Origin of the sequence: Shewanella sp. SR1 (assembly GCF_020447145.1) — a bacterium.
Classification (GTDB): Bacteria; Pseudomonadota; Gammaproteobacteria; order Enterobacterales; family Shewanellaceae; genus Shewanella; species Shewanella baltica.
On sequence record NZ_JAJAEF010000002.1, the window covers coordinates 57672 to 115342 of the forward strand.

Here is a 57671-nt window from a genome sequence, read left to right on the forward strand (position 1 = left end):
GTTGTGGATATTCCTTGAGGATATTTTGTAACATTTGGCTCAAGTAACGCTCATCGGTCGCAATACGTGTCGCAGGCCAATTGTCGATAAAGCTAACATCGCCGCGCTTCAAGCCATCGTCTTCGACACTGATTTCATTAACTTTAAAGCGCTTTGAACCTTGAACGCTGATCCCTAATAGTCCATCGGGTAGGGTTTCAAAATCAATAATATGCACTAAGGTGCCTATGGGCTGAATGGTTTTGCCATCCTCTTCGAGCATACATAAGCCAAAGCCTTCGCCTGACTTTAACGATTCGGCGACTAAACGCTTATATCTAGGTTCAAATACCCGCAGTTGTGTGTAACCTTCGGGCAATAAACAAATGGGTAGTGGAAAAAGAGGTAATTTCATCGTGGCCTCTGGTGAACTTATGTTCCTATCATTACGTACCATAGTGGCAGTTCGATCAGTAAAATTATCAACAATAGTTTACCCATATTTAGAGGATGGCATGAAATTAAATCCATTTGAGAAAAAGCTCGTTCAGCATCCAATACGTTTTTGGCTACAAAATCATGTCGAAGCGCCTTTGCTTACGTCTATGATGCCTAAACCTATGGCTCGCTGCGAGCGCGCATTAGAAATCGGTTGTGGGTTTGGTAATGGTATTCAGTTGATCCGCGAGCATTTTGGCGCAGGACATATCACGGCCGTGGATATCGACCCTGAAATGGTCGTAGCGGCGCAATCTCGCTGGCAAGCTCGGCCACAAGGTTTGAAAGGGCTGAGTTTCTCGGTTGCCGACGCTTCTTGTCTTCCCTTTGCCGATGGCGAGTTCGATATGGTGTTTGATTTTGCTGTATTCCACCATATTCCAGATTGGCAGGCGGCCATCAAGGACGTTGCCCGAGTACTGAAACCAAACGGTTACTTTGTGGTAGAGGATTTATATCGCGCTGCGATTTGTAATCCACTGAGTCGACGCCTATTTGAGCATCCACAGCAAAATCGCTTTAATCACCGCGAGTGGTTAGTTGTGTTGCGTCAAGCGGGGTTTGAGATAGTCTGCGACAGAAATGCCTTGGATCTTGCGGGCATGGTGCTTGCCCAGAAAGTGCAGCGTTAGGTGGCAGCGCCGCTGACGCAAATTGAATGTTCGTTGTGAATGGATTGAATATTCGTGCTTTTACTAATATTCATACTTATGCCAAAGCCAAATGTTTTGGCTATTTCGCCGCTTGAGCACAGACATGAGCCGACAGCGCCATTGATATTCGGGGGTTGAGTAAATCAAGTTAGCGGCATGATTTTGCGAGAGTGGTTGTAATTTTTAGATAAAATAGCACCTCGGCATGGTTCTTCATGGGAGTTTACCGCTATAATTTGAGCTAATCCGTCGCATGTGAGGAAAGGATTTTCCTCAAGAGTAGAGAAGCAGCATTATGGCAAACGTACTTGCAACCGTAGATCAGCGTACCAAACTCGTGGGTGAGAACCGCCTCGAGTTGTTGCTCTTTAGCATTAATTCCACGCAGTTATTTGCCATCAACGTCTTTAAAGTCAAAGAAGTGGTTAAGCTTCCTCCCCTTAATGCCATGCCTGGGAGTCATCCTCATATTTATGGTGTTGCTAATATTCGCGGCATTTCTATCCCTGTGATTGATTTACGTTCGGCTATTGGGTTTAAACCTGTGCCGCCAGATGATGATGCTAATATGATCATCACAGAATATAACCGCAGCGTGCAGGGCTTCTTAGTCGGCAAGGTTGAGCACATTATCAACATGACATGGAGCGATATCATGCCGCCGCCGAAAACGGCGGGGCGCAATAATTATCTGACGGCAATTACCCGCATCGAACATCAAGGCAAATCGCAATTAGTGTCGATTATCGACGTAGAGAAAGTACTGGCGGAGATCATTCACTACGATATTAGTTTATCTGAAGGTGTGCTCGATGAAACCTTAGTCCATGAAATGCCAGGCAGAAAAATCTTGATTGTGGACGATTCATCGACCGCAAGGCGTCAGGTGCGTGAGACTTTAAGCCAACTAGGCATAGAAATTATTGAGGCTTCTGATGGCTTGCAGGCATTGAATTTATTACAAAAATGGCGTGATGAAGGCAAGCAAGTGTCCAAAGAATTACTGATGATGATTACCGATGCCGAAATGCCCGAGATGGACGGTTACAAGCTGACGTCTGAAGTCCGCGGTGATAAAGCTATGTCAGATCTATATATAACCTTGAATACTTCACTGAGTGGCAGCTTTAACCATGCCATGGTTGAAAAGGTAGGCTGTGATAAGTTTATTTCTAAGTTCCAGCCGGATTTGCTGGTGGAAGTGGTACAAGAAAGATTAAGACAAGTGATTAATCACTAAGCAGTTTGAGATACGAACTATCGGTGATTGACCTTGTGTTGGTCATCGGTAGGCTCAGCGCTTTTAACAACCGCTTTTAATGACTGTTTTTAAATGTGGCCTGTTTATATCAGACTTTTAATATCAGCCATTCAATCGTCACCTTTCCATCGCTTTTGTTCAAATCCTACCAGATTACCTTTTTATTTAACGCTCAATTACGAGGCGAATTCGGCATCTACATCTTGTAATACTTGGCGTTTCATTTCTTTGGCGGCGGCAATATGGATGCGGGCGAGTCGTAGGGCGTAGTTGAATCTTGATCGGCCGACGAGGCGCACCAGTTCGGCAAAAAACTGTGGATCTAAGGTGAATTGCGTCGAGTAGTACTGGATTGCAGCATTGACTGAGTTAAAGGTCACGCCATCAAATTCGAAACCTGCGTTATAACCTTGGTCGTCAATTTCTTCGCCTTCTAATACCAGTGGCCAGCCGGGTGCATTGATACGGTCGCGGGCAATCTGATACATCATCCAAGCACTTTTCTTAAAGCCTTCAAACACTTTGCAGGAAAATTTAGACTCGGCTAGTTCTTCTTCGGTCCAATTAATCCCAATCGCGAGGTGTTTTGCATAAATGCGCATCAGTGCATCTTTGACGGCCATACGACAATCCCATATTGAGCTCAAAGGATGTTGTTTGGCTAATCGTAAGCATTCGTTGCAGGCGGGCACGGCTAACGAAGGATGTGGCGTATGTGTGTGGGCAATATATTCGAAGTGTTGATTGCTCGGTTCGCCGCAAAACCAACAGGTATGGCGTTGGTCGAAGGGAATATCGATAAGCGGGATAGCAGACATCAAGGAATGAGCACCTCAGTCCTTGATGTCACTAACGGCATATTGAAGGGATTAAACTTCTTCAACATCAACCAAATCTTTTGCTAAAACAATTGGATCAAGTTCAAGGCAATCTTCATCAGTCTGCCAATCCACACCGATCAATACACCATCGTCGTTGAGATCAGACACCCAATATTCCAGAAATTCTTCTAATGAAATAGCAACGGGTTGGTAGTCGTGCCATTCGTCGCTGCAATGGGATTTTGCAGTGGCTTCACTTGACCACAATGGCATCACATCTGTGTCTTCAAATTCTGAAGAGTCACAAACGACCCAGCCTTCGCCAGTTTCATCCATTAGACCCCAAAGCGTCTGATGTTGTTTTACATTTTTGATAAAGCCAGCCAAAGCCGCATTGATTTCAGTCATGATAGGTCTCTTTGATGTGTGCTGTTAACTTATCCATTATACGGTAACATGCTGCGATACCAAGGGATTCTTTGTTAAGATTTTTCTTGTGTTGGATAACTGAGCAATAAGCCGATGCCACAAGGTATTTATGGCGATAAGGATTGTGTTACGTGTCGCTATGGGTCAGGATTATTGGCAATGAGAAGCCTTGATGCAGCGTGCTTTGCTGACCAAGTGTGGCTCAGATAGAGGCTTTCCGTGGGGGAGAAACATGTCTTCTATACCATTGGCCGTTAAAGGTTTTTTTAATAGAACCTTTAACTCGTTATGCCAAGGCGAATATCTCTCTAGGGCAATTCCCTCTCGAAGAAGGAAGATTGTCGTGTTTAGCCACAGCAGTGTGATGACTGTGTCATTATTGTGAAATCAAATATTGGAGTTGTTGATTTGATTAAAATTAAAGGGTTAACTTATCTGTTTGCGAGTATTGCCGCCTGTATCAGCTTGAGTGCCTGTTCCAGCGTGCCAGCGGCGAGTGCCGGTACTAAGGCAAGCACTAACGCGAGCAGTAGCAACGCAAGTGGCATAGCCGCAGAAGCCAACCCAATGCCTGATATCAGTGCTAGCGTACAAGAAAATGCCGAGGCATTTCCGAGTTGTGTGACTGGGCTACAAGCGCGGGCGCGCACCGAAGGGCTGTCAGAGGCGACGATTAACTCGACCATTGCAAATTTGAAATTTGTGCCTCGGGTGATTGAGCTCGATCAGCAACAACCTGAATTCAGCCAGACTTTTGATAATTATTTCAGTAAGCGTGCCACCGAATGGCGCGTCAATGAAGGCCGTCGCTTACTGAAAAAACACAACGTTTTACTCAATCAACTAGCCAAAGAATATGGCGTGCCGCCGCAATATATCTTGTCTTTTTGGGGGCTTGAAACCAACTATGGTTCCTATAAAGGCAAGATGTCGGTATTGAATTCGCTCGCGACTTTGGCCTGTGAGCCACGCCGTAGCAATTATTTCACCATAGAACTGATGCAAGCCTTAAAGCTGAAAGAAAAGTATCAGTTCGATGATGACACTATGGTGGGCTCATGGGCTGGCGCCATGGGACACACGCAATTTATGCCGTCGGCTTATGCCAAATATGCCGTCGATGGTGACGGCGATGGTAAAGCCGATTTATGGAATAGCACCACTGACGCGCTGACTTCCGCCGCGAACTTTTTACAGCACTTAGGCTGGCAGCGAAATGAACGCTGGGGCCGTGAAGTCTTATTGCCAAAGGATTTTAGTTACAGCCATTTAGGTGCAAAGCAGCCCTTGGCCTTATCGGAATGGGCTGCGCTCAATGTCACGCAAGCGAATGGTCAACCTTTGCCCGCCGTGGATATTCAAGCCGCGCTGTATTTGCCTGCAGGCCATACAGGGCCTGCCTTTTTAGGTTATGAGAACTTCAATGTGATCATGCGTTGGAATCGCTCTGAGTATTATGCCATTACAGTGGGGCATCTCGCCGATCGCATTAATGGTGGCTTACCTTTGACAGTGAGCCCGCCAGAACAGCCACGCTTAAGTCGCGAGCAAGTTAAGCAACTGCAAGCAAAACTGAATGAGGCCGGATTTGATGTTGGCAAGCCAGATGGTGTGTTGGGGCGTAACTCTGTGGCAGGGCTGCAAGCCTTTCAACGGAGCAAACAGATGATTGCCGATGGCTTCCCAAGCCCTGAGGTGTTTACTGCTTTAGGACTATCACTGTAGCCACTGTCACTGTAGTTACTGTAGCCAAAGAGCGCTCGCTGCGGGTTTTGAGCGCTTTTAGGCCGGATAAAAAAGTGGAGTGAAAAGCTCAGTTTTGTTAAGCTCGGCCCACAATTGAAATCGAAGAAAATCAAAGGATATTCGATGAGCATTAAAGACGATATGGTTGTGCAGTTTAACTACACACTGCGTGACGAGAAAGGCGAAGTGATCGAGACGAACGAAGGTCGCGATCCGATTGCCTATTTACACGGTCATGACAACATGATGCCAGGTGTAGAAAACGCGATCAATGGTAAAGCCATCGGTGAAAAATTCACTGTGACTTTACCAGCTGCCGAAACATACGGTGAGCGTGTAGCGGATGCTGATGCGCACCAACGTGTGTCGGTTAAGCACTTATTGGGCGCGACTGCGTGGAAACCGGGTATGACTGCTGTGGTCAATACTGACCAAGGTCAACGCCAAGTGACTATCGTTAAAGTGGGTAAGTTTATGGCTACTGTGGATGTCAACCATCCATTAGCGGGCCGCGAACTGACATTTGATATCGAAGTCGTTGCTGCCCGTGACGCGAGTGATGAAGAAATCGCCCACGGCCATGCCCATGGCGCTGGTGGTCATCACCACTAATTTTCAGGCTTCGGGTTCAGCTTCGAACTTGGCTTTTATCTGACTCAATGTGAGATGAATATAAGTTCAGAATGAGTTGAATGAGTCGAGGCAGAAGATTGAATAGCAAAAGCCCAAACCTAGGTTTGGGCTTTTTTGTTTTTATGGTGCTAATGGCTTAATAGTTAGCGCAACTGCTAATGGCACTTCATCTCGCTAATGGCTCTTTATCTGGCTAATGGCTATGTTCATGCTCGAGTGGTTTGTCGGCAAACATCATATCTAGACTTGCTTGGGTTTGTGGGTGGTAACCGCTGCGAGCCCTGAGATAGACACTCTTGGCCCAGTCGTACTGATCTGTGCTTGCAAGCTTTTGATATAACGGCACGATTAAGCGCATGCGACCAATATGGGTCAAGTGCTGTTTTAAAGCAGGTAGTACCGCGTAATAGCCGTTGTCTAGGGCGAGCGAATACCATGCAAAAGCAATTTCACTGTTGCCTGTGCCCGTAAAATGGAACGCTTTATCCAGCTCGGCAAGCTTGGTTTGGTCTAGATTGACTCTTGGCATTTCGTTGATAAACCTTAACCACTGGTGGACTGTCCAAGTGCTGGTTTTCAATTCGCTTGCGCTAAGTTTTCCGTCGAGCCAAGTTTGTCTTTGGGCATCGATATCATCGAAGGCGTGGGAATTGGGCGGCACTAAAAATGACGGCAAACCTTGACCTTCAATCCAAGTATCCACTTCGGCCTCACTGACAACATTGGGATATTTGTTTAATAGATTTAAAGATAAATACTCACGGAACTGCGCCGTGGTAATGCTTTGAAATGCAAAATGATTGAAGTAGCTTTTCACAAAAGCATCGAAGCGCTCGCGGCCAAATTTATGCTCTAAAAAGATTAAAAACAACTGGCCTTTCACATAAGGGACACCGCTGAAGGCCTCGTCGGGTGAGCGCTTTCCAAGAGCCACATGCAACACTGAATCGCCAGGCGTGAGTTCTGCAAGCTCGGCAAGCAGCTCTGAATAGCCGATGGTTTGCTCCATCAGCGCTCGGTCGCGGCCGTAGAGATCTTCCATGATGCGGTTCTCTACATAGGTCGTAAAACCTTCATTAAGCCAGAGATCGCGCCAAGTGGCGTTGGTCACCAAGTTACCCGACCACGAGTGGGCAAGTTCGTGGGCAATCAGACTCACTAAACTTTTGTCACCCGCGATCACCGTTGGCGTAATAAACGAAAGCCGAGGATTTTCCATTCCGCCGAAGGGGAAGCTTGGCGGCAAAATAAGCAAGTCATAACGTCCCCAACGGTAATCGCCGTAACGTTTAGCGGCGATTTTGATCATCTCCGGCGTGTCGGCAAATTCCTTGCTGGCTTTGTCGAGGATTTCTGGCTCAGCCCAAATGCCCGAGATGTTGTCTAAGGGAGCGAACTTTAAATGCCCGGCTGCAATGGCGATTAAATAAGCTGGGATCGCCTGCGGCATAGTGAATTGGGTCTGCGTGCTCGACAGGGTTTTACGATCGGCACTCATGACCACACTAATGGCTTTATCGGCAGTAATCGTTGCGCTATAGGTTTGGCGCACGGCTGGGGTATCTTGCAGTGGGATCCAGCTGCGAGCATGAATCGCCTGACTCTGACTGAACATAAAAGGTAACTGTTTACCTTGGGTTTGCTCTGGAGTTAACCATTGAATACCAGATGGATTACTCGACGTGTGATAATTGATTTTAACTTTTTTGGTATCTTCATCGGCAAGTTTGATGGTCAGCGCCGCACCTTTTACAGCGTCCGCTTTGGCTAAGGTGAAGGGCACGCTTTGCCATTTCCCAGTTGAATTTAAAGCCTTCACGCTGGTAATCGTCAGATCTCGGGTATCTAAGATGAGTTGTTTCCCCGGCTTATGCCAAGCTAAATCGAGGGCGGCTTCACCGGATAAGCGGTTTTGCTTAAAATCGATGGCAAGGGCTAGCTCCACATGACTCACGCTGACTTCAGTGTAATTGGCGTAGGTCAGTGCATCTTGGTTCTGCTGCGTCTGTGCTTGTACAACAGTGGCAGTCGGCTCAGCGGCTAACGTATTTGGAGCGCTATTGGCATCAGTGCTAGGAAGGAGTTGCAGCGCAAAAAGTAGGGCACTGCTCAGGACGGTACGGCGAAGTGAAAGCATTATTTAACAGCCTAATGATGAAGTATTTTAGTTCGAGTTTGGGCCGATAACAGCATCAATGCTGCTTGGTTTTCTATCGGCTCTATCTATATAGGGCAAAAGTTTACCTGATAATCCAGTGGATTTGTTATCTCACTGTTAGCTCAAATGTAATCAAACTTTAATGGCTCGTATGCTGGCAAGGAAATGCCATCGGTAAAAGACCACAAGTTTGCTATGATGTCGGCGTTTTCACATAGGGCGGTTATCAAAATGGTGTTAGATTTTTCGCAGGGTAAGTTAATCGTCACTGAGTTCGAAGTGCAAGTGCGGCTCAATGTTGCCAGTATCGTACTGCAAGCAAGCGCAGAGGATATCGGTTTAAGACGTCAGCCACCTATGCTAATCGCCGATGGTGGCGGTGTGCGTTGGAGCTTAGTGTTGGACTCAAATGCCCAGTTACGGGCGATTCAAGATGTGCTGGGAATGGATGCGGAATAAAGTACGCCTGCATAGTGCATAGTGCATAGTGCATAGTGGTTAACTTATAGATTTATCATCAGTTTCTAGTTGATGAGTGTTTAATATTGAATTGGGGATTTTTTAGTATGTCAGTTTCTCTCGAGCGTATTGTCGTTGAACCTAAGACACCCGCTACAGCCGTGGTCATTTGGTTACATGGATTAGGGGATTCGGGTGCCGGATTTGCCCCCGTAGTGCCTGCATTAGGTTTGCCTGCCGATCATGCTATCCGGTTTATTTTCCCCCATGCACCGGAGCAAGCCGTTACCATCAATGGCGGCTACGTCATGCGCGCTTGGTACGATATTAAAAGCATGGATTTGCACGACAGAGCTGATATGCAAGGCGTGCTTGAGTCGGAGAAAAGGGTTGCTGCATTAATTAATGAACAAATCGCGGCGGGTATTGCGAGCGAGCGTATCGTATTAGCAGGATTCAGTCAGGGCGGAGTCATGAGTTTATTCTCTGGACTGCGTTTCCCCGAGCAACTTGCAGGGATTATGGCACTGTCTTGCTATTTACCGACGGGCGATGTATTACCCGCTGAATTAAGCGCAGCGAATCGCAATACACCCATATTACAGCAACACGGTCTACAAGATGATGTCGTGCCACTATCCGCTGGAACATTAGCCAAAGAAGCCTTAATTACGGGCGGTTATAATGTGGTGTGGCAGACTTATCCTATGCCACATTCAGTGATCCCTGCGCAGTTAAAAGAGATTTCTAAGTGGTTATTACAGCGATTTGAAATGTAGAGAAGTCTAATTGCCGATAAAAGCAGCATGCGGTAAATTGAAAATTGCCCATGCTTGTTTTTTTATGGGAACAATCACTGTTTTCTGTAATGTTTTCTAAGTCATTTATACTGAACGATTTAAATTAATTTATTTCATTTTTATTTTTAATTCTATAAATATATAGAAATCAGTCATTCAGCTTATTTTTTATATGAAACAAATCTGTCTTAAAGCGCCCGCGAATTCCCCTATAAATGTCAAGTTTTTAATAAAAATGACACAATTTATCTTTATTCTTTGTTATTATCCGTGACGCTGAACTTGATGGAGTTCACGGCAATCTTTCTATGATAAAATAATTAAAATCAAGGGGTTGATGTAATGAGACATATGCTTATTAAAGGACTAGTTGCAACTGCTGTTGTCGCTGCGCTTGCGGGTTGTAATAATAGTGATGACGATAAAGTCCCAACAACATGTGCTGAAGCGGGAAGCGCTTGCACAACATTTACCGTTTTACACACCAATGACAACCATGGCCGCTTCTGGGAAAACAGTGATGGCGAATATGGTATGGCAGCACGTAAAGTATTAATTGACCAAATACGTAATGATGTAAAGAGTAAAGGTGGTGAGGTACTATTACTCTCTGGTGGTGATATAAACACTGGTGTGCCTGAGTCCGATATGCAAGATGCCGTGCCAGATTTTATTGGTATGAATTTGATCGGTTATGATGCCATGGCTGTCGGTAACCATGAGTTTGATAACAGCTTAAATGTGCTAGATATGCAATCAAAACTCGCCAACTTCCCAATGCTGGCTGCAAATATTTATATCAAAGATAAAGAGGGGAAGGTTACTGACCAGCGCCTGTTTGATGCTTACCATGTTTTTGATGTTAATGGCCTAAAAATAGCTGTTATTGGTTTAACGACTAAAGACACCGCTCATCTGGTTAATCCTGATAATATTTCTACCATCTACTTTGCTGATCCACAGGAAGAAATCCAAAAAACTCTTAAAGAAATTGAATCAAAAGAAAAAGTCGATCTGGTGTTTGCTACGACACATATGGGTCACTATGTCGATGGCAGCCATGGAACTGAAGCTCCTGGAGACGTGTTATTAGCGCGTTCAGTAGCAGAAGGTAAACTGCAGGCCATTATTGGTGGTCATTCACAAAATCCAGTGTGTATGGAACCCGGTAGCGACAATAAAGCTTACGCAGACTTCAAGCCTGGCAATGATTGTGCGCCAGATCAACAAAATGGCACTTGGATTATGCAAGCCCACGAATGGGGTAAGTATGTTGGTCGTGCCGATTTCGAGTATTTTAATGGCGAATTACACCTCGCTAGCTATGATTTAATTCCAGTCAATTTATTAACCAGAGATGCTAAAGGCAATTTGGTAAAAGATGAACACGGTAATCAAATTTTAATTGATAAATTAATCAGCGCCGATCCAGTTGTAAAATCTATTCTTTATCCGTATCAACAGAAGGGGCAAGAATTACTGGATGTGGTTATTTCGTATACCGATGGTTTGCTTCAAGGGAATCGTGATATTGTTCGTGCACAGCAAACCAATTTAGGTCAATTATTAGGTGAGGCTTATCGTACCTATAATTTAGTGGAAGCTGACTTTGGGGTAATGAACTCTGGAGGTATACGTGACTCCATTGGTATCGGTGACGTAAGCTATCGTGATGTATTGAAGGTTCAGCCTTTTGGAAACTTTGTTGCTAAAGCAACCATGACCGGTAGTGAAGTTGCTGAATATTTAGGTAAGGTAGGAACGAAAACTGGTGGCGGTTATGCCCAATTAAGCAATATTAGTGTAACTATCGATTGCGATACTGCTACAGCTAATATCAGTGATATCAATAATCGTGGTTTCTCACCAACTGATGAGTACAGCTTCTCAATCATTAGTTTTAGTGCTGCTGGCGGAGACGATTATCCGAAGATCAATGTGTTAAATACTCAACAAACTGATGCAGCAGTTTTGCGTGATTTTTTTGAAAAAAATCCCATGATTAAAGCTGCCGATTACGAGCCAGTGGCTGGTAAAGTCGTTCATCTTAAAAATGGCGTGGTTGTACCTAACTGTAAATAAGTTCGAGCTGAACATGAACTTAAGTTATGTAGCAACGATATAGATTTAAAAGACAGCTAGTTAACTAGCTGTCTTTTTATTCAATTTAAATTACCTCCTATGGAGGTAATTTCATTTCCGTAGTACGTTGCATATAAAATGCTTTTGCTAGTTATCAAAAATTAAGTATAAATACTTGCTGAGTATTTCACTTTAGTGATGAGTGAGTCGTACTTGGTGTAATCGTTAACTCTCACGCGTAACTGATTAATCTTTCGATAGTCTCTTGCTATGCAAAATTACAGGCGGTCAAATGACGCATTGACTGCGTAGCTAAGACTGCCAATATCAGTGAAATCAATGGTAAAGACTTCAGCCCTACCGGTACTTACAAGTTCACTGTACCTAGCTTTAACGCTGCAGGTGGTGACGGTTATCCTAAACTCGCTAGCCCAATCCAAACGGGTTTTGTGGATGCTGATTTATTGTATTCATTCTTGAAAGAGAAACAAGCGATTGTCGCTGCGGATTATAGTCCGATAGGTGATATCGTTTATGAAAACTCAAAGAGTGTTGAAGGTTGCCAACTCTAAGTAATCGATCACTACTCAGTGTTTAAATATAAATGCCACTCAATTGAGTGGCATTTTTTATATGACAGTTTCTATCATGTTTAAAGAATACTTAGTTCATCTGAGTATCTTGGGATTCTTGCAGAGAAAGTTAATATCTGTCTTGGTAGGATATAGTTACTTTAGACATCGCATCCCACTGATATAGAAAGGTTCGTTGGGCTTAAAATACCTAATTCAAACCTCCTAGGCGGAGGTTTTATCATTGCGAGGGGTTTATCAGTAAAGCTAGCGAGCACTCCTTTTATCAATGGGTGAGGCGCAGCTCGTGGCGGTGTTCGTGTTGATAATGTTCGGCGCAGGAGGCGCAGCGTTGTTCTGTGGGATCTTGGCTTAAGCGTTCGGTTTCGATTTCCGCTTCGCAGTCGGAGCAAAGGCCGTAGAGACCTAAGTCGAGCTGACAAAAGGCGGCATCAAGTTTATTCAGCTGGCAAAATAGCGGGTGATCGGCCAGTGGCGTTTGCGCCAATTTATCAATTAATTCTGCCAGACTCAGGCTAGCATAATGCTCCCCTATGGCTTCGAGGAACGGAGGGAGCGCGCCGATTTCTTTCCTTAGATTAGCTTCAAGCTCTGACAATTCATGTCTGATATGGGTGGTGCTCACGTAAAATCGCCTATTTCATTTGACTCTAGGCGTCCAGTCTAATAGTTCCACTACCAACGACTATGATAAAGATCAAGTATCTGCCACATTTTCGGTTTTTTCGCCGTTAAAAATCGAAAAAGTACTTCATTCCTATCGCATTATGTGTGCTATCGCTAAGTCCCTTTCGTGGCTCACATTGCCGCGCATTGAATCTCGATTTCTAACGCTTATATGGCTTGTTGCCGTTCTGTGGTTGCTCACTCTTCTATGATTCGTTGCCTAAGTTTCGCTGCGCAGCTTCTAATACAGCAACGATTTCTTCTGTAGTTTTAAACACGCGCAGCTCCCTGAACAAAGTATCGGCTTCGGGATATTGGCGATTGAGATAGGTAAACCACTGTTTGATTCGGGCGGGATAATAGTCGCTCTTGCGGCCATTGAGTTCCCTTTGGGTATAACTGAGCATCAGCCCTAAGGTTTGCGCCCAAGTATATGGGGTTGCACCTGTCTTGATGGTATCGGCCAAGTTCGGCAATGAAATCGCCCCGCGGCCGATCATAATACTGTCGCAGCCGGTGACTTCGATACATCGCTTAGCATCGTCGCTGTTCCAAATTTCACCGTTGGCGATCACCGGGATCGGCAAACGTTTACGCACTTCTGTGATGTATTCCCAGTAGGCTGGCGGTCTGTAGCCGTCGACTTTACTGCGCGCATGGATGGCAAGCTCAGTCGCTCCGGCTTCATACACTGCGATAGCATTTTCCATGAACAGTGACTTATCTTCGTAGCCCAAACGTATTTTGGCGGTCACGGCATGTTCCTTCGGTACCGCTTGACGCATGGCTTTGACAATATCGTGCACACTCTCAGGATATTGCAGTAATACGGCGCCACCTTTGCTGCGGTTAACGATTTTAGCCGGACAGCCAAAGTTGGCATCGACACCGTGTGAACCGAGTTCAATCGCCCGCAGGGCATTTTCGCCCATACATTGGGGTTCTTGGCCGAGTAACTGCACTCGTACTGGCGTACCCGAAGGGGTATTACCATTGTTGAGCAGCTCAGGACACAGTTTGAGAAAGACTTTTTCTGGCAGCAGTTGGTCTACCACACGCACAAATTCGGTGACGAGCAAATCGTAGGGATTGATGGTCGATAGAATATCACGCATCAAAGCGTCTACTACGCCTTCCATTGGAGCCAAAATCACACGCACTGCAGTAAACCCATATCTATTTGCAAAGGGCGAGCATTCTACCTTATCGGCCTTAAGTTACAAAGTGGTCGAGTGAATGCGGATTAATAGGCGCACTCATAAATAAAATCCACGCTAAACTGATTGTCCTAGCAGGATATTTTGACCATTTCTGTGATTTAGTGATATTTTTTGCAATAGAATTGAAACAGGGCAGGTCTTTTGCAGTAAGCCAGCTACTTCTACTGTTGTTGGTCAACATTACTCAATAAACAAGAAGGGATTATTTATGAATTCAGTTAAAAAAACAGCAGTTGCAGTAGCCTTAGGCTCAGTCGTCATAAGTTCAGCTTTTGCTGTCAATGCCCAAACTAACCCGTTTGGTTTTGAAGCAATGGATGCGGGTTATCAAATAGTCGGCTCAGAAGGCAAATGTGGTGAAGCCAAATGCGGCGCGGATATGAAGAAAGCTGCCGCTGAAAAAGCCAAAGAAGGCAAATGTGGTGAAGCTAAATGTGGCGCCGAGATGAAAAAAGCGGCTGCAGATAAAGCCCATGAAGGCAAATGTGGCGAAGCGAAATGCGGTGCCGATGTGAAAAAAGCCGCGATGGCGAAAGCACACGAAGGTAAGTGTGGTGAAGCGAAATGTGGCGCTGATATGAAGAAAACCGCCGAGAAAGTTGACGCTAAAGTCGAAGCCGTTAAAAAAGAAATGAAATAAATCCGACTGTACTAATCCCGCAGTGATGGGGGTTATTGAGTCTTAAGAGGCCAGCCCGCGCTGGTCTCTTTTGTTTTATCCTAAAGCGATGACAGCAAGCGTTCGTGAGGTTCTATGAATGATCAAAAAAATGCGGCACAGGTAGGGCTGGGCTTACGGCGAGAAATGCTCAGTGAGTTTTGTGAATCGGTGCCAGAAGCGATTAATTTTTTTGAAGTAGCACCAGAAAACTGGATGACCTTAGGCGGTAAGTTTGGCCGTCAATTTCGTGAACTGACCGAGCAACATAGTTTCTATTGCCACGGTTTGAGTTTATCGATTGGTAGCCCTGAACCCTTAGATCTCACGTTTGTAAAAAACATCAAAACCTTTATGGATTTACACCAAATCCAAGTCTATTCCGAACACTTAAGTTATTGCTCTGGCCAAGGTCACTTATACGATCTCATGCCGATCCCTTTTACCGACGCAGCGGTAAAACATGTGGCGGCGCGGGTGAAGCAAGTCGAAGATATTTTAGAGCGGCCACTCATTTTAGAAAATGTGTCATTTTATGCCGCCCCCGGCGCGCACATGAGCGAACTTGAATTCGTCAATGCCGTGCTGCAAGAAGCCGATTGTAAGTTGCTACTCGATGTGAACAACATCTATGTGAACTCGATAAATCATCAATACGATGCCGATACCTTTTTACAGGCCATGCCGACGGAGCGTATCGCTTATCTGCATATCGCTGGGCACTACAAGCAAGCTGAAGATTTACTCATCGACACCCATGGCGCCGCCATTAACGATCCCGTTTGGGCACTGTTGCAACGTTGCTATGCCTTACATGGGGTAAAGCCGACCTTGCTTGAGCGTGACTTTAATGTGCCTACAACTGCTGAATTGTTGCTCGAGCTAAATCAAATCCACGCTTATCAAGCGGCGGCGCCCAGCTCTCACATTCAAAATAGCGCTCATGTTGTAAAGAGGATCGCCTAATGGATTTTAAGCAAGTGCAGCAATCCTTTATCGATTATATCCGCGATCCGTCTCGGCCATTGCCCGCGGATACTGATGTCCGGCGCATGCAGGTTTACCGCGAGTTATTTTTTAATAATGTACTGGGATTTGTGTCGAACGGCTTTCCCGTGCTGAAAAGTTTGTATTCTGAGGAAGAGTGGTTGGCATTAGTGCAAAGCTTTTTTAGTCAACATGATTGCCAATCGCCGATTTTTATCGATATCGCGGGCGAATTTTTAGATTTTTTACAGCAGCAATATCAGCCCACGGCAAATGATCCTGTTTTTATGCTCGAATTAGCCCACTATGAATGGCTAGAGTTAGCTGTTGCGGTTGCACAGGCGAGTGGGGATGAATCTCAACTTAGCCCAGCGCAAATTCCGATGCAGGCCTTATGTTTATCGAAGACGGCGAGGGTGGCGCAGTATCATTTTGAGGTGCAGCACATTCGTCAGGATTATCGTCCGCAGCAACAACTCGATACGCCAGTGTTTTTTTGTCTCTATCAAGATGTTGATTGCGAAGTGTGTTTCCTACAGTTAAATCCCTTAAGTGCACAGGTGCTGGCATTTCTTCAAGCTCAGGGCCAAGCGAGTTTTCAAGAGATACTTGATTGGTTAACAATCACTTACCCTCAAATGGCACCTCAGGTTATTGGGCAAGGTTGTAGCCAGTTACTCGAGCAATTAGCGGCCAAAGGGATAGTGCGCGGTCGTCAGTCTTAAGGTGGGGATTATTGCCGAAATAAATGCAATAACCCTACATCTAAAGGGTTTTTATTAATTTGACAAACCGCTACAATGTCGGCCGTTTTGTGATCTCAATCACTGTACGATTCCTGCGCACTTATACTTGCACATACTAGAGGAGCTGTAATGAGTAGTCAGCCGTTCAAAGACCCATTTAATTTTTTGTATTTTATTGGTTTTATTTTAGTTTTACTGTTGCCGACTCTGCCAGCAAGCCTGTCTTGGTTAAAGCACTTAGGTCTAATTTAAGCGAGCGTTAATCTCGAGCGCATAGACTATTGGCCACTCTTAGAGTGGCTTTTGTTTTTCTGATAAAGGGTAAGTAAATCGATGGTATTAAAGCGCGGATTATTTTTATTGTTAGGTTTAACCGCGTTAGCCTTGGGTTTACTCGGTATCGTGCTGCCTTTGCTACCGACCGTGCCGTTTATCTTGCTTGCCGCTTTTTGCTTTGCCCGCTCCAGTGAACGTTTACACCATTGGTTGATGACTCATCCTTGGTTTGCCGATGCCTTAACCCAGTGGCAAGAGCAGCGAGCAATGCGTAAGGGGTTGAAACGCAAAGCTATGGTCGTCAGCGCGCTGAGTTTTAGTGTCAGCATTATTGTGGTGCCTATCCTTTGGGTAAAAGGTTTGCTGCTCGTGATGGCACTCGTCTTACTCTGGTATCTCAAAGGGATCCCTGAAATAGAGGGATGATTGAGCGACACTATGGATTCAATGTGTGGCAAATCGTTTTCGCCGCGTCATGGGTGAGGGGATGTAACACAGTGCCGACAGGGTTTGATCTAAGGCACAAATTGATAACCTTTCCATCACTTGTGCGTTGTGATTGTTGCAACTAAAACTAAAGCGGCATAAGCTTTGTCCGACTTTCGACAATGCGTCCACCCAGTGTGGACGTTTTGTTTTATACCGCCAACGCTAGGTTGGTGAATTGATTAAGTAACTTATTAAGTAAATATGATGGCTATGAATACAGAAACCTTATCCTTGATAAAGCAAAGCATTAAAACGATTCCTAATTATCCTAAGGAAGGGATTTTATTTCGAGATGTCACCAGTTTGCTTGAGAATGCAGCCGCCTATAAAGCGACCATCGACTTGTTAGTTGAACATTATCGTGGCCAAGGCTTTACCAAAATTGTGGGCACTGAGGCTCGTGGTTTCTTGTTTGGTGCGCCGTTGGCTTTAGAATTGGGTGTGGGTTTTGTGCCTGTGCGTAAACCGGGTAAATTACCGCGTGCGACTATCAGCCAAAGCTATGAACTGGAATACGGTCACGATAGCCTAGAAATTCATACCGATGCGATTAATCCAAATGACAAAGTGCTAGTCGTTGACGATTTACTCGCGACTGGCGGTACTATTGAAGCGACCGTTAAACTCATTCGCCAACTGGGCGGTGAAGTTAAACATGCGGCCTTTGTGATCTCATTACCTGATTTAGGTGGTGAAGCACGTTTAACCGCTTTAGGGCTTGAGTTGGTTAAACTTTGTGAGTTTGAAGGCGAATAAATCTGCAGCTAAAGGCGCCTTGGGATAGTTTGATGGCATGTCAAATCATGACATGTTATCTTTCAAAGTTCTCGGGGCGCATGCTCCCGCTCTTGTATCACATACTCTGGGGAGTTCCATGTCATATCAGGTGTTAGCCAGAAAATGGCGCCCTGCCACATTTGATCAAATGGTTGGCCAAAGCCATGTTTTGCATGCCTTGACCAATGCGTTAAGCCAGCAGCGCTTACATCATGCTTACCTGTTTACGGGAACGCGCGGTGTCGGTAAAACCAGCTTGGCGCGACTCTTTGCCAAAGGCTTAAATTGCGAACAAGGCGTGACAGCGACTCCCTGTGGTGTTTGCGGCAGCTGCGTGGAAATCGCGCAAGGCCGTTTTGTCGATTTAATTGAAGTCGATGCCGCGTCCCGAACTAAGGTCGATGACACCCGTGAGCTGTTAGACAATGTGCAGTATCGTCCGACCCGTGGCCGTTTTAAGGTTTATCTCATCGACGAAGTGCATATGCTGTCGCGCAGCAGTTTTAACGCACTGCTAAAAACCTTAGAAGAACCCCCCGAGCACGTTAAATTTCTTTTGGCGACAACTGATCCACAGAAACTACCCGTGACTGTGTTATCCCGTTGTTTGCAATTCAATTTAAAAAGCCTGACCCAAGGCGAAATTGGCACTCAGCTCAATCATATCTTGACCCAAGAGCAGCTTCCCTTTGAGGCTGAAGCCCTAAAGCTTCTTGCTAAAGCCGCTAATGGCAGTATGCGTGATGCCTTGAGTTTGACCGATCAAGCGATCGCCTTTGGTGGCGGCAATGTGATGCTCACTCAAGTGCAAACTATGCTTGGCAGTATTGATGAGCAGCATGTGGTTGCCTTGCTTAAAGCCTTAACCGATGCCGATATTGGCGTGTTAATGCACACTTGCGCCCAAGTGCTCGCGTACGGCGCAGATGCCCAAGAAGTGCTGCGCAGTTTGCTTGAGCTGTTACATCAAATTACCTTGACCCAATTTGCCCCCGCGGCCGCGCAGCAATCTTTGTATAGCGCGCAAATTCGCGCCTTTGCCGAGCAGCTGACGCCGGAGCAAGTGCAGCTTTATTATCAGATTTTATTAACGGGCCGCAAAGATTTACCCCATGCACCCGATCCTAAATCGGGTCTTGAGATGGCGCTGTTACGCGCAGTCGCATTTGTGCCAGAAAAGCCGGTAAAGCGTTGGCAGCCTGATGCGGTCGCTGAGATCCGTTTACCCGAAGGGCAAACGCCCGTTGCGGTAACTGCTGCAGTGCAAGCTCCTCATGTAAATGAACAACAGTTTGCTGAAACACATACAGCTGAACCACATACAGCTGAACCACATATAGCTGAAACTGCGCCTGCTGAAAAAAAAACAGCATTAATTGAGCAAACTTGCGCTAACCAGCAAGTTGAAACCGCGCAAGCGGCCGCTGTTGACATGGCTGACGTGTCAATTGAGCCAGCAGATACTGTAGAGCAGGCGCTTGATGCTGAGCTCGAAGCGGATGCGGCATTAATTGCCGAACAGGCGGTGATTCTAAGTCAGGCGCAGAGTCAGGGATTTAACGCTGACAGCTTAAACGCTGACACAGTGAATGCTGAGGTAGAGCCTCAAACTCAAACAGTATCAACCGCTCAAGCGACTTCTATACACATTTCTGAACCCGTTGCTGACAATGAAGCATCGGTTGAGAGTTTAGATGCTCATAATAGCGAAGTTCCTGAATTAATTGGGGCAACTGCCGAGTCGAGTATTGTTAATCCAGCTATGGCTGAAACGGTTGTTGGTTCAACATCTGCTGAGAACACACTGGATAACAATCCCACCGCTAACAACACGCTTGAGCAAAATGGGCTTGATGAACATAGTCCCTATGGAACTGAAGCCGAGCATTCATATCCAGCGATGGGAGATTATGCCCAAGAGTCAGCGCCGCTCGATTCCTATCAAGATGCTTATGTTGAATTCTCTTCCGGCTCTTACAATGATGACGATTTTCATCACAGCTTTGAGTCTCAAGGTGAGCCTGATGATGTTCAACACTCAGCTGCAATGCCTCAAGTGTCTCCTCAGACCCCAACTCCAATTCCAACACCAGCCTCCGCATCCTTAGCCGATGATGATATTCTCTCGGCGGTATTGGCGGCGCGGGATTCACTGTTATCGGATCTTGATGCCTTAAGTGTTAAGGACGGTGATGAAAAAAAGTCGTCACTGGACTCAAAATTAAAGACACCAAACAGTAAAGCCAATGGGATCAGTTTATCAAAACCTGCCAGTAAAAGTGATGCAAGTCAGACAAGTGCGTCATTCTCTGCCGATCCCGCCGCTGATTTAGATCCCGATTTAACAATAGATTTCGATGATGATTTTGACTTAGATCTTGAGCCCATCGCTCTGCATCAATCAGTGCCTTCGGTTGCAAGCGCATCTAGTTCTGTCCCTGCTGATCCAGTCAAACCGGCAGCATATGACCGTCCTCCTTGGGAGGCAGCACCAGAAGCAGAGCTAACAGCTGAGCTTATCGAAACGACTCAGGTTGATAGCGGTAATACTGATATCGCTGATGCTGTGATGGCTCAAGGCTCTGATATAAATGATGACTCTGCCAGCAGTGGCCAAGGATTTTTAGAGGCTAGCAACATTGCCAATGACGGACAGAATAATGCGGCAGATGGTAATGACTCCCAGAGTGCCGAACAGGGTTCAGGTTCGAAGTCACAAGTGCTTCAAACTCAAGCAAGACATCAAGATAAAGTGCAAGCTACCGCGGTAACGCCAGCTAGCACGACTGCACTGACTCAGACGGCTAGCGCTGTTGAACGTACGCAGGAGAGGGAAGTCGCGCTTAGTAAACTTCCGATCAGCGGTCATCCATTAGATTTGCATTGGTACAAGTTGATGGCGAGCTTAGAGGTCGGCGGGCGAGTGCGGCAACTGGCGGTTAATTCCGTTTGCCAAACCCAGAGCGATCCTTTGCCGCTGTTGCTTAAGCCAAATCAGAAACATCTTGCGGCCGATGTCGCCATAGTTCAGCTTGAGCAAGCCTTAAGTGCCGCGCTCGGGAACCCAAGACGGGTGCAAGTGGTCATAGGAATCGATGCGCAGCGGGAAACGCCTTTAGAGTTACGTAAACGTTTCCACCAAGAGTTGCTGCAACAGGCGCATCAATCACTGATCCATGATGACAATGTGCAATGGTTGATCCAACGTATGGGCGCCGAACTCGATGCCGACAGTTTAGTGTATCCGCCCGAGTTGTTGAATTTACGCAGTCAGCAAATACAAGCGTTACCTGAGTTAACTGAGGCAGCAAGTTAACCATGATTGACGAGCCCTTGGGTAAAATGTTCGTCGTTAATTTGTAACCTTGTGGTTTAAATTTGAGCGCAAAGTGCATATTTATAGTGATGCTGCTGAGAAACTCGGCATCGAGATCATAAGTTTATTAACAAGATAACGGCATTGATTGCCAATCCCATTTATTTAAGTAAGATTAGCCGCGTTAATGCTTGCGACTAACCCTAATAGAAGAGAAAAGACTATGTTTGGAAAAGGCGGTATGGGCAATCTGATGAAACAGGCCCAGATGATGCAAGAAAAAATGGCCAAAGTGCAGGAAGAAATCGCCCGTATGGAAATGGTGGGTGAATCTGGTGCAGGTTTGGTGAAAGTCACCATGACTGGCGCGCACACAGTGCGTAAAGTCGAAATCGACCCAAGCCTGATGGAAGACGACAAAGAAATGCTGGAAGATTTGATTGCTGCGGCTTGTAATGACGCTGCCCGTCGAATCGAAGAAAACCAAAAAACTAAAATGGCCGAAGTCACTGGTGGTATGCAATTACCTCCTGGCATGAAAATGCCATTTTAATTGAGATAGCCGATGAAATTTAGTCCACTGTTAGATGAGTTAATTCAGTCCCTGCGTTGTTTACCTGGGGTTGGGCCTAAATCGGCGCAACGTATGGCGTTTCAGTTACTCGAGCGCGACAGAAAAGCAGGGCTTAAATTAGCCAGTGCGCTGTCCTGTGCGATGAGTGACGTCGGTCATTGTCAGTCTTGCCGAACCTACACTGAAGAAACCCTCTGTCCGATTTGTGCTAGCCATAAACGCGGTACGTCTTCCACCATTTGTGTGGTGGAAACGCCCGCCGATGTATTAGCCATTGAGGCGGGTGGACATTTCACAGGTCGTTACTTTGTTCTATTAGGCCATCTATCGCCACTCGATGGTGTTGGGCCAGAAGAGTTAGGTTTAGCGTTACTTGAGCGCCACTTGGCCTCGGGTGATGTTGCTGAGTTGATTCTGGCGACCAATCCGACGGTAGAAGGCGAGGCAACAGCGCATTTTATTGCTGATATGGCCAGACGCCATAAGGTGATGATCAGTCGCATCGCCCACGGCGTGCCCGTGGGTGGAGAGCTTGAATACGTGGATAGCACGACGTTAGCCTTGTCATTCAATGGCCGTTTACCGCTTTAACAGAACACTGTGACTCAGTTTAGTTAGTGTAATGCGATTGATTATATTAGCTTAATTTAAATGCTGAACTGTACGACTCGACTCAATTGTCGCTATAGCGCTTGTATACCATAAACCCGCCAAGAACCTATCTTGAGCGGGTTTTTATTTGCCCAGTGTTTCAATCTAGATATCGAGGCTGGGTTGTTATGATAGGTTGAACGATAGCGCCGTGGTTGCTTCAATTCTCATCTCAATTGATAACTACCCATATAAAAACTAGGTTTATCAATAGTTTTTTAAATTTCATACTTGTCTTATGCGAGCTTCATCCGTAAAGTCGATTTGATAAGAAGCGGGCTAAGTTGCGATTTACTACAGTGTTCGAGCCTTTGTGCCTAACTAATTCGTGGATTTAGATCTGTGTGCTTAGCTCTGTGTACGTTGAACCGGACAGGTATTTTTTATTAGAAAACCATGGAGGGGACTCATTGGAAAAGATTACGATTAGGCATGCAGAGAAGCGTGACGCAGCAGCCATTCAAGCCGTATATGCCTGCCCAAATGCCTATACGGGTACCTTACAACTCCCTTGGCCATCGACCGATAAATGGGAGTCACGCCTTGCGGCAACATCGAATCATATTAGTCGCTATGTCGCAGAGATTGAGGGTGAAATTGTCGGCGAGTTGGGTTTTGAGGTGTACGAGCAACCCCGTCGTAGGCATGTTGCCTCCTTTGGAATGGGGGTAAAAGACAGCTACCAAGGCCGCGGTGTTGGCAGCGCCTTGATTAACGCTATGCTTGAGCTCACCGATAAATGGATGAATATAAAACGAATTGAATTAACGGTTTATACCGATAATCATGCCGCCATTGGTCTATATAAAAAGTTTGGCTTTGTGATAGAAGGTGAGTCGAAGGATTTTGCCTTTAGAAATGGTGAGTTTGTCAGTGTGTATCATATGGCGCGGATAAAATAGCATGCTGGTCTTGGCACTATTTTAACGGTTGCTTAAGGCATTTACTTTAAGAATGGACTCTAAGCGCTCATTCCAAGTCCTAACTTTAAGTACTTACTATAAGATCTGACGCTAAGTGCTCAATCTAAGAACTTACTTCAAGTGCTCACTTCACAAACCGAGGTCTGGGATAGCATTAAGCGCTCATTTTCAGAGCTCGCTTTAGGTGCTAAGTGTGTGTCTATCTCAACTTTTAAGGATAAAAAATGGGACTCATTTTATTGCCACTACTGATATTTTGGTTGGGTGTCGGTATTTATGCCATTCGTATCGGCTATCAAGTCTTGGCTGGGACATCTCAATTAAGCTATACACTCAGCGTTTGTGCGATCGCTATGGTGGCATTACTGCTTTATCTCTATTTCGGTTTCGCTCAATTTAAGGAAAATAAAGCGTTGTGGGCGTTCGAAATTCCGATGTTTTTTGCTGCGAATAAGCTCGCTTTTGGCGTCATGATCCTTGGTCTGTTGCTGCACTGCTTCGGTCAAGGTGTTCTCACTTCCGCTTATTTGAAACCTCTACCTTTCATCATGATTTTCACCGTTTCCTTTGGTGCTATGGCAGGAGTCATATTGTCCGACACCTTCATGGCTAAATTTGAAATCCAAAAAACGCATTGATGTCAGCTAATCAGGTTAAATTTTTAGTTCGGATGCAGTTGCTGAAGTGGATTTGAACTGACGATCTTCGATCGCTATTTATAGAGAGTTGAGTCCGACGAGGGAGAATTTTGATCTGGTAAGGATTTTAAAGAAGGTTATTACTGATTTTAGATACAAAAAAACCAGCATATGCTGGTTAAATTGGTTGCGGGAGCCGGATTTGAACCGACGACCTTCGGGTTATGAGCCCGACGAGCTACCATACTGCTCCATCCCGCGTCCGATTAATGCTGTTAATAACTGTTTAAATTCTGTCATCTAAGAATTGGCTTCGGAAGCTGGATTTAAACCTGCGACTTTCGCCTGTTGTTTATAAAGGGTTGAGCCTGGTAAGCTGTTTCTCGTTATAAACACATAAAAAGTGGTTGCGGGAGCCGGATTTGAACCGACGACCTTCGGGTTATGAGCCCGACGAGCTACCATACTGCTCCATCCCGCGTCCGATTGTTGCTATTAATAACTGTTTTAATTCTGTCATCTAATAATTGGCTTCGGAAGCTGGATTTAAACCTGCGACTTTCGCCTGTTGTTTATAAAGGGTTGAGCCCGATAAGCTGTTTCTCGTTATAAACACATACAAAAAGTGGTTGCGGGAGCCGGATTTGAACCGACGACCTTCGGGTTATGAGCCCGACGAGCTACCATACTGCTCCATCCCGCGTCCGATTGTTGCTATGAATAACTGTTTTAATTCTGTCATTTAAGAATTGGCATCGGAAGCTGGATTTAAACCTGCGACTTTCGCCTGTTGTTTATAAAGGGTTGAGCCCGATAAGCTGTTTCACGTTATAAACACATAAAAAATTGGTTGCGGGAGCCGGATTTGAACCGACGACCTTCGGGTTATGAGCCCGACGAGCTACCATACTGCTCCATCCCGCGTCCGATTGTTGCTGTTAATAACTGTTTGAATTCTGTCATCAAAGAATTGGTACCGAAGCCGAATTTGAACGTACGACCTTCGCTTGTTGTTTATAAGGAGTTGAGCCCGATGAGCTGTTTCTCGTTATAAACACATATAGAAAGTGGTTGCGGGAGCCGGATTTGAACCGACGACCTTCGCCTGTTGTTTATAAGGATTTGAGCCCGATAAGCTGTTTCTCGTTATAAACACATATAGAAAGTGGTTGCGGGAGCCGGATTTGAACCGACGACCTTCGGGTTATGAGCCCGACGAGCTACCATGCTGCTCCATCCCGCGTCCGATATCTATCTGTTTTACTTTACTATTTTGCTTTAAATTGGTTGCGGGAGCAGGATTTGAACCTACGACCTTCGGGTTATGAGCCCGACGAGCTACCATGCTGCTCCATCCCGCGTCCGTCTTCAAAGCGGGGCAGACTATAACGGCAGTGCCCTTGCAATGCAAGGACGAAGATTGAAAAAGGTGGTGAACGCTTAAATATAAAGCGGGATGGGCGGCATTCATACGATTTACGTATAAGTTGGGGATTTTTCGTCGATTCTCTTAGGCCAAGACAGTGACTAAATGGGGCTTTGGCTAATAACTGTTTATCTTTTATGTATCCGAGCAGGTATAATGTCGCTTTGATTTTGACTGCGTACTGATTATCCCATGCTTAATTTTTTTGCCGCCGCCCCTAAGGGCTTTGAATATAGCTTAGCCCAAGAGCTGACAGAATTTGGTGCGACTGAAGTAAAAGAGAGTGTTGCTGGTGTGTATTTCACTGCCTCTTTAGCTTTAGCGTATCGCATCACTTTATGGACACGTTTAGCCAGCCGCATTGTGTTGGTTATCTATAAAGGAAGCTGCGAGTCGGCAGAACAACTCTATAATGCAGCCTATTGTGTCGATTGGCCGGCACACTTTTCCAATAAAAGTACTTTTAGTATCGATTTCCATGGTACGGGTGGTTTTCTTAATAATACCCAGTTTGGCGCCTTGAAGATTAAGGATGCGATTGTCGATCGTTTCCGTGACGATGATATTGAGCGTCCGAATGTATCTCGCGTTGATGCTGAATTTAAAGTCGATGCGCATTTCCGTAATGGCGTGATCACGATTGCGATGAACTTCTCGGGTCCATCGCTTCATCAACGTGGCTATCGTTCGACCACAGGTGAAGCGCCATTGAAGGAAAACTTAGCCGCTAACATGCTCGTACGCAGTGGCTGGCAAGCGGCGCCTTCAACCTTGCTCGATCCTTTCTGTGGTAGCGGTACAGTGCTGATTGAAGCGGCGTTAATGGCAGCCGATATTGCCCCTGGTCTGCAACGTAGCCGTTTTGGTTTTGAACATTGGCGTCGCCATGATAAAGCCGTGTGGCAAGAAATCGTTGAAGAAGCGAAAGCGCGTGCCTCATTAGGCGTGAAACGTTGCGAGATTAAATTCTACGGTTCTGATATCGATTCGCGCTTAGTCGCGTTGGCGAAACGTAATGCCGAAAATGCCGGTGTACTGGAGTTAATCGAGTTTCAAGTTGCGGATGCTTTAACGATAGCGCCGCCTGCGGAAAGCGGCTATTTGATCACTAACCCACCTTATGGTGAGCGTTTAGGCAATGTGTCTGAGTTATTGCAGCTTTACTATCAGCTGGGTGACAAGTTGAAGAAAGAGTTTGGCGGCTGGAAAGTGGCCATGCTGTGTAGTGATATCGAACTGGTGTCATCGCTAAAGCTTAAAGCCGATAAACAAATGAAGATGTTTAACGGCGCGCTTGAATGTGCTTTTAACATCTATACCTTACATGCCAACAGTACTCGCCGTGATACGCCTGTGCTACCAGATGGCGTCGACATTGCCGATATTGCCCCAGCTTTTGCTAACCGCATTAAGAAGAATGCCAAGTTATTAGAGAAATGGGCGAAGAAAGAAGGCATCGACAGCTATCGTATTTACGATGCCGACATTCCTGAATATAACGTCGCAGTAGATAAGTATTTAGATTACGTGATTATTCAAGAGTATATGGCGCCAGCGACCATACCTGAAGCCGTGACTAAGCGCCGTTTAAGCGATGTGTTATTAGCCCTGCCGTCGGCTATTGGCATCAATCCTAACAAGATGATCATGAAGACCCGTGAGCGTCAAAAGGGCACGAGTCAATATCAAAAGCTGGATGAGCGCAAGTTAGAGCTTATCACTACCGAATATGGCGCTAAGTTCAAGTTGAACTTAACCGGTTATTTGGATACAGGTTTGTTCCTCGATCACAGATTGACACGTCGTTTAGTCGGTCAAAAGTCTAAAGGTCGCCGCGTACTGAACTTGTTCTCTTACACAGGTTCTGCTTCTGTGCATGCAGCGCTTGGCGGTGCTAAGTCGGTAACGACGGTAGATATGTCCAATACCTATATCGCTTGGGCGAAGGACAACTTTGCGCTTAATGGCCTGCAAGGTAAGCAGTATGAGTTTGTTCAATCTGACTGCATGCAGTGGATTAGGGATTGTAATGAACAGTACGATCTGATTTTTATCGATCCGCCGACCTTCTCAAACTCTAAGCGCATGGAAGATTCGTTTGATGTGCAACGGGATCATGTGAACTTACTGGCATCCTTAGTGAAACTGCTCAGCCCAACGGGAGAGCTAGTGTTCTCTAACAATAAACGTAAGTTTAAGATGGACATAGAGACGCTGACAAAGATGAACATTAATGTGACGAACATTGATGACATGACTTTGCCTATGGACTACAAACGTAATCCACATATCCATAATACCTGGCTTATCACCCATGCCTGAGTTGACTCAAGCAGAGCGGGATAACAGAACTTATCTGCTATATCACACAGATGGCTGCCATCTGTGTGAACTGGCCGCGGCGTTACTGGACGCGGCCGACATTGGCTATCGGGCCATAGATATATGTGACGATGAATACCTCGCGCAGCGTTATGGCGTATCGATCCCTGTGCTTAAAGCCTGGGATGATAGAGAATTACATTGGCCATTTAACGCAACGCAATTACAAGAGTTTACAGGAGCTTAGTTTGAGTCTGGTTCGTATCAATAGTGGCTCTTTAGCCTATGGTTACACTCCGTTGTTACAAAAAGCGGATTTTACTATTCAACGCGGCGAGCGCGTGTGTATCGTTGGCCGTAATGGTGCCGGCAAGTCGAGTTTATTAAAAGTGTTATCCGGCGATGTGCTGCTGGATGAAGGCGAGTTCAATATTGCCGGTAATGTGAGTGTTAGTCGTTTACAGCAAGATCCGCCAAAAGCTGAGCAAGGCACGGTATACGCGTATATCGCGGCAGGATTAAAGGAAGTGGGTGAGGCGCTTGAGCGTTATCATCAACTGTCCCACGATGTCGCCCATGCCGATCCAGAGCAAATGGATCGTATGTTAAATGAGATGCAAGGTCTGCAAGAAACCTTAGATCACTATAATGGTTGGCAGCTCGATTCGCGCATTCAACAAAACTGCGAGTTGTTAGGCCTAGATCCTGACAAATCGTTGAGCGAGTTATCCGGTGGTTGGCAGCGTAAAGTGGCGTTAGCCAGAGCACTGGTCAGCGAGCCAGATCTGTTGTTACTCGATGAACCGACCAACCATTTAGACATAGACACGATTGAATGGCTTGAAAAGTTTTTACTTGATTATCAAGGTGCTATCGTCTTTATCAGTCACGATAGGGGCTTTATTGCCCGTATGGCGACGCGGATTGTCGATTTAGACCGTGGTGTTGTGACATCATGGCCGGGCAACTATCAAATGTATCTTGATGGTAAGCAAGAATGGCTACGGGTTGAAGCTGAGAAAAATGCCTTGTTTGACAAGCGTCTCGCTGATGAAGAAGTGTGGATCCGTCAAGGTGTTAAAGCCAGACGTACCCGTAATGAAGGCAGAGTGCGTGCACTTAAAGCGCTACGTGATGAGCGCAGTGAGCGTTTGAATCGTCAAGGCAACGCTAAGATGGCGGTATCGGATACCGAACGTTCTGGTAAGTTAGTATTTGATGTTCAAGATCTTAACTTCAATCTGCCCGATAAAAATCTGGTTAAGAACTTCAATACCACAGTGATCCGCGGTGACCGCATTGCGCTGATTGGCCCGAACGGCTGTGGTAAATCGACCTTGATCAAACTATTAATCGAAAAGCTACAACCGCAATCGGGCGAAATTAAAGTCGGCACTAAGCTCGAAATTGCTTATTTCGACCAATATCGTGAAGCCTTAGATCCTGAGCAAACGGTTGAAGATAACGTCGGCGAAGGTAAAAAGACCATCACGATTAATGGCCAAGACCGCCACATATTAAGTTATTTGCAAGACTTTTTGTTCTCGCCTATGCGCGCCAGAACACCAGTGAAAGCGCTGTCGGGTGGTGAGAAGAACCGTCTGTTGCTTGCCAAGCTATTAATTCGCCCCGCAAACTTAATCATACTCGACGAACCGACCAACGATCTTGATATTGAGACCCTAGAATTGTTAGAGTCGCTGCTAACTGAATATCAAGGTACGCTTTTGTTGGTGAGCCATGATAGGGCATTTATCGATAATACCGTCACCAGTAGTTGGTGGTATGCGGGTAATGGCCATTGGAGCGAGTATGTTGGTGGTTATCAAGACGCAGTGAATCAGGGGGCAAAGTTTTATTCTGAGGAACCTAGTTCGCAAAAGGCGGTCGAAGCTCCAGCGGTTGAAACGAAAGCCGTTGAAGTTAAGGCTGCGGAACCTGCGAAAGCGGTAAAAAAACTGTCGTATAAGTTACAGCGTGAGTTAGAGTCGCTACCCACTGTGATGGAGCAATTAGAGGCCGATATTCTCGCATTGCAGACCACCATTGGACATTCAGACTTTTATAGTCAGGCGCAGGATAAAGTCAATCAGGTATTGAGCCAGTTGGCGGATAAAGAAAAGCAATTGGAAGTTTGCTTCGAGCGATGGGAAGAGCTTGAGTCACTGAAGTAAACCAATAATAAAAATGGGAATAGAATTAATGAAGTCAAAGTTGGATAAAGCCCTTTCCTTGGTTGCCTTAGGTGTCCTTGGTGTATTAAACAGTGCCCATGCTGCACCTGTCTATGAAATTGATAATATCGAAAATTATGAGCTGAAAGGCACGCTTAAAGACACTCGTAACGGTTATGCTTTAGGTGTGAATGCCAATGATGAATTAGTCGGTATCTCAAAGGGTAAGAAAAAGCTCAGCAGTTCAGATGTTGAAGGCGGCGTGATTGATGTTGCCGATGGTATCGCACCGGAAGAAACCATTACGTATTCGATAGATAAACCCATCATTGCCAATAACTTTGCTTTTGTTGCTAAGCACAACGATGCATCTAAGCCTTGGCTCCCCACTTTTGACAGCATTAATGGCACGACAGATCCAAGCAATACCGAGGTGATTAATTCAGTTGATACCTTTTATTACGGTATTAACGATGCCGGTATTAAAGTGGGCAGCATGACAGCACCTGAAAAGAAAACAGAGAATAAATCTACTGCTAATGTAGCCGATAATTATTGGTATTACCGCGACTATGAGTTCCGCGGTGTCGCCAAAGCTGGCAGTACTGAAATACCGCTAGTACCTCCCTATACGCTATTTGTTAATGCTGATAAGACTAAAACCGTTGAGTTAGGCGGATGGTCAGCGGCAACAGCCATTAATAACAATAATTTAGTAGCGGGTTATGCCAGTATTGATATTAGTAAATATGGTAGCGATAGAGTTAATTATTGTTTAGGTACAGAGAATACTTTGCTGGTAGATGTGTGCGTACAACGTGAGCAATATCCGAATTCTACAGGTACACGTAATATTCAGTATCAAACTCGCGCCTATGTATGGCAAATCGATAATGATACGGCTACAGGAACGGCGTTGCCTTTAGGATTAACACCTAAAGCTGATAACACTTTAACCTTTACCGCTCAAGCGCTCGGCTTGAATGATAACGGTGTCGTTGCGGGTCGTTCACACGTTTATCGTAACAATGATACAGATAAGCTGCGTCAAGATGCGGCCTATTGGGCTAAAGATACCGAAGGTAACTACCAGTACCACTGGGTCCCTATGGGGGATTCGATTTCAAGCTCTATCGCCTATGACATTAACAACAGTGGGATTCTTGTTGGTAGCTATCGCAGCTATATCCAAGGCTATTTACGTGATAAATTTTTCGTCTTTGATACCAATACCCCAGATGTCGCTTATGTGACACCTAATGATTTTGGCTCAACGACAACGGATCTTTCGAGTAAGCCAAAAGATATTAACAATAAAGGTCAAGTTGTTGGTTACGTTGAGACAACATACGACAAAGAAAAACCACGTCCTAAGGCTGGTTTCCTGTATGAGAAATCAACTGGTGAGTTTAATAACCTCAACAAGTTACTGACCTGTGAGTCTAAGGGTTATGAAAAAGCCAGTGATGGTAGCTGGGCACGTCATCAAGTCGAAGTGCGTGACGGTTCGGGTAAAACCTTCACGTATAATGCCGATATTATTGTGGTCGAAGGGACAAGTATTAACGAAGAGGGCACTATTGTAGGAACAGCATTCATTCGTAAGCCTTCCTTACAACTTGATAGTGCTGGAAATATTATTGTTGGCGAAAATGGTGAAGCGCTATTTGAACTCAATGGCAATGGTGATCCAGTGACTGCCTATATCCCGGGTATGGTCGTACTAAAACCCATCACTAATGGTGAGGCTTGCACTGTAGAGGATAATAGCGATACGGGTAATTTTGAGCGTTCTGGTGCTGCAACCTTAGCTTGGTTATTTGCTTTACCATTAGTGTGGTTCCGTCGTCGAATTCGCTAAGTTTTAAGCTTGAATTCAGACTAAAAAAATCGAGGCAAAATGCCTCGATTTTTTTTCGTTAGGATCTCAATAGTTTAATAAATAGTCAGTATAATAGCCGATTTTTTGATTGATCTTGGCGTCAAAAAGCACTATTTCTATGGGTGAAGCTTTTGCTTCTATTTTATGTAGAACAGAGGACGCTTGCATGAAAAGACAAAAACGAGATCGTTTAGACAGAGCTTTTTCAAAAGGATTCCAAGCTGGTGTGGGTGGGCGCTCTAAGGAGCTCTGTCCTTATGCAAATCTTGATTCGCGATCGCAGTGGTTAGGCGGTTGGCGTGAAGGTGTGGATGGCCGAGTTAATGGGCTATTTAATAAATAATTGAGTTTTAACTCATTAATTAAATAGTCCAGAACAAGCAAAGTAATGCAGCATATTGCCCTCAGATGAGGGCATTTTTATATCTGCAGTACTTATAGCTTCAGTGTTTTGGAGTCAGACGGATTAGAATGTAGAAGTATCGCTAAAGACACCAACTTTAAGATCGGTTGCACTGTAGATTTGACGGCCATCCACTTCTAGGATTGCATCGGCAATACCCATCACCAGTTTACGGTGAATGGTACGCTTGATATTGAGCTTGTAAGTGACTTTCTTCGCGCCTGGTAATACTTGGCCGGTAAACTTCACTTCACCTACACCCAGTGCACGTCCTTTACCTTCAGCGCCTTCCCAGCCTAAATAGAAGCCCACGAGTTGCCACATGGCATCTAGGCCTAAACAGCCTGGCATTACCGGATCGGTAATGAAGTGGCAGTCAAAAAACCATAAGTCTGGATTAATATCGAGTTCAGCGACAATTTCACCTTTGCCAAACTCGCCGCCATTATCATTGATAGTGACGATTCTATCCATCATCAGCATGTTATCGACAGGCAGACGAGGTGAGTTTGGACCAAATAATTTCCCATGGCCACAGGCGATGAGTTCTTCTTTATTGAAACTGTTTGCTTTATTCATTGTTTTACTACTCCAGCAATAAGAGCCGCCAAGGTTAGCGAACACGTGTAAGCTAAACAACTCCGATCAGCTAATTAGCGGCGAAAAAATCCCAATTTTGCGAGTAATCTCGTGATTAGGCCGATTTCCTCCTCCCCATTTCCCGCGAGCTTGTCTAATCGTTCCTGCACGAGACCATATAATGAATCATGCGGGAAATCATTATCTTCATCGGCAACACCCGCTGGCATTTGCATTAATAGCTCAACCGCTTGGTCCATATGTTCAATGGCATAGATGTGAAACAGGCCTTTGCCTACAGCTGTAATCACTTTGGGATTGAGATTAAGCTGTAATACGTTTGACTTCGGCATAATAACGCCTTGTTCTCCCGTAAGTCCGCGGCGTTCACACAGATTAAAAAAGCCTTCAATCTTCTCGTTGATGCCGCCAATCGCTTGCACATTACCAAATTGATCCAATGCGCCGGTAATCGCCAGTGATTGAATAATGGGTTGTTCGGCAATCGCTGACATCAAACAGCAGTACTCTGCTAGTGATGCACTATCGCCATCAATTTCTTGATAGGACTGTTCGAAAACGATATTGGCATTCAGGTGTAATGGCGCATCTCGTCCAAAGATACGGTACAAACAGGCTGAAAGGATCATCATGCCTTTGGCATGTATATTCCCGCCAAGTTCAGATTTTCTTTCAATATCGGCTACTTCACCATCACCGTAGTGAACAGATGCCGTGATACGCGCTGGTTCACCATAGCTATAATCGATAGCATCAATCACAGTTAAGCCATTAATCTGGCCAACCATAGCACCCGAAGTTGGCAGATTTATGAAATTGTCATCGAAGCTCTGGCCCGAATATTCTTCCGAACTGTTATGACGATAGTTGGCTTGGGTTAACGCGTGCTCAATACTGCTTGCATTGATGCTCGGTTTACCACGATAGGCTTTAGCTTGCATCATGAGCTGGGCGAACTCGAGCATAGATAAACTGAGGCGACGCTGATGTTCGGTTAACCGTGCACTATAGCGAAAGAGTGGCGCTAAGCTTGATTGCTCAAGCGTGACATCCACACTTTGGGCAACCGCTTGCAGCCATGCGACGTATTGTGACTCTTTATAACGGACCAAGTCTATTTCGCTGGCAAGCTCCGCTAACAGGGTAAAGTGACGTTGAAATTGCCAATCCTCAGTTCTGACTTGGCTATAAATCATCCCAGCACCAACCAGAACTATCTTACAGTTCAATGGAATAGGACTTAAGTTATTGCTAATTTGATACTCTTTATGGGTGAGGATTTGCATCACTAACTCCCATAAACCTTCACGTTTCCACAGTGACTCGGCGCAAATAAACACATAATGGCATTGGGCTAGGGCACCAGCTTGATACTGACTCGTTGTCCCTGTTTGCGCCATACGGCCAATTAAATCTGCGCGGCGAATATTGCCACTGAGGTAGCGATAGTGAGTTGTTTTTTCGGCAATACTTCCTTGATTTTCCTGCGGCTTATCGGACTGCCACTGAAATGTTACCGCCTTATCAATCGGACGTGTGGCCACTAAATACGCAGGGGACAAAGGTGCAAGGCTATCGATACAGGCTTGGATCATTAACTGGCGGTCAATGCTCGGGAAATCGGCCAGATACAAGTGTTGATCGACAATAGCTTGGTGGAGTTTAAACGCGTCCACAGTGCGCTCTTGCCCTAAGAGCAATGCGCTTAGATTGGCAGCCGTTTCGGAAAGGGTTGGCAGGCTAAATTCAGGTGCGAGTGAAGACGTGGGTATCAAGAGTGAATTCATATAAGCATTTACCGTGAAAAGTTACAGTGATTTTACCATACCAAGACGACAAGTCTCTCACTGTATAGGTGTTTTTACGTCTGTTTGCCCGATTATTCGTTGAAACTAGCGATGTATTTGCCGTAAAAAACATCGTGGTGAACATAAGTTGAGCATTTGGCTCAATAATTAAAAATTGAGGTTTACAAGCTAGCGGTATGCTTATATTATTTTCGGCGTTCGGAGGGGTGGCAGAGTGGTTTAATGCACCGGTCTTGAAAACCGGCGTGGGTTTATAGCCCACCCAGGGTTCAAATCCCTGCTCCTCCGCCATATTTAGTCAAAATGCCGCTAAGCAATTAGCGGCATTTTGCATTTATACAGTTTGAACCCTTGGGTTCCTGATTTTACGAGAAAGGCCATCAGCAATGATGGCCTTTCTTGTTTGTATAATTTGAACCAAGGTTCCTCATTCTAAGCTCAGCTCCTCCGCCATATTTAGTCAAAATGCCGCTAAGCAATTAGCGGCATTTTGCATTTATACAGTTTGAACCCTTGGGTTCCTGATTTTAAGCTCAGCTCCTTTGCCATATTCAGTCAAAAAAGCTGCTAATTATTTGCAGTTTAACCCCTTGAATAATGATTCGAGGCACGGCTCCTCCGCGATATTCACGATAAAGGCTATCAGCAATGATGGCCTTTTGGGTTTGTATAATTTGAATCAAGGTTCCTCATTCTAAGTTCTGCTTCTGTGAAGCAGAGAGGGTCTTTTATGTCCGATCTTCTTGTTTATGGTCTACACTCATCTCAGTGGCCAAGTTTATGGTTTTTATGGTCTTTAAAATTTGCACTAGGATGGTGCGACGTATGATTCTCGATTGTCTTGGATCATACGGCCGAGCAATTCTCCCATCTGGGTGACTTATTTTAAGTAGAGAAAGCTATGTTGTTACCAACACGTATTTCGCAGCGGCTCACTATGGGCAGCATAGTGCTGCTTTTACTGACCGGACTTGCCGTTTTTGGTGTGATGTCACTTAGGGGGCAACCTCGAGTAGTGGCGGCGAGTCAAGATTTAATCGAGCAAACCGGTAGCAGTATCGTGAGGCAACTCGCGCTCAAGCTTGCAAGCATTGAGGGCATTACCTTGAGCCTTGCACACCTCGCTGAAGTACTGCCCCACGAGCAAGCTCTTTACCTTAATTCCTTACCCAATCTAATTGATAACAATGGCGATCTCACTATCGCTGGCGGCGGGATCTGGCCTGAGCCGGATAAATTTGTCGCTGGAAGCACCCGCCATAGTTTTTTCTGGGCCCGTGGTAGCGATAATTTGCTGGCTTATTCAGATGACTATAATGCGCAATCTGGCCCTGGCTATCACAATGATCCTTGGTATACAGGGGCACGCACGAGTTCTGTATCTCAGTGTTTATGGTCTGAAGCCTATCAGGATACCGTTACAAAAGTGGCTATGGTGACATGCAGTGTGCCATATCGTCTGACGGGGACATTTGCCGGGGTCGCAACAATAGATTTGAAACTTGATGATTTAGCAAAATTTCTAACAGAACATGGCAATGTAACTGACGGTTATGCTTTTGCTTTAGATCAAGCGGGTAATATCTTGCATTTTCCTGAAGCGAATAAGTCCGACACTATGCTGCGCTTCACGGATCTCGTCGGGCAGTTACCTTGGCTTGCCCCCGTTGAAGCTGCGCTTAAACAAACCTCAATTAATAACGTTATTTCAGTGAGTTTAGATAAGGATGGAAGACTCAATCAGGCGAGCGAGGTAAGCCTGTTTGTGATGCCTGATACCGGATGGGTGATTGGTCTTGTGACGCCAAAGACCCGAGTCACAGGGCTTGCCCGTGAGCTGACCTTTGATATTTTGTTGTTTTTATTACCCTTGCTCGCCATTTTACTTTATTTGGCTTGGTTGTCGGGTAAAAAACTGTTGGCGCAACTTGAGGAAACCACAGATCAAATTGCTTCCCTTGGGAGCGGTAATTTGGGGGCCAATGTCGAGCTGCAAATTCAGCGAGATGATGAAATTGGCGCTTTGCGTCGAGCAGTAAATACCTATGCGGGTACACTGAGGGCAATGTTAGATTTGATCACCCAAGAGGCGAAGAAAGTTCAGTTTGAGGCAACGCAATTAAGTGGTCTTAGCCATAGGTTAGCCCAACGTGCGGAACAACAGCGGCTCGAGAGTGCGCAACTCGCCGCGGCGATAACACAAATGTCTTCAAGCGCGATGGAAGTGGCAAATAACACTAATGATTGTGCTGCAACAGCGCAATCTTCTTTAATTGTGGTGCGAGAAGGGCAAACCCGAGTGGCATCCAGCAATGCTTCCATTGAGGCATTAGCGGGGGAAATCGCCAATGCAACCAAGGTGATATCCCAGTTGGCTCAAGATAGCCAGAAAGTGGGCGCCGTATTAGATGTGATCAAGGCGATTTCTGAGCAAACTAATCTATTAGCGTTAAATGCGGCTATAGAAGCAGCAAGGGCGGGGGATCAGGGTCGTGGTTTTGCGGTTGTTGCCGATGAAGTACGAACTCTTGCGGGGCGAACTCAAGATTCCGCCAATGAAATCAGTACCATGATTAACGCTTTGCAATCGGCTTCGCGGCTTGCGGTACAAGCGATGCAAACAGGTGAGTCCCGCACTGTCCACGCAGTTGCTGAGGCTGAGGGAGCGGCCAGTTCTTTATCGAGTACTGTACAAAGTTTCGATGATATTTCGCAGCGAGCTCAGCAAATTGCTTTAGCCGCTCAGCAACAAAGCCAAGTGACTCAGGAGATCAATGAGTTGGCGGTGCGGATTAATAGTATCAGTGAAGATAACTCACTCGATGCGACCGCGCTCGATGCGTTAAGCCTTGAGATGCAAAAATTATCCGACCGTTTAATCAACATCAATCGAGCTTAATCCTAATATGCTTATTAATAGTGGGTTGTGGGCCACCCTGAAGTGGCGCTTCAACCGACAAGGGACTCAAAGATAAGTTAAAGAACGCGATATTTTTAAGCGGATTGGATGTAGATTGACCATGTAGATTGCTTTTTTAAATTAAGGGTTTACAGCGGAGTAGGAGATAGCTATTATCTCGCTCGTTCGGAGGGGTGGCAGAGTGGTTTAATGCACCGGTCTTGAAAACCGGCGTGGGTTTATAGCCCACCTAGGGTTCAAATCCCTACTCCTCCGCCATATTTAGTCAAAAAAGCCGCTAATCATTAGCGGCTTTTTTGCATTTTGGAGTGTGAACCCTGAGTTCCATATTCGAGGCACAACTCCTGCGCCATATTTCACGGAAAAGCCATCTGCATCGATGGCCTTTTCCGTTTATGCAGTTGTCACCTTGGGCTTCTCGTCCCAACACTTCATTTTTAACGCTATTCAGCGACTCATAAATTAGTTACCTATTTGCATTTAAGTTAGTTTTTCCAGAACTCATCACTATGTCTTTTTGACATGTGCTGACTGGATTTTATTTATCGCGGGTATATCCTTCCTGAGAGTGCTTTGTTGTTGATTGACTTCAATCTGCTACTTTATTTATAAGGCAGTGTGATTGAGCAAAATATATAAAGCTTGATGTGAGTCGTTTATCCATTCAAGCCCTTTACTGTTTAACTGCTTTTGACCTAAGTGAATATGAAATAGTCAATTAACACGATTAAGCATAAATTTAAGTTTACAGTGGCAGCAGAGATCGCTATTATCTCGCTCGTTCGGAGGGGTGGCAGAGTGGTTTAATGCACCGGTCTTGAAAACCGGCGTGGGTTTATAGCCCACCTAGGGTTCAAATCCCTACTCCTCCGCCATATTTAGTCAAAAAAGCCGCTAATCATTAGCGGCTTTTTTGCATCTTGCAGTTTTAACTCCAGACTTCTCATTTTAAGCGCAGCTCCTTCGTCAAATGTCACGGGAAAAGCCATCTGCATCGATGGCTTTTTTGCTTATCTTGAAGAAATAACAACCGATTTGCTAAATACTTTACTATCGATTCAACAAGGATTTTAGGCTGATAATGCTTGGGTTATTGCTTCGTTTTTAAACGCTTTTTATTGGTATGCTATTCTGGAATCCTTTCTTTAAATATCATCTAGTTAACAATGTTGAATTTATGCTTTGCGAAATGGGGTTGTTGGGCTAAATTAGCTTTATGAACTCGTTATCCGTCTGCTGTGTTGCTTTGTTTAACGCGCGGATCGAGCTGTAAATTGTAAAAGGTGGGTTAAGTTGATTTCGATATATTTGGTTGACGATCATGAGCTTGTGAGAACTGGGATCCGCCGCATCTTGGAAGATGAACGTGGGATCAAAGTGGTGGGCGAAGCCCCTGATGGTGAGACTGCGGTGCAGTGGGCTCGCCAAAACGAAGCCGATGTGATCTTAATGGACATGAATATGCCTGGGATGGGCGGACTGGAAGCCACTCGAAAAATTCTACGTTATCAACCCCATGCTAAAATTATTGTGTTGACTGTGCACACGGAAGATCCGTTCCCTAGCAAAGTTATGCAGGCCGGCGCTTCGGGTTATTTGACGAAAGGGGCGACGCCGCCGGAAGTATTGCAGGCGATACGTCAGGTGTCTCGCGGCCAACGTTATTTATCCCCTGAAATTGCCCAACAGATGGCGCTGAGTCAGTTTAATCCCGCCGATGAAAACCCGTTTAAGTCTTTGTCTGAACGTGAGTTACAGATCATGTTGATGATCACCAACGGCGAGAAGGTAAACGATATTTCTGAGCAGCTGAACTTAAGCCCTAAAACGGTTAACAGCTACCGTTACCGCCTATTTGCCAAACTGGGGATCAGTGGTGATGTCGAGCTAACGCGGTTAGCTATTCGCTATAAGATGTTGGATGCTGGCCATTTTTAATAGTAAGTGGATTGCGTTGGTCGATGGCTTGAATCGAGTGAGTTCGTGGGTTAAATGTTGCTATGTTGTCTGTGTTAAGTCTGCAAAACTGTGGGTGTAAATGATGTCGAATGAATTTAACGCCCAAAGTTTTTTACGTACGGTTTCATCCTCCGCTGGGGTTTATCGCATGTATGACGTTAAGAATGACGTCATTTATGTGGGTAAAGCCAAAGATCTCAAAAAACGGCTTACCTCGTATTTTCGTAAAAACCTCGCTAATGTTAAGACCCAAGCCTTAGTCTCGCATATTCACCATATTGATGTGACGCTGACCCACAGCGAAACCGATGCTCTGTTGCTTGAGAATGATTACATCAAGCAATACATGCCAAAATACAATGTGTTATTGCGTGATGACAAATCTTATCCTTACATACTGTTAAGCCAGCACGAACACCCAAGGCTTGCTTATCATCGTGGTCCGCAGCGGGAAAAAGGCCACTATTTTGGCCCTTATCCTAACGGCGGCGCCGTGCGTGAAAGCCTGCATTTAATGCAGAAGCTGTTTCCAATTCGTCAATGTGACGACCTTTACTACAAGTCTCGCTCACGCCCCTGTTTGCAATATCAACTTTCCCGTTGCAGCGCGCCCTGTGTGGGTAAAGTCAGCAACGCCGATTACGACGAGCAAGTGAAACTCGCCAGCCTGTTTTTAAAGGGCAAAGATCAGCAAGTGATCAGCGCCTTGGTTGACAAAATGGAGCTTGCGGCTGAGCGACAAGCTTATGAGCAAGCTGCACGATTTCGCGATCAGATCATGGCGCTGCGTAAAGTCGCCGAACAACAGGAAGTATCGAATAATAAAGGCGATATGGATGTCATCGGTGTGCATTATTCGTCGGGCATCGCCTGTTTCCATTTGCTGTTTATCCGCGAGGGTAAAATCTTTGGTAGTCGCAGCTATTATCCTTCCGTGCCCGCCCAAACCGATATGGACGAAGTGCTGCGCTCTTTCATCCTGCAGTTTTATTTAAATGCGGATATTCAACGCACGATCCCAAAGGAAGTGGTGATTAGCCACAACTTTGAAGAATTACATGAACTTGAAGCGGCAATTTCAGATGCTTTAGATAAAAAGTTTTCGATTAAGACCAATGTGCGCGCCGACAGGGCAAGCTTCTTACGGTTAGCGGTGACCAATGCGACCAATGCTGTGGTTACGCGCTTGTCCCATAAAAATACGGTCGAGCAGCGTTTTGTGTTACTCGAAGAAATCCTTGAATTGAGTGCGCCTATTCAACGGATGGAATGTTTTGATATCAGTCATACCATGGGGGAGAGCACAGTTGCCTCCTGTGTGGTATTCAATCGGGAAGGGCCGCATAAAGGTGAATATCGTCGCTATAATATCGAGGGAATTACACCGGGCGATGATTACGCGGCAATGAAGCAAGCGGTGAGCCGACGCTTCGATAAGATTGAGGCGGGCGGTAAAATCCCTGACATTCTGTTTATCGATGGTGGGCTTGGGCAGTTGCGTATCGCCCAGAAGATAGTGGATGAAAAGTTTGTCCATTTAGATAAAGCACCGCAGCTCATTGGGGTGGCGAAAGGTGAGGGCCGTAAACCTGGGCTCGAAACCTTGATTTTAGGGGATACAGAAACCAGCTTTTCCCTCGAAGGTGATTCGCCCGCGTTGCACCTTATTCAACATATTCGCGATGAGTCCCATCGATTCGCGATAGCTGGCCATCGTAATCGTCGCCAGAAAACCCGCAATACTTCCACATTGGAATCTATTCCAGGAATTGGCCCTAAACGCCGTAAAGCTTTGTTACAGCATTTAGGTGGGTTGCAAGAAGTGAAAGGGGCAAGTGTGGCGGAATTAGTCAAAGTACCAGGGATCAGCATAGAAATGGCACAAACCATTCATGATGCATTGCGAGGGTGATAAAATTAAGGCAAGATTGGCGCTGCTTTTGACTAACTGGTTTGATCATGCCGTTTAACTTACCCATAGCATTAACTCTTTTCAGGCTTTTTTTACTGCCCATCTTTGTGGTGCTGTTTTATTTACCCTACGACTGGACCCCTTTTGTTGCCGCCTTCACCTTTTGGCTCGCGGCGTTAACGGATGCATTAGATGGTTATGCTGCCCGTAAATTGAAGCAATTAACCCGTTTTGGTGCTTTCCTCGATCCAGTCGCTGACAAGTTGATGGTGATCACAGCCTTAGTGTTGTTAGTCGATCAATACGCCAATATCTGGCTAACGATGCCAGCACTGTTTATGATAGGTCGCGAGATTGTCATTTCAGCGTTGAGAGAATGGATGGCTGAAATTGGTAAGCGTGGCACTGTCGCCGTGTCTTGGATTGGTAAATATAAGACTGCCGCGCAAATGGTGGCGATTATCGGCCTGATTTGGCAATACAATCCTTTAATGACCAATGCAGCGTTTGTGCTGTTATATATCGCCGCAGTATTAACTTTTTGGTCAATGATGAGTTACATTTTAGCCGCTTGGAAAGATCTTACCGCGGAATAGCGCAATAAAAAATCAAAGAGATTATTTAGTGTGCAAGCAGTAAGTTATCGATAAAACAGCGGTTGACACTGGGTGGTAAATCGGTAGAATGCCACCCCGTAGACAAGAGACGATGTGAAAACAAAATCTTAACGCTACTGAATATTGAAATGTAATATTCGCTCAGCTGATAAGGTGAAATACAATACCTTATTTACTTGAGTAAATAGTAAAACAAAATGCGACATTAGCTCAGTTGGTAGAGCGATACCTTGCCAAGGTATAGGTCATCGGTTCGAACCCGATATGTCGCTCCAATATTCTTGAAGTCTGATTCTGGTTAATCCGAGTTAGCAACTATGGCGCGATGGCAGAATGGCTATGCTGCGGATTGCAAATCCGTCGATCTCGGTTCGACTCCGGGTCGCGCCTCCATAGATTAACGTATTAATGACACGATTCCCGTCGTTAATATAAAGAGTTTGCCCGAGTGGTGGAATCGGTAGACACAAGGGATTTAAAATCCCTCGCTGGTAACAGCGTGCCAGTTCAAGTCTGGCCTCGGGTACCATTATTTTTGATGATAATGGTAAAAATAAAATCCTAAGCTTCAATAGGTTTTTATTAAAGATTTGATTGTTGTATTAAGCGTTAGCTACATAGAGTTAATAATATTTTTGACATGATTCCCGTCATTGATATTTAGAGTTTGCCCGAGTGGTGGAATCGGTAGACACAAGGGATTTAAAATCCCTCGCTGGTAACAGCGTGCCAGTTCAAGTCTGGCCTCGGGTACCAAATAGCATAAAGCCTCAACGAAAGTTGAGGCTTTTTTGCATCTGGATTCCCACATTTAGTCAGTATTGTTCGCGAGAGGTTTAAGGCCAAACTTGACTGACACGCTTGGCGTGCCGCTGCCGATACCAGCTTAGGTCTTGTCTCGGATGCTAGTATTCTGTATGAATAGCATAAGGCCTCAACGAAAGTTGAGGCCTTTTTGAATCTAGAATCCTACTTTTGGTTATCATTCTTCACATATGTTTAAGGCTAAGCTTGACTGTCACGCTGGGTTCGCAGTTTCCAATACAAGATATGGCTATCAATGTGTTGGACTAGTCTCGCTAGCTTTAGTTAGCAGGGCTTCTTGCTGCGGGCTAGTCATGGGGCGGAGTGCTGAAAACCATTGCATCACGTAACAGCGGTACGTTAGAAGCTGATAGCATCAACTTGAAGCAAGCCAGTAGTATGCTGATGTAACTCTTTGTGCAGAGAAGTCAGAGCGATAAGGCGTGAGATTATTTCGGCTGAAACGCAGGTCGTGAGTTTTTTGCTTTGGTTTAACCTATTTATGCTTGAGATAAACCTAGGAATAGAAAACCTATCAATAAAATCTATCAATAACATCTATCGATAAAATCCTAGGCATAAAAAAGCGCCAGTAAAGACTGACGCTTTTATTAACCCTATCTTTTTATTAACGCTATAGGGTCGGTTTATGCTCGCTAAGCAAGGGAACTAATTAAGCTCTATTGCCAATCGTCGCTATTCCAGCGGTATAACCAAGTCGCTGCTAGAGGTTTATCGTCTTTCTTCAACTGTAATCTCAGTTCGGCTACATTGGTGCTTTCTGGTTCGAAGCTGACAAATACCCGTGCACCATTGATGTCAGGGTGGGCAACAATCCGAGTAGACAGGATTTTGCCTTTGTTGATACTGGCATCGATACTAATCTTATCAATATCTTGTGACTTGATATTACTAAAGTCGACGAGTAACTCTTTACCCTTGCTGAGCACTTGCCCCTTCGAACTGCGGACCACTCGAGCCTTTGACGCGATTGAAGGGCTGTCGTTTGATGCCGTCATACGATAGGAATATTTATAGGGTTGATCTTTCTTCAGGCCGCCTTGAGGCTCCCAATAGGCGACTATGTTGTCGTTGGTTTCAGCACTCGATGGGATTTCAATCAACACCAGCTGGCCCTTGCCCCAATCATTAAGTGGCTCAATCCACGCTGAAGGGCGAAGTTGATAGTTTGCACTCAGATCTTGATAGTCTTCGAACTTACGGTGGCGCTGGATCAGACCAAAACCCTTAATATCTTCATCGGCAAAGGCGCTGACTTGCAGTTTGTTGGGATTATTTAAGGGGCGCCATAGACGCTCGCCATTACCGCGATCGATTTGCAAGCCGTCTGAGTTGTGTACTTCAGGGCGGTAATCGGGTTTATCTGAGTTATCTAATCCACCAAACAGGAACATAGAGGTCAGCGGCGCAAGGCCAACATGTTGAATATCTTTGCGTGGGAACAGGGTTACATCCACTTCGACACGTGATGGTGCGCCAGGGTAAATACCAAAACGATAGGCGCCCGTCACACTTTGGCTGTCGAGCAGGGCATGTACCACAATTGCCGTTTGGTATTTGGATGGTCGTTCAACCCAAAAACGCTTAAACAATGGATATTCTTCGCCTTTAGGTTGGGCGACATCTATCGCTAAACCGCGATTAGACAGGCCATAGGTTTGCCCTTTAGACAGAACGCGAAAATAGCTCGCGCCTTGAAACATGATGAATTCATCTTTTACTTCATCGTCATTGATGGGGTAATGCAAACGCACGCCAGCATATTGGCCCAATTGGGTGATGAGTTTTTCGATGGCGTCACTGGGCACATCGAACGAGGCCTCGGTGAGTTCAATCGGTATCGCTTTGCTGTTTTCGACCACGTCGATGTCGACGAGGTTTTTATAGAGAAAACCCGGAGCAAAAAGCTGTACCGAAAATTTAGTGGGTGTACCGCCCCAAATCGCGGCATTTTCTTGATAATTGATTTTGCCATAGGTGGCAAAATCAAGATCGATCAGTTCTTGAGGCGCTTTCTTGGCTTCTTTAAATGGTTTTTGCGACAGTTGTTGCGCGAGTTCGACTACAGTATCGTGGGTAAAATTTTTAGATTTTTTTTCTGGGGCAGGCGCAGGTGCTGCGGTTGTCTCTGCGGCTGCGGCATTGACGTTATTCATGCCGACGACGTAGACGATGGCGGTCAAGATGAAAAAAGGTAGTTTTTTGAGTAATGCCGGATAACCGGTAGGGTAATTCATCGTATGATTCATTCGCAAAATGGAAACTCCTTACTAAAATGACGCTGATTCATAGGCACAATATATGCTTCAGTCTATCTAATCCCTAAATATTAATAACTTGTCTGCTACAAAATCCTCAGTTGTGGGATCTGACTCGCTGAGGTGAGCGGTAATTTTACCTGTGTAGCAGGATATTTGTAACATAAATTATGATTAGTGCTATTTAGGTGCTGCTCTGGATACTTTACTGTGTTGTTTAGTTATCAATAACAGTAATTGCGAATGTGCTCGGCGGTAGTAATAGTCAGTGGTAGTAACACGTAGTAATCGCTCAGTGGTAGTAATTGTTCTTTGGTAGTAATAGCTCAGTGGTAATAAAGAGCGTGGTGAAAACGCGCTTGGCTAAGTTAACTTAGCACTGATTCAAACGAGTGGCGTTGTTACAGAGCCGTGGCAGCGTAAATGTTAGGATTTGAAAAAAAACAGACAAGCGTATTAGGGCTCAAGCTATAGGAAGTAATAACTTAGGCTCATCGTTTTTCCTGTGAGCCTATTTAGATGCGCTATACGGTTGCTAGCTTGAATATTAAGACCTTAGTAAATTAGGACTTGAGTAAGTGCGACAGATCGCTGCCCACAGGGATAGGGATTTCTTGCTGTTCTCCGCAGAATAAATACGCCGGTTGGTCACCTAAGAGTGAGAGTTTGTCTCCCTGACGCCACAGAGCTGAGCCTTCGACTATGCCGACCACAGGGGTTAATGGGTCGACTTTAGTGAATTCTAATAACCGCTGGGCACGGGTTTCACCATTGTGGCCCGGTGCTTGGTAATTGGAATAATGCGGATTGAGCTGGAACGGCACTAAGTTTAACGCCTTGAACGACGGCGGCTCAATGATGGGCATATCATTCGTGGTGCGAATGCTCAGTCCCGATACGTTAGAACCCGCACTCCAGCCGATATAAGGTTTACCAAGGGCGACTTGTTCACCAATCAGCGTTACCAGATCATAGCGATATAGTTGGTGCAACAAATGAAAAGTGTTACCGCCGCCGATTAAAATCCCATCGGCATCTTTTATCGCTTGCTGAGGATCGGGATGCTGATGAATGCCACTGATATCGAGTTCAAGCTCACTTAATCCTGTCACTACAGACGCTAAATAAGTGTCATAACTCATGCTGACGCCAGCATAGGGGATAAAAATCCATTTTTGCGCGTTGGTGGTAAGCGGTTTAATAAAAGGGATCGCGTGGGCAAGATAAGGTGTATCACCGACACGAGAGCTGCTCAGTAGTAGGGCATTGATTGTCATTTTGTATCCTGAAATCTCGGAGTGTGCAGGCATGTTAACAAAGATTAATCCCGATAAACATAGAGAAATAAAGCAGAATTGCGCTGTAGCGCCGATAGCCGCTAGATTTAAGTTTCGATTAATATAGTGACCCTAGACTCTCGCTCCATGAAAGACAGTGCCTTTATACGAGAAAGATAACCTAATTTAAAAACTCTTTTCTTTTACCACTTGAATTTCGATGATTAGGACATATTATGTCTTTGAACAAAGTTAAATGGCACATTCTTGCCCTAAAGGAGCTGAAATGAAGCGTATATTTTTATTGATTGCGACTAACCTAGCTGTGTTGCTAGTAGCCTCAATTGTAATGTCTATTCTAGGCGTGAACACGTCTACTATGGGTGGACTGCTGGTGTTCGCTGCCATTTTTGGATTCGGTGGGGCCTTTATCAGCTTAGCCATTTCAAAATGGATGGCGAAAAAGACCATGGGTTGTGAAGTGATCACCACCCCACGTGACAGTACCGAACGTTGGTTAGTAGAGACGGTTGCCCGTCAAGCTAAACAAGCGGGGATTAAAATGCCAGAAGTGGCGATTTATCAATCATCCGACATGAACGCGTTCGCTACAGGCCCAAGCAAAGACAATTCATTAGTGGCTGTGAGTACGGGTCTGTTATATGGCATGAGCCAAGATGAAATCGAAGGCGTATTGGCCCACGAAGTGAGCCACGTTGCTAACGGTGACATGGTGACCTTGACACTGATCCAAGGTGTGGTTAACACCTTCGTTATCTTCGCGGCCCGTGTGGTTGCAGGCATTATCAACAACTTTGTGTCGAGCAATGATGAAGAAGGCGAAGGTTTAGGCATGTTTGCTTACATGGCCGTGGTTTTCGTGCTGGATATGCTATTCGGTATCTTGGCTTCAATCATCGTCGCTTACTTCTCACGTATTCGTGAGTACAAAGCCGATGAAGGCGCGGCCCGTTTAGCGGGTAAAGGCAAGATGATTGCTGCGCTTGAGCGTTTACGCCAAGGTCCAGAAAGCACGGCAATGCCTGCACAAATGTCTGCCTTTGGTATTAACGGCAAACGTTCAATGGCGGAAATGATGATGAGTCATCCTCCATTAGAAAAACGTATTGCAGCGTTAAGAGCAAGCTAATAAAGAGAGAGTTAGGTTTAAGTTTTAAGCCTCACTTGAGATTAGATCTATGACTCTCAATATCGGGCTCAAACTTTGGTTTGAGCCCGATTTTTTTATGCCTGCCATTTAACTCACATTTGATGAAGCAAAAAGGCGCCGCTATGAGAATCATCACTCCGCGTTAAACACCATCGCGGGTAAATCGCTGAAGATTCATGCGGGTTGTGCGTTCATTATTGCTGCAACAAATCATACCTGCAGTAAATTGTGTTGCGCGGTTGCCGCAAGGGCGCGATAGACCAGTGTCGTTTGCTTCGCCTTAATATTCCAATGCTGCCAAAACAGTGGCACGCGCATGCGCCGCTCTGGCGTGAGCTCAATCAGTATTCCTTGATCGATTAATGGCTTAGCTTGCAGATGACCGACGAGTCCATAACCTAAGCTTAAGTTAATCGCTTCTAAAAAACTTTCTGAAGAGGGGATTGTATGCTGCCACCATTGCCCTGGCGTCATATTGAAATATTGGGCGAGAAACTTCTCGTGCAGCTTATCTTTGGTGGAGAACACCACTGCTGGCGCCTTTGCTAACTGAGCTTGGCTAATGCCATTAAACAGCTGAGTGTCGCTAAGCGATAGCGAGTCTCTCGGCTCACCAAAATAGCGCGCGGCAAATTCGGGCGTGGCCACACACAAATATTCCATAGTGCCTAAAAACTCACTGCTGCAACCTGCCATCGGCACCTCAGTTGTGGTGACGCAGCCGACCGCTTCACCGTTTTTTAATAGATGATGGGTGTAAGACTCGTCATCGACAATCAATTCCAATAGCCAAGCATGGCGGCTGAACATGCCTGCCAGCGCAGGTAAAAACCAAGTGGCTAAACTGTCGGCATTCACAGCGATGCGCACTGTGGTTGGATGGTTGGGATCGTCGGCGTCCATCTCGGCTCTTAATTCACTCTCAAGTAATTGCACCTGTGAATAGTGGCGCAGCAGACGTTTACCTGTGGGTGTCGCAACCACGGGATTGGAGCGAATAAGTAATGACTGACCGACTTTTTCCTCAAGCTGCCGAATGCGTTGCGATACCGCCGACTGGGTGATGTGCAGCACTTTAGCGGCGCGATCGAAACCGCCTTCCGAGACAACAACGGCGAGGGCTTTGAGATTGGCGTATTCCAGCATAGTCATCCTTAATCGATGTGCATTTGATGGTTATTAATTTTACTTATGATACATAAAAAACATTAGTTATATTAATTTTGTTGTTTTGACTATGCTAGCGCCTTCTTCGAACATGAGAGGTGGTTATGCAAGCGGCATTTATACAAGGTATGGGAATTGGTGGCAGTTTGATTATTGCTGTGGGCGCGCAAAATGCCTTTGTGCTCAAGCAAGGCATTAAGCGTTCGTACACGTTACCGATTGCCTTGCTCTGCTCTATGATTGATGCGCTGATGATCACTGCGGGTGTGGCGGGGCTGGGGCACATTATTGAATCTTTCCCGACCATTAAGCATGTGGCGAGTTTCGGTGGCGCCGCGTTTCTACTCTGGTACGGTGCAAATGCGCTCAAGGCGTCGTTTGTGGCCAAGGGCATTGAGATGGAGCAGGCAGATAATGCCGATACCTTCAAAAAGGCCGTGTTGACTACGCTTGGGATCAGTCTGCTTAATCCGCATTTGTACCTCGACACTGTGGTGTTACTCGGCAGTATCAGCACTCAATTTGATGATTTACATCGACCTTGGTTTGGCGCAGGCGCCGTGTTGGCATCGTTTATTTGGTTCTTCGGCTTAAGTTTTGGTGCGCGTTTGCTGGCGCCTATTTTTACTCGCCCAGCGGCATGGCGTTACCTTGACCGTTTTATATGGCTAACCATGTGGAGCATTGCCGCCGCGATTATTTGGCCCTATGTGGCAGGATAAACCGACGCTGAGATGCTATGACATGTGGGCATGGCTGAATGCATTTGCGGAATTTTTGCTCGGTTGGACAGTATGTTGTGATACGAAAGTGAAAATTTTTCATGAAAAAGGTCCTGATTTCAGGACCTTTTCGTTATCGATTGCCGATTATTTATTCAGCCTACCGACATCAACTGACGACGTTTACACTTTACTGCCGATTAAAGCAGCAGCTTGACGTGTCTTATTCGTCGTCATATCAGCCATTAACCCGCGATTTGCGCTAGTACGACTTCATGGTGATCTTTGGTTTTAAACTTATCGAAAACGTGGGCAATAGTGCCATCGGTATTGATTAGGAAGCTTAATCTGTGGATGCCATCATAGGTTTTACCCATGAATTTTTTCTCACCCCAGACCCCAAAAGCATCGGCGACACTGTGGTCTTCATCGCTCAGTAAAGTGAAGTTGAGTGCTTGTTTTTCAGCAAATTTGGCCAGCTTAGCCACAGGATCTGGGCTAATACCAAATACCGTCACATTATGGCTATCGAGCGCTGCTTTGCTGTCACGTAGACCGCAGGCTTGCACTGTGCAACCCGGGGTTGCTGCTTTAGGGTAAAAGTACACTAAAACAGGACCTTGCTTAAGGCTGTCGACCAGTGAAACTGACGTGCCATGTTGATCCTGCAGGGTAAATTGAGGCGCTTTTGCCCCAGCCGTTAAGGTATTCATCTATTATCCTCTGTCCTCTAAAATGGCTGTGCCTTCCATACGACGAATAGTGCAATCTAAGGTCATATCTTGGGCGAGTTGATAGATACTCTGTTCGAGTTTTTCTAGTTCAACTTTTTCAGGAATATTAATGGTCAGCGACACGTTTTGCGTCTGCTCACTGTCAGGTAATTCTTCGGAGAAAGAGCGCACTGCAGCCAGATCTAATGACCTGTCGGCAAGGAACTGGGTAATGCGTTTTATCGTGCCGCGCTGGTCTTTACCCGTGAAGCGAACTTCAAGGCGAGAAAGGTAATTTTGTGGTGTGTGTTTAGAGGTACGTTTCATCACTGTCATCAGTTCTAACTCGACACAGAGACTGGGGAGCATGCTTTCAATTTTCGTTATTGATGCCCACGAGCCTGACAACATCATGATAAGGGTAAATTCGTTACCAAATAATGCCATACGGCTGTCGACGATATCGCAGTCACAGTCACTGGCAAGACGAGCTAGTTTACTTACGAGTCCAGGACGGTCGAGACCCATCGCTGTTACGACCAGGAAATTGGTCATGAATTTTCCTCACTTTTTCGATATCATAGAGCGAAAACTCAGGGTTGAAGCTGAGTTTTTGTGCGGGATGTAATGCTACCATAACTAATTCAATTTGAGAGCCCCGTTAATGCTTGTCATTAGTGGTTGGCATCAGTACCATAGCGAATCCTGAAATCTTGGGGAAAGTCAGATGATAAACGGAAGCATCGTAGCCTTAATCACGCCAATGAACAGTGATGGCTCAGTAGATTTTGCAAGTCTTGAAAGGTTAGTCGAATTCCATATTGACCAAGGCACAGATGCCATTGTGGCCGTTGGTACTACTGGCGAGTCAGCGACTCTGCCTATGTCTGAGCATGTAACGGTCGTTTCACAAACCGTTAAATTTGCTGCGGGCCGCGTTCCTGTCATTGGTGGTAATGGTGCCAATGCCACATCTGAAGCCGTTGAGCTCACCAAGTCCTTATCTAAGGTGGGTGTTGCCGCTATGCTTGGCGTAACGCCATATTATAATAAGCCAACTCCTAAGGGATTGATTGCGCATTATAAAGCCGTGGCTGCCAGCACAGATATTCCACAAATTCTTTATAATGTCCCTGGCCGTACTGCCGTTGATATGTTGCCAGAAACCGTTGCCGAGTTAGTCAGCGTTAGCAACATTATTGGCGTGAAAGAAGCGACCGGTGACTTATCCCGTGTAAAACGTCTGCGCGAACTGTGCGGCGACGATTTCCTTTTGTATAGCGGCGATGATGCCACTGCCAGAGAGTTCTTACTCTTAGGCGGCAATGGCGTGATTTCAGTGGCGAACAACATAGTGCCACAAGCCTTTAAAGCTATGTGTGATGCGGCGCTTGCCGGTAATGCTGAGCTTGCGCTGAGCATAGACACACCACTGCGCGGTTTATACAGCACACTCTTTTGTGAAGCCAATCCTATCCCTGTTAAATGGGCTGCCCATCGCATGGGTTTGATTGAATGTGGCCATATTCGTTTACCTTTGACTGAACTTTCTGAGCAATGTCATGGTCTGTTGATAGAAGCAATGACTCGTGCCCAGATAGAGGTTAAATAATTAATGTTAAAGAAAGTCACCCCACTGATCTTAGTTGCTGCCGTTGCAGCCTGTAGTTCGCCACTTGATCGCCGTCAAGCGAATGGTACTGAAGACTATGTTCAGGCTGAGCAAGCGCCTTTGCTTAAGATCCCTGCCGGATTAAAAACACCGCCCTACAATAAAGAATTCGATGTGCCAGCATTGGGCCCTAAAGCCAATGCGACTGTCTACGGTAAAAATTTGGATATTCGTCCGCCACTGCAAGTACTGCCTATGGCTGAAGGTACTCACGTGGAAGAGGGCAGCGATAACATTAAAATCGTGGTCGAATCTATCGACAATACAGTGGACTTGAAACAAGAGATCTTTAGCAACTTAGATGGTTTCTTGGCCCAAAAAGGTATCGCTGTTCGTAGCCGTGATTTTGATAAAGGCAACATAGAAACCGATTGGATCGAAAGTCGCGAAGTGATCGAATCAAACATGTGGGGTTCAGATAAAGTTTATCTGCTGCGCCAACGCTATCGTTTCGATGTGGAAACACGTCCACATGGCCGCACTGCCAATATCGTTATTCACTTAGTTGAACACGAAGAGTTTTACGACGATAAAGCACAAAACGTGTTACTAAGCGGCGAAGATAAGCAAAGATACACGATTGATATGCTGAACAGTGCCATCGCCTACATCAGTGTTAAACGTGACCAATCTATTCAAGCGAACCGTTTGAAGCAAACCTTAGGTATCAATGTCGATTTAGTCACGCCAGAAGAAGGCAAAGCCTACTGGTCTGCTAAAGCCCCGTACAAACAAGTGTGGGATCGTCTGCGTATCGTGCTGCCAGAAATGGGCTTCGAAATTGCCGATATGGATAGCGCGAAAGGATTGTACTTTATCAAGTTTGACGATAACTCAGGTTTCTGGAGTTCATTGTGGGGCGAAGATAAGTTAGCGCTAAAAGAAGGCAGCTACCGTTTACTGCTTGAAGATGGCGATACGCCTGAAGACACTAAGATCTTCCTCCGCGATGCTGAAGATCAGCCATTGAGCGATGAAGTCGTTACCAATGTGTATCAGTCACTGTCAAACCTGATGAAAGAAGAACGCAAACTGCGTTAATTTCAACGGTTGATGAGAGAAGGGCGAATTATCGCCCTTTTTTATTGGCTGCGATTTAGCGCTATGGAGCAGGTTTTGATGATTATCTAAGCAAACGGTGTTTTAGGGTTTAATTGTCTATACATCAATATTTTTTAAATGGTTTTAGCAATAAACTCCGCTGGATTTATCAATTGCAGAGCTAATCACTATCCACCCTCATTATCGTACTGCATTCTGGCCACTCCGCCATGTATATCGCCAAAGAGACTTAATCACACATATTTTGCACTATTGGCGTAATTTGTAAGAAAAAGTAAAACGTATTGATGCGATGATGTGAGTGAGTAAACTAGCCGTCATTAATGCGAGTCATCCCTTGGAAGCCCGATGAAAAAAATTATTCTAATAATCGCCCTATTGGCCGCGGCATGGTTTGGATATCAAGCCATGCAACCGCAAGAGATTGCCACCGCGCAAATGAAACTCATGCCTAACGTGGTGATTGCCACCGCCGCTATGGCACCTATTCGCGATGAAGTGGAAGCCATTGGCACCAACAAAGCCGCAGAATCTGTGACCATAACCCCTAAAGTCACTGACATGGTGATAGCACTGAAGTTTGATGATGGCGACATAGTCAAAAAGGGCGACTTGTTAGTCCAACTGCAAAATGCTGAGCAGATCGCTAAGGTTAAAGCCGCGCAAGTCAAAGTCAGTGATAATCAACGTGAATTCAACCGTATCAGTTCGTTAGTCACCAGCCGCACTGTGGCAGAGTTAGAACGCGACAGATTACAAACCCTTATCGATACCACCCGCGCAGAGCTTGAACAGGCGCAAGCATCACTCAATGATCGCAGTATTCTGGCGCCTTTTAATGGCCGTTTAGGTTTACGCCAAATCAGTGTCGGCAGCCTAGTGTCGCCCGGCACTGCTATCACCACCTTGGATGATATCTCTAAGATTAAACTCGATTTTTCAGTACCTGAGCGTTTTATTCAAGATTTAGCCCCAGGTAAGAAAGTTGAAGCTAAAGCCGTGGCCTTTCCTGATTTTACCTTCAAAGGCGTAGTGACCTCGATTGACAGCCGCGTAAACCCAACGACGCGCACTGTGATTGTCCGCGCCGAAATCCCCAATCCTGAGCTGCGTTTATTACCGGGCATGTTGATGAAGGTCAAACTCATAAAACGTAGCCGCGAAGCCTTGATGTTGCCAGAATCTGCCATTATCCCGATCCAAAATGATCACTTTGTTTACAGCGTTAATGCCGACAATGTGATTGAGCGTAAACAAGTCACTATCGGGATTCGTACCCGTGGTTGGGTGGAAATCTTAGACGGTTTAGCTTTGGGTGAAAACGTGGTGATCCGTGGCTTATTGAAAGTCCATCCTGGGGATAAAGTGCAAACGGAGTTCGCGGAAAAGTTTAGTTATCTAGCGGATACGAGCGCGGAGCCAAGTGTATGATCCTGACTGATCTCTCGGTAAAACGACCCGTATTTGCCTCAGTGATCAGCTTGCTGCTGGTCGCTTTTGGGCTTGTCTCCTTTGATAAATTGCCCCTGCGTGAATACCCAAACATCGATCCTCCTGTAGTATCTATCGACACTAACTACCGCGGCGCCAGTGCCGCCGTGGTAGAAAGCCGCATTACCCAATTGATTGAAGACAGGATCAGCGGCGTCGAAGGCATTCGGCACGTGAGCTCATCGAGCAGTGATGGCCGTTCATCCGTCACCTTAGAGTTTGATATTAGTCGTAATATTGAAGATGCGGCTAACGATGTCCGCGACCGTATTTCTGGCTTACTCGACAATTTACCCGAAGAAGCCGATCCCCCAGAAGTGCAAAAAGCCAATGGCGGCGATGAAGTAATCATGTGGCTCAATTTGGTGTCGGATCAAATGACGACTCTCGAATTGACCGATTACACCAACCGTTATTTAGCCGACCGCTTTTCTGTGGTCGATGGCGTGGCGCGAATGCGTATTGGTGGCGGTAAAGTGTATGCGATGCGGATATGGCTCGACAGACAAGCCTTGGCATCGCGCAGTTTAACGGTTGCCGATGTAGAGGCTGCGCTTAGAGCCGAGAACGTCGAGTTACCCGCAGGTTCGATTGAATCTAAGGAGCGGCACTTTACGGTGAGGCTCGAGCGGGGTTATCGCACCGCCGAAGATTTCGCAAATCTAGTGATCACCCAAGGGGAAGACGGTTACTTAGTTAAACTGGGGGATGTCGCGCGGGTGGAAATAGGCTCTGAAGAAGAGCGGATTATGTTCCGTGGTAACAAAGAGGCGATGATAGGTTTAGGCGTGTCTAAGCAGTCAACCGCCAATACCTTGGAAGTGGCGCGCGCGGTGAATGCGCTGGTTGATAAAATTAACCCAACCTTGCCAGCGGGCATGTCCATTAAGCGCAGCTACGATAGCTCAGTGTTCATCGAAGCCTCGATTAAAGAAGTGTACCAAACCCTGTTCACTGCGATGGTCTTAGTGATTATCGTGATTTATCTGTTCCTTGGCAGTGTGCGCGCCATGTTGATCCCCGCTATCACTGTGCCTGTATCCTTGCTCGGCACCTTTATTGTGCTGTATGCGCTTGGCTATACCATCAACCTCTTGACCTTATTGGCGATGATCCTTGCCATCGGCATGGTGGTGGACGATGCGATTGTGATGCTAGAAAACATCCATAGACGTATCGAAGAAGGGGACTCACCGCTCAAAGCCGCTTTTCTCGGTGCGCGTGAAGTGGCCTTTGCGGTCATCGCCACCACCTTAGTCTTGGTGGCAGTGTTTATGCCAATCACTTTCCTAGAGGGCGACTTAGGTAAACTATTCAAAGAGTTTGCAGTGACCATGAGTGCAGCGGTGCTGTTTTCAAGCATAGTCGCGCTAACACTAACACCTATGATGTGTTCTAAGTTACTCAAGCCGAGCTCGCAGGATTCTTGGTTGGTGCGTAAGGTCGACGGCATCATGACCAAAGTGTCAAACCGCTATCAATTGTCGTTAAAATCCGCCATGGCTCACCCGTTATTGATGTCGGTTTTGGTGTTGATCGCGTTAGGCTCTAGCGCCTATTTGGTCCAAAAAGTGCCGCAGGAATTTGCGCCGCAGGAAGACCGAGGCTCGTTATTCTTGATGGTCAACGGACCGCAAGGCGCGAGTTACGAATACATAGAATCCTACATGAATGAGGTGGAAAACCGTTTGATGCCGCTGGTCGACACGGGTGATATTAAACGTCTGCTGATCCGTGCTCCCCGTGGCTTTGGCCGCTCGGCGGATTTCTCTAACGGTATGGCTATCGTCGTGCTGGAAGATTGGGGTAAACGTCGCCCGGTGAAAGAAGTGATCGCAGACATTAACAAACGTCTTGTCGATCTCGCTGGGGTGCAAGCGTTTCCTGTGATGCGCCAAGCCTTTGGCCGTGGCGTCGGTAAACCTGTGCAGTTTGTGATTGGCGGCCCAAGCTACGAAGAGCTGGCCCGCTGGCGCGATATCATGATGCAAAAGGCGGCACAGAATCCTAAATTACTCGGCTTAGATCACGACTATAAAGAGACTAAGCCGCAGCTTCGTGTTGTCATCGACAGAGACAGAGCGGCAAGCCTTGGGGTATCGATTTCAAATATTGGCCGTACGCTGGAATCCATGCTGGGTTCACGTTTAGTCACGACCTTTATGCGTGACGGTGAAGAATACGATGTGATCATTGAAGGCGAGCGCGGTAATCAAAATACCGCAGCGGATCTGCAAAACATCTATGTGCGTTCCGAGCGGACTCAAGAACTTATCCCGCTGTCGAACTTAGTGACGGTGGAAGAGTTTGCCGACGCCAGTTCGCTTAACCGTTACAACCGTATGCGCGCGATCACCATAGAAGCCAGTTTAGAAGATGGTTATAGTCTAGGTGAGGCCCTTGATTATATGAATCAACTGGCGCGTGCTTATTTACCTGCAGAAGCGGTCATTAGCTACAAGGGCCAATCCCTCGATTATCAAGAGTCGGGTAGCTCTATGTACTTCGTGTTCTTGCTCGCGCTGGGGATTGTGTTCCTCGTGCTCGCGGCGCAGTTCGAGAGTTACATTCACCCTATGGTGATCATGCTTACCGTGCCACTGGCGACCGTGGGCGCGTTAATTGGTTTGTGGCTCACGGGGCAGAGTCTTAATATTTACAGTCAGATAGGTATTATTATGCTGGTCGGGTTGGCGGCGAAAAACGGCATCTTGATTGTCGAGTTTGCGAACCAATTGCGGGATAAAGGCGTTGATTTTGACAAGGCGATTATCCAAGCCTCGGCGCAGCGTTTACGACCTATTCTGATGACTGGCATCACTACCGCTGCTGGCGCTGTGCCTTTGGTTATGGCCGCAGGCGCGGGCGCTGAAACCCGTTTCGTGATTGGTGTAGTCGTGTTGTCGGGGATTTTATTGGCAACCCTATTCACTATCTTCGTGATCCCCGCCGCCTACGGACTGTTCGCCCGTAACAGCGGATCGCCCGAAGCCATAGCCCAACAGTTAGAAAAAGAATTAGCCCAAGACTAACGCCTCGCGTAGGCTGATGTTGAAAGTACACGAAAGTCCACATATAGGCGCTTGGTATTCATCAAGCGCCTTATTTTTCGCCATTCGAACCTCGTTTTAGCCCTTGCCCTTGAAAAGCAAATTTGGAGCCCCATTTAAGTAAACACTAAGCGTTACTTTTACCAAATTACGTAACAAATAAAGGAAAATTTCATGTCACAACAAGAAACTCATGGTTTTCAAACA

The 57671-nt window shown here is 45.8% G+C and carries 46 protein-coding genes, 13 tRNA genes and 1 pseudogene (2 of these 60 cut by a window edge); 41 read left to right on the forward strand and 19 right to left on the reverse strand.

Annotation, left to right across the window (positions count from 1 at the left end):
- On the reverse strand, window positions 1-394 hold the 5' portion of the coding sequence (locus KV201_RS02150) for an LON peptidase substrate-binding domain-containing protein (protein WP_071939314.1). 158 nt of this gene lie to the left of the window's left edge; the window shows 394 of its 552 coding nt (coding positions 1-394); it begins with the start codon at window positions 392-394; its stop codon lies off the left edge, out of view.
- A 100-nt stretch (window positions 395-494) separates the two neighbouring features.
- On the opposite strand from KV201_RS02150, the gene KV201_RS02155 reads away from it, so the two are divergent.
- Complete coding sequence (locus KV201_RS02155) at window positions 495-1109, forward strand: class I SAM-dependent methyltransferase (protein ID WP_226058392.1); 615 nt, start codon at window positions 495-497, stop codon at window positions 1107-1109.
- A gap of 316 nt (window positions 1110-1425) precedes the next feature.
- Entirely contained in the window at window positions 1426-2370 is a 945-nt protein-coding gene (locus tag KV201_RS02160; RefSeq protein WP_006082100.1) for a chemotaxis protein CheV, read from the forward strand.
- 197 nt (window positions 2371-2567) lie between these two features.
- On the opposite strand, the gene KV201_RS02165 is transcribed toward KV201_RS02160, so the two are convergent.
- On the reverse strand, window positions 2568-3209 hold the full coding sequence (locus tag KV201_RS02165; protein ID WP_226058393.1) for a hypothetical protein: 642 nt from the start codon (window positions 3207-3209) through the stop codon (window positions 2568-2570).
- A gap of 51 nt (window positions 3210-3260) precedes the next feature.
- Window positions 3261-3620 (reverse strand): DUF2750 domain-containing protein, encoded by a 360-nt coding sequence (locus KV201_RS02170; protein ID WP_006082098.1) that lies wholly within the window; start codon window positions 3618-3620, stop codon window positions 3261-3263.
- 429 nt (window positions 3621-4049) lie between these two features.
- On the opposite strand from KV201_RS02170, the gene KV201_RS02175 reads away from it, so the two are divergent.
- Window positions 4050-5366, forward strand: a complete 1317-nt coding sequence (locus KV201_RS02175) for a lytic murein transglycosylase (protein WP_226058394.1) — start codon at window positions 4050-4052, stop codon at window positions 5364-5366.
- Between the two features lie 144 nt (window positions 5367-5510).
- Complete coding sequence (locus KV201_RS02180; protein ID WP_226058395.1) at window positions 5511-5999, forward strand: peptidylprolyl isomerase; 489 nt, start codon at window positions 5511-5513, stop codon at window positions 5997-5999.
- A gap of 214 nt (window positions 6000-6213) precedes the next feature.
- On the opposite strand, the gene KV201_RS02185 is transcribed toward KV201_RS02180, so the two are convergent.
- Window positions 6214-8157, reverse strand: a complete 1944-nt coding sequence (locus KV201_RS02185; protein ID WP_226058396.1) for a M1 family metallopeptidase — start codon at window positions 8155-8157, stop codon at window positions 6214-6216.
- 252 nt (window positions 8158-8409) lie between these two features.
- On the opposite strand from KV201_RS02185, the gene KV201_RS02190 reads away from it, so the two are divergent.
- The 4 genes and pseudogenes from KV201_RS02190 to KV201_RS02205 all read left to right on the forward strand — a co-directional run.
- A complete protein-coding gene (locus tag KV201_RS02190) occupies window positions 8410-8637 on the forward strand; it encodes a DUF3389 family protein (RefSeq protein ID WP_006082094.1) in 228 nt (75 codons plus the stop codon).
- Between the two features lie 107 nt (window positions 8638-8744).
- Window positions 8745-9416, forward strand: coding sequence for an alpha/beta hydrolase (locus KV201_RS02195; protein ID WP_006086183.1), 672 nt, complete (start codon window positions 8745-8747; stop codon window positions 9414-9416).
- 363 nt (window positions 9417-9779) lie between these two features.
- Window positions 9780-11519, forward strand: coding sequence for a bifunctional UDP-sugar hydrolase/5'-nucleotidase UshA (gene ushA / locus KV201_RS02200; RefSeq protein ID WP_226058397.1), 1740 nt, complete (start codon window positions 9780-9782; stop codon window positions 11517-11519).
- Between the two features lie 248 nt (window positions 11520-11767).
- Window positions 11768-12091 (forward strand): annotated as a pseudogene (locus KV201_RS02205) (5'-nucleotidase C-terminal domain-containing protein); the annotation flags it as partial.
- Between the two features lie 286 nt (window positions 12092-12377).
- On the opposite strand, the gene KV201_RS02210 reads toward KV201_RS02205, so the two are convergent.
- Together KV201_RS02210 and KV201_RS02215 are read right to left on the reverse strand one after the other, a co-directional pair.
- A complete protein-coding gene (locus tag KV201_RS02210; RefSeq protein ID WP_011847065.1) occupies window positions 12378-12737 on the reverse strand; it encodes a TraR/DksA C4-type zinc finger protein in 360 nt (119 codons plus the stop codon).
- 247 nt (window positions 12738-12984) lie between these two features.
- A complete protein-coding gene (locus KV201_RS02215) occupies window positions 12985-13938 on the reverse strand; it encodes a tRNA-dihydrouridine synthase (RefSeq protein ID WP_011847064.1) in 954 nt (317 codons plus the stop codon).
- Window positions 13939-14206: 268 nt separating this feature from the next.
- On the opposite strand from KV201_RS02215, the gene KV201_RS02220 reads away from it, so the two are divergent.
- The 10 genes from KV201_RS02220 (at window position 14207) to KV201_RS02265 (ending at window position 24033) form a co-directional block, all read left to right on the forward strand.
- Window positions 14207-14638, forward strand: coding sequence for a hypothetical protein (locus KV201_RS02220; RefSeq protein WP_011847063.1), 432 nt, complete (start codon window positions 14207-14209; stop codon window positions 14636-14638).
- Between the two features lie 114 nt (window positions 14639-14752).
- On the forward strand, window positions 14753-15622 hold the full coding sequence (locus KV201_RS02225; protein ID WP_226058398.1) for a DUF692 domain-containing protein: 870 nt from the start codon (window positions 14753-14755) through the stop codon (window positions 15620-15622).
- Window positions 15622-16368, forward strand: a complete 747-nt coding sequence (locus KV201_RS02230) for a DUF2063 domain-containing protein (RefSeq protein ID WP_226058399.1) — start codon at window positions 15622-15624, stop codon at window positions 16366-16368. Before KV201_RS02225 ends, KV201_RS02230 begins: the two co-directional genes overlap by 1 nt.
- A 354-nt stretch (window positions 16369-16722) precedes the next feature.
- A complete protein-coding gene (locus tag KV201_RS02235; RefSeq protein ID WP_012089492.1) occupies window positions 16723-17091 on the forward strand; it encodes a YbaN family protein in 369 nt (122 codons plus the stop codon).
- A 267-nt stretch (window positions 17092-17358) separates the two neighbouring features.
- Window positions 17359-17910 (forward strand): adenine phosphoribosyltransferase, encoded by a 552-nt coding sequence (apt, locus tag KV201_RS02240; protein ID WP_086010671.1) that lies wholly within the window; start codon window positions 17359-17361, stop codon window positions 17908-17910.
- 37 nt (window positions 17911-17947) lie between these two features.
- Window positions 17948-21247 carry a DNA polymerase III subunit gamma/tau gene (dnaX, locus tag KV201_RS02245; protein ID WP_226058400.1) on the forward strand — a complete coding sequence of 1100 codons (3300 nt, stop codon included), beginning with the start codon at window positions 17948-17950 and terminating at the stop codon, window positions 21245-21247.
- A gap of 223 nt (window positions 21248-21470) precedes the next feature.
- Window positions 21471-21800, forward strand: a complete 330-nt coding sequence (locus tag KV201_RS02250) for a YbaB/EbfC family nucleoid-associated protein (RefSeq protein WP_006082082.1) — start codon at window positions 21471-21473, stop codon at window positions 21798-21800.
- Window positions 21801-21812: 12 nt separating this feature from the next.
- On the forward strand, window positions 21813-22412 hold the full coding sequence (recR, locus tag KV201_RS02255) for a recombination mediator RecR (protein ID WP_106650815.1): 600 nt from the start codon (window positions 21813-21815) through the stop codon (window positions 22410-22412).
- A 470-nt stretch (window positions 22413-22882) separates the two neighbouring features.
- The gene (locus KV201_RS02260; protein WP_006082080.1) at window positions 22883-23374 is read left to right on the forward strand and encodes a GNAT family N-acetyltransferase; all 492 of its coding nucleotides are present in this window, start codon (window positions 22883-22885) and stop codon (window positions 23372-23374) included.
- A gap of 245 nt (window positions 23375-23619) precedes the next feature.
- A complete protein-coding gene (locus KV201_RS02265; protein WP_226058401.1) occupies window positions 23620-24033 on the forward strand; it encodes a hypothetical protein in 414 nt (137 codons plus the stop codon).
- A 184-nt stretch (window positions 24034-24217) separates the two neighbouring features.
- Here the strand turns inward: KV201_RS02265 and KV201_RS02270 are convergent.
- The 6 genes from KV201_RS02270 to KV201_RS02295 form a co-directional block, all read right to left on the reverse strand.
- Window positions 24218-24294 (reverse strand) — tRNA-Met (locus KV201_RS02270).
- Between the two features lie 143 nt (window positions 24295-24437).
- Window positions 24438-24514: transfer RNA gene (locus KV201_RS02275), tRNA-Met, on the reverse strand.
- A gap of 145 nt (window positions 24515-24659) precedes the next feature.
- A tRNA-Met gene (locus tag KV201_RS02280) sits at window positions 24660-24736 on the reverse strand.
- 144 nt (window positions 24737-24880) lie between these two features.
- Window positions 24881-24957: transfer RNA gene (locus KV201_RS02285), tRNA-Met, on the reverse strand.
- Window positions 24958-25199: 242 nt separating this feature from the next.
- A tRNA-Met gene (locus tag KV201_RS02290) sits at window positions 25200-25276 on the reverse strand.
- 41 nt (window positions 25277-25317) lie between these two features.
- Window positions 25318-25394: transfer RNA gene (locus tag KV201_RS02295), tRNA-Met, on the reverse strand.
- A 257-nt stretch (window positions 25395-25651) separates the two neighbouring features.
- Between KV201_RS02295 and rlmKL the strand changes: the two genes are divergently transcribed.
- The 5 genes from rlmKL to rmf all read left to right on the forward strand — a co-directional run bounded on the left by rlmKL (window position 25652) and on the right by rmf (window position 32180).
- Window positions 25652-27781, forward strand: coding sequence for a bifunctional 23S rRNA (guanine(2069)-N(7))-methyltransferase RlmK/23S rRNA (guanine(2445)-N(2))-methyltransferase RlmL (gene rlmKL / locus KV201_RS02300; RefSeq protein ID WP_226058402.1), 2130 nt, complete (start codon window positions 25652-25654; stop codon window positions 27779-27781).
- Entirely contained in the window at window positions 27774-28028 is a 255-nt protein-coding gene (locus KV201_RS02305; protein ID WP_126491734.1) for a glutaredoxin family protein, read from the forward strand. Before rlmKL ends, KV201_RS02305 begins: the two co-directional genes overlap by 8 nt.
- Window position 28029: 1 nt before the next feature.
- On the forward strand, window positions 28030-29955 hold the full coding sequence (locus KV201_RS02310) for an ABC transporter ATP-binding protein (RefSeq protein ID WP_006082076.1): 1926 nt from the start codon (window positions 28030-28032) through the stop codon (window positions 29953-29955).
- Between the two features lie 28 nt (window positions 29956-29983).
- A complete protein-coding gene (locus KV201_RS02315) occupies window positions 29984-31816 on the forward strand; it encodes a DUF3466 family protein (protein WP_226058403.1) in 1833 nt (610 codons plus the stop codon).
- Between the two features lie 187 nt (window positions 31817-32003).
- Window positions 32004-32180 carry a ribosome modulation factor gene (gene rmf, locus KV201_RS02320; RefSeq protein WP_006082074.1) on the forward strand — a complete coding sequence of 59 codons (177 nt, stop codon included), beginning with the start codon at window positions 32004-32006 and terminating at the stop codon, window positions 32178-32180.
- Window positions 32181-32303: 123 nt separating this feature from the next.
- Here the strand turns inward: rmf and fabA are convergent, their stop codons facing one another.
- Together fabA and KV201_RS02330 are read right to left on the reverse strand one after the other, a co-directional pair.
- Complete coding sequence (gene fabA, locus KV201_RS02325; RefSeq protein ID WP_006082073.1) at window positions 32304-32819, reverse strand: bifunctional 3-hydroxydecanoyl-ACP dehydratase/trans-2-decenoyl-ACP isomerase; 516 nt, start codon at window positions 32817-32819, stop codon at window positions 32304-32306.
- A gap of 74 nt (window positions 32820-32893) precedes the next feature.
- Entirely contained in the window at window positions 32894-34627 is a 1734-nt protein-coding gene (locus tag KV201_RS02330) for an AAA family ATPase (RefSeq protein WP_226058404.1), read from the reverse strand.
- A 221-nt stretch (window positions 34628-34848) separates the two neighbouring features.
- Between KV201_RS02330 and KV201_RS02335 the strand changes: the two genes are divergently transcribed.
- From KV201_RS02335 to KV201_RS02385, 11 genes are all read left to right on the forward strand, one after another.
- Window positions 34849-34939: transfer RNA gene (locus tag KV201_RS02335), tRNA-Ser, on the forward strand.
- Between the two features lie 610 nt (window positions 34940-35549).
- On the forward strand, window positions 35550-37547 hold the full coding sequence (locus KV201_RS02340) for a methyl-accepting chemotaxis protein (protein WP_226058405.1): 1998 nt from the start codon (window positions 35550-35552) through the stop codon (window positions 37545-37547).
- Between the two features lie 188 nt (window positions 37548-37735).
- Window positions 37736-37826 (forward strand) — tRNA-Ser (locus KV201_RS02345).
- Window positions 37827-38352: 526 nt separating this feature from the next.
- A tRNA-Ser gene (locus KV201_RS02350) sits at window positions 38353-38443 on the forward strand.
- A 418-nt stretch (window positions 38444-38861) separates the two neighbouring features.
- Window positions 38862-39506, forward strand: coding sequence for a UvrY/SirA/GacA family response regulator transcription factor (gene uvrY, locus KV201_RS02355; RefSeq protein WP_006082070.1), 645 nt, complete (start codon window positions 38862-38864; stop codon window positions 39504-39506).
- 103 nt (window positions 39507-39609) lie between these two features.
- Complete coding sequence (gene uvrC, locus KV201_RS02360) at window positions 39610-41439, forward strand: excinuclease ABC subunit UvrC (protein ID WP_226058406.1); 1830 nt, start codon at window positions 39610-39612, stop codon at window positions 41437-41439.
- A 47-nt stretch (window positions 41440-41486) separates the two neighbouring features.
- Window positions 41487-42035: a CDP-diacylglycerol--glycerol-3-phosphate 3-phosphatidyltransferase gene (gene pgsA / locus KV201_RS02365; protein WP_006082068.1), complete on the forward strand. Its 549-nt coding sequence runs from the start codon at window positions 41487-41489 to the stop codon at window positions 42033-42035.
- A 220-nt stretch (window positions 42036-42255) separates the two neighbouring features.
- A tRNA-Gly gene (locus KV201_RS02370) sits at window positions 42256-42331 on the forward strand.
- A 44-nt stretch (window positions 42332-42375) separates the two neighbouring features.
- A tRNA-Cys gene (locus KV201_RS02375) sits at window positions 42376-42449 on the forward strand.
- A 49-nt stretch (window positions 42450-42498) separates the two neighbouring features.
- Window positions 42499-42585, forward strand: a tRNA-Leu gene (locus tag KV201_RS02380).
- 140 nt (window positions 42586-42725) lie between these two features.
- Window positions 42726-42812: transfer RNA gene (locus KV201_RS02385), tRNA-Leu, on the forward strand.
- 728 nt (window positions 42813-43540) lie between these two features.
- Here the strand turns inward: KV201_RS02385 and KV201_RS02390 are convergent.
- A complete protein-coding gene (locus tag KV201_RS02390) occupies window positions 43541-45130 on the reverse strand; it encodes a glucan biosynthesis protein G (protein WP_011847051.1) in 1590 nt (529 codons plus the stop codon).
- Window positions 45131-45702: 572 nt separating this feature from the next.
- Window positions 45703-46416 (reverse strand): dipeptidase PepE, encoded by a 714-nt coding sequence (gene pepE / locus KV201_RS02395; RefSeq protein ID WP_226058407.1) that lies wholly within the window; start codon window positions 46414-46416, stop codon window positions 45703-45705.
- Between the two features lie 286 nt (window positions 46417-46702).
- Here pepE and htpX point away from each other — a divergent pair, with 286 nt between their 5' ends.
- Complete coding sequence (htpX, locus tag KV201_RS02400; RefSeq protein WP_012089480.1) at window positions 46703-47566, forward strand: protease HtpX; 864 nt, start codon at window positions 46703-46705, stop codon at window positions 47564-47566.
- A 231-nt stretch (window positions 47567-47797) separates the two neighbouring features.
- Here the strand turns inward: htpX and KV201_RS02405 are convergent, their stop codons facing one another.
- Window positions 47798-48733, reverse strand: coding sequence for a LysR family transcriptional regulator ArgP (locus KV201_RS02405; protein WP_226058408.1), 936 nt, complete (start codon window positions 48731-48733; stop codon window positions 47798-47800).
- A 125-nt stretch (window positions 48734-48858) separates the two neighbouring features.
- Here KV201_RS02405 and KV201_RS02410 point away from each other — a divergent pair, with 125 nt between their 5' ends.
- Window positions 48859-49476 carry a LysE/ArgO family amino acid transporter gene (locus tag KV201_RS02410; RefSeq protein ID WP_006082063.1) on the forward strand — a complete coding sequence of 206 codons (618 nt, stop codon included), beginning with the start codon at window positions 48859-48861 and terminating at the stop codon, window positions 49474-49476.
- 245 nt (window positions 49477-49721) lie between these two features.
- Here KV201_RS02410 and bcp read toward each other — a convergent pair whose 3' ends face one another.
- Both bcp and KV201_RS02420 read right to left on the reverse strand, forming a co-directional pair.
- Window positions 49722-50189 carry a thioredoxin-dependent thiol peroxidase gene (gene bcp, locus KV201_RS02415; RefSeq protein ID WP_226058409.1) on the reverse strand — a complete coding sequence of 156 codons (468 nt, stop codon included), beginning with the start codon at window positions 50187-50189 and terminating at the stop codon, window positions 49722-49724.
- Between the two features lie 3 nt (window positions 50190-50192).
- Window positions 50193-50744: a glycine cleavage system protein R gene (locus KV201_RS02420; RefSeq protein WP_006082061.1), complete on the reverse strand. Its 552-nt coding sequence runs from the start codon at window positions 50742-50744 to the stop codon at window positions 50193-50195.
- A 172-nt stretch (window positions 50745-50916) separates the two neighbouring features.
- On the opposite strand from KV201_RS02420, the gene dapA reads away from it, so the two are divergent.
- The 5 genes from dapA to htpG all read left to right on the forward strand — a co-directional run.
- Window positions 50917-51801, forward strand: coding sequence for a 4-hydroxy-tetrahydrodipicolinate synthase (gene dapA / locus KV201_RS02425; protein ID WP_006082060.1), 885 nt, complete (start codon window positions 50917-50919; stop codon window positions 51799-51801).
- Window positions 51802-51804: 3 nt separating this feature from the next.
- Window positions 51805-52902 carry an outer membrane protein assembly factor BamC gene (gene bamC, locus KV201_RS02430; protein ID WP_006082059.1) on the forward strand — a complete coding sequence of 366 codons (1098 nt, stop codon included), beginning with the start codon at window positions 51805-51807 and terminating at the stop codon, window positions 52900-52902.
- Window positions 52903-53271: 369 nt separating this feature from the next.
- On the forward strand, window positions 53272-54354 hold the full coding sequence (locus tag KV201_RS02435) for an efflux RND transporter periplasmic adaptor subunit (protein ID WP_006082058.1): 1083 nt from the start codon (window positions 53272-53274) through the stop codon (window positions 54352-54354).
- Entirely contained in the window at window positions 54351-57446 is a 3096-nt protein-coding gene (locus KV201_RS02440) for an efflux RND transporter permease subunit (RefSeq protein ID WP_226058410.1), read from the forward strand. The genes KV201_RS02435 and KV201_RS02440 overlap by 4 nt, the downstream gene beginning before the upstream one ends.
- A gap of 192 nt (window positions 57447-57638) precedes the next feature.
- Window positions 57639-57671: the 5' end (the start) of a molecular chaperone HtpG gene (gene htpG, locus KV201_RS02445; protein WP_006086212.1), read on the forward strand. 1881 nt of this gene lie beyond the right edge of the window; the window shows 33 of its 1914 coding nt (coding positions 1-33); it begins with the start codon at window positions 57639-57641; the stop codon falls past the right edge of the window.

Coding starts and splice junctions, on each gene's coding strand:
- KV201_RS02405 (WP_226058408.1), bottom strand. CDS start 48,733: ATGCTGGAATACGCCAATCTCAAAGCCCTCGCCGTTGTTGTCTCGGAA.
- dapA (WP_006082060.1), top strand. CDS start 50,917: ATGATAAACGGAAGCATCGTAGCCTTAATCACGCCAATGAACAGTGAT.
- KV201_RS02195 (WP_006086183.1), top strand. CDS start 8,745: ATGTCAGTTTCTCTCGAGCGTATTGTCGTTGAACCTAAGACACCCGCT.
- ushA (WP_226058397.1), top strand. CDS start 9,780: ATGAGACATATGCTTATTAAAGGACTAGTTGCAACTGCTGTTGTCGCT.
- KV201_RS02155 (WP_226058392.1), top strand. CDS start 495: ATGAAATTAAATCCATTTGAGAAAAAGCTCGTTCAGCATCCAATACGT.
- recR (WP_106650815.1), top strand. CDS start 21,813: ATGAAATTTAGTCCACTGTTAGATGAGTTAATTCAGTCCCTGCGTTGT.
- uvrC (WP_226058406.1), top strand. CDS start 39,610: ATGTCGAATGAATTTAACGCCCAAAGTTTTTTACGTACGGTTTCATCC.
- KV201_RS02305 (WP_126491734.1), top strand. CDS start 27,774: ATGCCTGAGTTGACTCAAGCAGAGCGGGATAACAGAACTTATCTGCTA.
- KV201_RS02440 (WP_226058410.1), top strand. CDS start 54,351: ATGATCCTGACTGATCTCTCGGTAAAACGACCCGTATTTGCCTCAGTG.
- KV201_RS02165 (WP_226058393.1), bottom strand. CDS start 3,209: ATGTCTGCTATCCCGCTTATCGATATTCCCTTCGACCAACGCCATACC.
- pepE (WP_226058407.1), bottom strand. CDS start 46,416: ATGACAATCAATGCCCTACTACTGAGCAGCTCTCGTGTCGGTGATACA.
- KV201_RS02160 (WP_006082100.1), top strand. CDS start 1,426: ATGGCAAACGTACTTGCAACCGTAGATCAGCGTACCAAACTCGTGGGT.
- KV201_RS02265 (WP_226058401.1), top strand. CDS start 23,620: ATGGGACTCATTTTATTGCCACTACTGATATTTTGGTTGGGTGTCGGT.
- rmf (WP_006082074.1), top strand. CDS start 32,004: ATGAAAAGACAAAAACGAGATCGTTTAGACAGAGCTTTTTCAAAAGGA.
- KV201_RS02180 (WP_226058395.1), top strand. CDS start 5,511: ATGAGCATTAAAGACGATATGGTTGTGCAGTTTAACTACACACTGCGT.
- fabA (WP_006082073.1), bottom strand. CDS start 32,819: ATGAATAAAGCAAACAGTTTCAATAAAGAAGAACTCATCGCCTGTGGC.
- rlmKL (WP_226058402.1), top strand. CDS start 25,652: ATGCTTAATTTTTTTGCCGCCGCCCCTAAGGGCTTTGAATATAGCTTA.
- KV201_RS02420 (WP_006082061.1), bottom strand. CDS start 50,744: ATGACCAATTTCCTGGTCGTAACAGCGATGGGTCTCGACCGTCCTGGA.
- KV201_RS02435 (WP_006082058.1), top strand. CDS start 53,272: ATGAAAAAAATTATTCTAATAATCGCCCTATTGGCCGCGGCATGGTTT.
- KV201_RS02190 (WP_006082094.1), top strand. CDS start 8,410: ATGGTGTTAGATTTTTCGCAGGGTAAGTTAATCGTCACTGAGTTCGAA.
- dnaX (WP_226058400.1), top strand. CDS start 17,948: ATGTCAAATCATGACATGTTATCTTTCAAAGTTCTCGGGGCGCATGCT.
- KV201_RS02230 (WP_226058399.1), top strand. CDS start 15,622: ATGGATTTTAAGCAAGTGCAGCAATCCTTTATCGATTATATCCGCGAT.
- KV201_RS02330 (WP_226058404.1), bottom strand. CDS start 34,627: ATGAATTCACTCTTGATACCCACGTCTTCACTCGCACCTGAATTTAGC.
- KV201_RS02185 (WP_226058396.1), bottom strand. CDS start 8,157: ATGCTTTCACTTCGCCGTACCGTCCTGAGCAGTGCCCTACTTTTTGCG.
- KV201_RS02170 (WP_006082098.1), bottom strand. CDS start 3,620: ATGACTGAAATCAATGCGGCTTTGGCTGGCTTTATCAAAAATGTAAAA.
- apt (WP_086010671.1), top strand. CDS start 17,359: ATGGCTATGAATACAGAAACCTTATCCTTGATAAAGCAAAGCATTAAA.
- KV201_RS02390 (WP_011847051.1), bottom strand. CDS start 45,130: ATGAATCATACGATGAATTACCCTACCGGTTATCCGGCATTACTCAAA.
- KV201_RS02250 (WP_006082082.1), top strand. CDS start 21,471: ATGTTTGGAAAAGGCGGTATGGGCAATCTGATGAAACAGGCCCAGATG.
- htpX (WP_012089480.1), top strand. CDS start 46,703: ATGAAGCGTATATTTTTATTGATTGCGACTAACCTAGCTGTGTTGCTA.
- KV201_RS02340 (WP_226058405.1), top strand. CDS start 35,550: ATGTTGTTACCAACACGTATTTCGCAGCGGCTCACTATGGGCAGCATA.
- pgsA (WP_006082068.1), top strand. CDS start 41,487: ATGCCGTTTAACTTACCCATAGCATTAACTCTTTTCAGGCTTTTTTTA.
- KV201_RS02220 (WP_011847063.1), top strand. CDS start 14,207: ATGAATTCAGTTAAAAAAACAGCAGTTGCAGTAGCCTTAGGCTCAGTC.
- KV201_RS02410 (WP_006082063.1), top strand. CDS start 48,859: ATGCAAGCGGCATTTATACAAGGTATGGGAATTGGTGGCAGTTTGATT.
- bamC (WP_006082059.1), top strand. CDS start 51,805: ATGTTAAAGAAAGTCACCCCACTGATCTTAGTTGCTGCCGTTGCAGCC.
- bcp (WP_226058409.1), bottom strand. CDS start 50,189: ATGAATACCTTAACGGCTGGGGCAAAAGCGCCTCAATTTACCCTGCAG.
- KV201_RS02235 (WP_012089492.1), top strand. CDS start 16,723: ATGGTATTAAAGCGCGGATTATTTTTATTGTTAGGTTTAACCGCGTTA.
- KV201_RS02225 (WP_226058398.1), top strand. CDS start 14,753: ATGAATGATCAAAAAAATGCGGCACAGGTAGGGCTGGGCTTACGGCGA.
- KV201_RS02315 (WP_226058403.1), top strand. CDS start 29,984: ATGAAGTCAAAGTTGGATAAAGCCCTTTCCTTGGTTGCCTTAGGTGTC.